Origin of the sequence: Bradyrhizobium sp. Rc3b, assembly GCF_900114915.1 — a bacterium.
Classification (GTDB): domain Bacteria; phylum Pseudomonadota; class Alphaproteobacteria; order Rhizobiales; family Xanthobacteraceae; genus Bradyrhizobium.
In genome coordinates this window covers 173,014-229,569 of the sequence record NZ_FOUS01000006.1, presented here as the reverse complement: position 1 = coordinate 229,569, position 56,556 = coordinate 173,014, and the positions used below count along the sequence as shown (strand labels likewise).

The 56,556-nt window shown below is 64.4% G+C and carries 52 protein-coding genes (1 of these 52 only partly in view); 26 read left to right on the top strand and 26 right to left on the bottom strand.

Features of this window, described 5'->3' with window-relative positions; genetic code table 11:
- Positions 1–1,174: 1,174 nt before the first annotated feature.
- From BM190_RS16050 to BM190_RS40435, 11 genes are all read right to left on the bottom strand, one after another.
- Positions 1,175–1,825, bottom strand: a complete 651-nt coding sequence (locus tag BM190_RS16050) for a hypothetical protein (RefSeq protein ID WP_092256450.1) — start codon at positions 1,823–1,825, stop codon at positions 1,175–1,177.
- A 47-nt stretch (positions 1,826–1,872) separates the two neighbouring features.
- Positions 1,873–2,070, bottom strand: coding sequence for a hypothetical protein (locus BM190_RS16045; RefSeq protein ID WP_018315845.1), 198 nt, complete (start codon positions 2,068–2,070; stop codon positions 1,873–1,875).
- Positions 2,071–2,659: 589 nt separating this feature from the next.
- A complete protein-coding gene (locus BM190_RS16040) occupies positions 2,660–3,433 on the bottom strand; it encodes a fumarylacetoacetate hydrolase family protein (protein ID WP_177237102.1) in 774 nt (257 codons plus the stop codon).
- A gap of 11 nt (positions 3,434–3,444) precedes the next feature.
- Positions 3,445–4,464 carry a 2-dehydropantoate 2-reductase gene (locus BM190_RS16035; RefSeq protein WP_092256444.1) on the bottom strand — a complete coding sequence of 340 codons (1,020 nt, stop codon included), beginning with the start codon at positions 4,462–4,464 and terminating at the stop codon, positions 3,445–3,447.
- Positions 4,465–4,562: 98 nt separating this feature from the next.
- The gene (locus BM190_RS16030; RefSeq protein WP_018315849.1) at positions 4,563–4,991 is read right to left on the bottom strand and encodes a CBS domain-containing protein; all 429 of its coding nucleotides are present in this window, start codon (positions 4,989–4,991) and stop codon (positions 4,563–4,565) included.
- 177 nt (positions 4,992–5,168) lie between these two features.
- A complete protein-coding gene (gene oxlT / locus BM190_RS16025; RefSeq protein ID WP_092256441.1) occupies positions 5,169–6,503 on the bottom strand; it encodes an oxalate/formate MFS antiporter in 1,335 nt (444 codons plus the stop codon).
- Between the two features lie 260 nt (positions 6,504–6,763).
- Positions 6,764–8,053 (bottom strand): oxalate/formate MFS antiporter, encoded by a 1,290-nt coding sequence (oxlT, locus tag BM190_RS16020; protein WP_026201561.1) that lies wholly within the window; start codon positions 8,051–8,053, stop codon positions 6,764–6,766.
- Positions 8,054–8,458: 405 nt separating this feature from the next.
- Positions 8,459–9,958 carry a tripartite tricarboxylate transporter permease gene (locus BM190_RS16015; protein ID WP_028143032.1) on the bottom strand — a complete coding sequence of 500 codons (1,500 nt, stop codon included), beginning with the start codon at positions 9,956–9,958 and terminating at the stop codon, positions 8,459–8,461.
- Between the two features lie 42 nt (positions 9,959–10,000).
- On the bottom strand, positions 10,001–10,498 hold the full coding sequence (locus tag BM190_RS16010; RefSeq protein WP_092256893.1) for a tripartite tricarboxylate transporter TctB family protein: 498 nt from the start codon (positions 10,496–10,498) through the stop codon (positions 10,001–10,003).
- A gap of 84 nt (positions 10,499–10,582) precedes the next feature.
- Positions 10,583–11,587, bottom strand: coding sequence for a Bug family tripartite tricarboxylate transporter substrate binding protein (locus BM190_RS16005; RefSeq protein ID WP_018315854.1), 1,005 nt, complete (start codon positions 11,585–11,587; stop codon positions 10,583–10,585).
- A 456-nt stretch (positions 11,588–12,043) separates the two neighbouring features.
- Positions 12,044–12,181: a hypothetical protein gene (locus BM190_RS40435; RefSeq protein ID WP_018315855.1), complete on the bottom strand. Its 138-nt coding sequence runs from the start codon at positions 12,179–12,181 to the stop codon at positions 12,044–12,046.
- A gap of 398 nt (positions 12,182–12,579) precedes the next feature.
- On the opposite strand from BM190_RS40435, the gene BM190_RS15995 reads away from it, so the two are divergent.
- Positions 12,580–13,911: an Hsp70 family protein gene (locus tag BM190_RS15995; RefSeq protein ID WP_092256435.1), complete on the top strand. Its 1,332-nt coding sequence runs from the start codon at positions 12,580–12,582 to the stop codon at positions 13,909–13,911.
- A 230-nt stretch (positions 13,912–14,141) separates the two neighbouring features.
- On the opposite strand, the gene BM190_RS15990 is transcribed toward BM190_RS15995, so the two are convergent.
- The 6 genes from BM190_RS15990 to BM190_RS15965 all read right to left on the bottom strand — a co-directional run bounded on the left by BM190_RS15990 (position 14,142) and on the right by BM190_RS15965 (position 19,868).
- A complete protein-coding gene (locus tag BM190_RS15990) occupies positions 14,142–14,585 on the bottom strand; it encodes an SRPBCC family protein (protein ID WP_092256432.1) in 444 nt (147 codons plus the stop codon).
- Between the two features lie 131 nt (positions 14,586–14,716).
- Positions 14,717–15,406 (bottom strand): hypothetical protein, encoded by a 690-nt coding sequence (locus tag BM190_RS15985; RefSeq protein ID WP_092256429.1) that lies wholly within the window; start codon positions 15,404–15,406, stop codon positions 14,717–14,719.
- A gap of 144 nt (positions 15,407–15,550) precedes the next feature.
- Positions 15,551–15,748: a hypothetical protein gene (locus tag BM190_RS15980; protein WP_018315862.1), complete on the bottom strand. Its 198-nt coding sequence runs from the start codon at positions 15,746–15,748 to the stop codon at positions 15,551–15,553.
- A gap of 281 nt (positions 15,749–16,029) precedes the next feature.
- On the bottom strand, positions 16,030–17,307 hold the full coding sequence (gene frc, locus BM190_RS15975) for a formyl-CoA transferase (protein WP_018315863.1): 1,278 nt from the start codon (positions 17,305–17,307) through the stop codon (positions 16,030–16,032).
- Positions 17,308–17,372: 65 nt separating this feature from the next.
- Positions 17,373–19,106, bottom strand: coding sequence for an oxalyl-CoA decarboxylase (oxc, locus tag BM190_RS15970; protein ID WP_092256426.1), 1,734 nt, complete (start codon positions 19,104–19,106; stop codon positions 17,373–17,375).
- 66 nt (positions 19,107–19,172) lie between these two features.
- Positions 19,173–19,868, bottom strand: coding sequence for a GntR family transcriptional regulator (locus BM190_RS15965; protein ID WP_161966556.1), 696 nt, complete (start codon positions 19,866–19,868; stop codon positions 19,173–19,175).
- A gap of 351 nt (positions 19,869–20,219) precedes the next feature.
- On the opposite strand from BM190_RS15965, the gene BM190_RS15960 reads away from it, so the two are divergent.
- From BM190_RS15960 to BM190_RS15915, 10 genes are all read left to right on the top strand, one after another.
- Positions 20,220–22,349 (top strand): acetate--CoA ligase family protein, encoded by a 2,130-nt coding sequence (locus BM190_RS15960; protein WP_092256423.1) that lies wholly within the window; start codon positions 20,220–20,222, stop codon positions 22,347–22,349.
- Positions 22,350–22,549: 200 nt separating this feature from the next.
- Positions 22,550–23,392, top strand: coding sequence for an IclR family transcriptional regulator (locus BM190_RS15955; protein WP_177237117.1), 843 nt, complete (start codon positions 22,550–22,552; stop codon positions 23,390–23,392).
- A 106-nt stretch (positions 23,393–23,498) separates the two neighbouring features.
- Positions 23,499–24,467 carry a Bug family tripartite tricarboxylate transporter substrate binding protein gene (locus BM190_RS15950; RefSeq protein WP_092256416.1) on the top strand — a complete coding sequence of 323 codons (969 nt, stop codon included), beginning with the start codon at positions 23,499–23,501 and terminating at the stop codon, positions 24,465–24,467.
- Entirely contained in the window at positions 24,464–24,949 is a 486-nt protein-coding gene (locus BM190_RS15945; protein WP_018315869.1) for a tripartite tricarboxylate transporter TctB family protein, read from the top strand. Before BM190_RS15950 ends, BM190_RS15945 begins: the two co-directional genes overlap by 4 nt.
- Positions 24,949–26,448, top strand: a complete 1,500-nt coding sequence (locus tag BM190_RS15940) for a tripartite tricarboxylate transporter permease (RefSeq protein ID WP_092256412.1) — start codon at positions 24,949–24,951, stop codon at positions 26,446–26,448. The genes BM190_RS15945 and BM190_RS15940 overlap by 1 nt, the downstream gene beginning before the upstream one ends.
- Positions 26,449–26,567: 119 nt before the next feature.
- On the top strand, positions 26,568–28,370 hold the full coding sequence (locus tag BM190_RS15935; protein WP_092256403.1) for an adenine deaminase: 1,803 nt from the start codon (positions 26,568–26,570) through the stop codon (positions 28,368–28,370).
- Between the two features lie 153 nt (positions 28,371–28,523).
- Positions 28,524–30,314 carry a glyoxylate carboligase gene (gene gcl / locus BM190_RS15930; protein WP_092256400.1) on the top strand — a complete coding sequence of 597 codons (1,791 nt, stop codon included), beginning with the start codon at positions 28,524–28,526 and terminating at the stop codon, positions 30,312–30,314.
- A 14-nt stretch (positions 30,315–30,328) separates the two neighbouring features.
- Positions 30,329–31,114: a hydroxypyruvate isomerase gene (gene hyi, locus BM190_RS15925; RefSeq protein ID WP_092256397.1), complete on the top strand. Its 786-nt coding sequence runs from the start codon at positions 30,329–30,331 to the stop codon at positions 31,112–31,114.
- A gap of 211 nt (positions 31,115–31,325) precedes the next feature.
- Positions 31,326–32,213, top strand: coding sequence for a 2-hydroxy-3-oxopropionate reductase (locus BM190_RS15920; RefSeq protein ID WP_092256392.1), 888 nt, complete (start codon positions 31,326–31,328; stop codon positions 32,211–32,213).
- A gap of 113 nt (positions 32,214–32,326) precedes the next feature.
- On the top strand, positions 32,327–32,710 hold the full coding sequence (locus tag BM190_RS15915; protein ID WP_018315876.1) for a DUF1236 domain-containing protein: 384 nt from the start codon (positions 32,327–32,329) through the stop codon (positions 32,708–32,710).
- Positions 32,711–32,755: 45 nt separating this feature from the next.
- Here BM190_RS15915 and BM190_RS15910 read toward each other — a convergent pair whose 3' ends face one another.
- The 3 genes from BM190_RS15910 to BM190_RS15900 form a co-directional block, all read right to left on the bottom strand.
- Entirely contained in the window at positions 32,756–33,133 is a 378-nt protein-coding gene (locus BM190_RS15910) for a VanZ family protein (RefSeq protein ID WP_092256390.1), read from the bottom strand.
- Positions 33,134–33,210: 77 nt separating this feature from the next.
- Positions 33,211–33,807, bottom strand: a complete 597-nt coding sequence (locus BM190_RS15905) for a thiamine pyrophosphate-dependent enzyme (protein WP_177237101.1) — start codon at positions 33,805–33,807, stop codon at positions 33,211–33,213.
- A gap of 8 nt (positions 33,808–33,815) precedes the next feature.
- Positions 33,816–34,373 (bottom strand): thiamine pyrophosphate-binding protein, encoded by a 558-nt coding sequence (locus tag BM190_RS15900; protein WP_018315879.1) that lies wholly within the window; start codon positions 34,371–34,373, stop codon positions 33,816–33,818.
- Positions 34,374–34,626: 253 nt separating this feature from the next.
- Here BM190_RS15900 and BM190_RS15895 point away from each other — a divergent pair, with 253 nt between their 5' ends.
- From BM190_RS15895 to BM190_RS15885, 3 genes are all read left to right on the top strand, one after another.
- Positions 34,627–35,676 carry a hydroxyacid dehydrogenase gene (locus tag BM190_RS15895; protein ID WP_092256383.1) on the top strand — a complete coding sequence of 350 codons (1,050 nt, stop codon included), beginning with the start codon at positions 34,627–34,629 and terminating at the stop codon, positions 35,674–35,676.
- Between the two features lie 114 nt (positions 35,677–35,790).
- Positions 35,791–36,240: a flagellar basal body rod protein FlgC gene (locus BM190_RS15890; RefSeq protein WP_092256379.1), complete on the top strand. Its 450-nt coding sequence runs from the start codon at positions 35,791–35,793 to the stop codon at positions 36,238–36,240.
- A 121-nt stretch (positions 36,241–36,361) separates the two neighbouring features.
- Positions 36,362–36,574, top strand: coding sequence for a hypothetical protein (locus BM190_RS15885; protein ID WP_092256375.1), 213 nt, complete (start codon positions 36,362–36,364; stop codon positions 36,572–36,574).
- Between the two features lie 3 nt (positions 36,575–36,577).
- Here the strand turns inward: BM190_RS15885 and BM190_RS15880 are convergent, their stop codons facing one another.
- The 3 genes from BM190_RS15880 to BM190_RS15870 form a co-directional block, all read right to left on the bottom strand.
- Complete coding sequence (locus tag BM190_RS15880) at positions 36,578–37,153, bottom strand: GNAT family N-acetyltransferase (protein WP_177237100.1); 576 nt, start codon at positions 37,151–37,153, stop codon at positions 36,578–36,580.
- 6 nt (positions 37,154–37,159) lie between these two features.
- Positions 37,160–39,514 (bottom strand): Orn/Lys/Arg family decarboxylase, encoded by a 2,355-nt coding sequence (locus tag BM190_RS15875; protein ID WP_092256364.1) that lies wholly within the window; start codon positions 39,512–39,514, stop codon positions 37,160–37,162.
- Positions 39,515–39,594: 80 nt separating this feature from the next.
- Complete coding sequence (locus tag BM190_RS15870; protein ID WP_026201569.1) at positions 39,595–40,074, bottom strand: Lrp/AsnC family transcriptional regulator; 480 nt, start codon at positions 40,072–40,074, stop codon at positions 39,595–39,597.
- A 145-nt stretch (positions 40,075–40,219) separates the two neighbouring features.
- Between BM190_RS15870 and ald the strand changes: the two genes are divergently transcribed.
- Positions 40,220–41,335: an alanine dehydrogenase gene (gene ald / locus BM190_RS15865; RefSeq protein ID WP_092256358.1), complete on the top strand. Its 1,116-nt coding sequence runs from the start codon at positions 40,220–40,222 to the stop codon at positions 41,333–41,335.
- A 75-nt stretch (positions 41,336–41,410) separates the two neighbouring features.
- On the opposite strand, the gene BM190_RS15860 is transcribed toward ald, so the two are convergent.
- The 3 genes from BM190_RS15860 to BM190_RS15850 are packed head-to-tail and all read right to left on the bottom strand — an operon-like array spanning position 41,411 to position 45,455.
- The gene (locus BM190_RS15860; RefSeq protein WP_092256355.1) at positions 41,411–43,321 is read right to left on the bottom strand and encodes a flavin-containing monooxygenase; all 1,911 of its coding nucleotides are present in this window, start codon (positions 43,319–43,321) and stop codon (positions 41,411–41,413) included.
- Complete coding sequence (locus BM190_RS15855) at positions 43,318–43,965, bottom strand: TetR/AcrR family transcriptional regulator (protein WP_092256352.1); 648 nt, start codon at positions 43,963–43,965, stop codon at positions 43,318–43,320. The genes BM190_RS15860 and BM190_RS15855 overlap by 4 nt, the downstream gene beginning before the upstream one ends.
- Positions 43,962–45,455, bottom strand: a complete 1,494-nt coding sequence (locus tag BM190_RS15850; RefSeq protein ID WP_092256889.1) for an AMP-binding protein — start codon at positions 45,453–45,455, stop codon at positions 43,962–43,964. The genes BM190_RS15855 and BM190_RS15850 overlap by 4 nt, the downstream gene beginning before the upstream one ends.
- A gap of 172 nt (positions 45,456–45,627) precedes the next feature.
- Between BM190_RS15850 and BM190_RS15845 the strand changes: the two genes are divergently transcribed.
- The 11 genes from BM190_RS15845 to BM190_RS15795 all read left to right on the top strand — a co-directional run.
- Positions 45,628–46,887: an ABC transporter substrate-binding protein gene (locus tag BM190_RS15845; protein WP_092256350.1), complete on the top strand. Its 1,260-nt coding sequence runs from the start codon at positions 45,628–45,630 to the stop codon at positions 46,885–46,887.
- Positions 46,888–46,976: 89 nt separating this feature from the next.
- Complete coding sequence (locus BM190_RS15840) at positions 46,977–47,879, top strand: branched-chain amino acid ABC transporter permease (RefSeq protein ID WP_092256348.1); 903 nt, start codon at positions 46,977–46,979, stop codon at positions 47,877–47,879.
- Positions 47,876–48,895 carry a branched-chain amino acid ABC transporter permease gene (locus BM190_RS15835; protein WP_092256346.1) on the top strand — a complete coding sequence of 340 codons (1,020 nt, stop codon included), beginning with the start codon at positions 47,876–47,878 and terminating at the stop codon, positions 48,893–48,895. Before BM190_RS15840 ends, BM190_RS15835 begins: the two co-directional genes overlap by 4 nt.
- A 2-nt stretch (positions 48,896–48,897) precedes the next feature.
- The gene (locus BM190_RS15830) at positions 48,898–49,653 is read left to right on the top strand and encodes an ABC transporter ATP-binding protein (RefSeq protein WP_092256344.1); all 756 of its coding nucleotides are present in this window, start codon (positions 48,898–48,900) and stop codon (positions 49,651–49,653) included.
- On the top strand, positions 49,650–50,363 hold the full coding sequence (locus tag BM190_RS15825; protein WP_092256341.1) for an ABC transporter ATP-binding protein: 714 nt from the start codon (positions 49,650–49,652) through the stop codon (positions 50,361–50,363). The genes BM190_RS15830 and BM190_RS15825 overlap by 4 nt, the downstream gene beginning before the upstream one ends.
- A gap of 165 nt (positions 50,364–50,528) precedes the next feature.
- Entirely contained in the window at positions 50,529–50,747 is a 219-nt protein-coding gene (locus BM190_RS15820; protein ID WP_018315898.1) for a hypothetical protein, read from the top strand.
- Positions 50,748–50,858: 111 nt separating this feature from the next.
- Complete coding sequence (locus tag BM190_RS15815) at positions 50,859–51,917, top strand: YeiH family protein (RefSeq protein ID WP_092256338.1); 1,059 nt, start codon at positions 50,859–50,861, stop codon at positions 51,915–51,917.
- A 95-nt stretch (positions 51,918–52,012) separates the two neighbouring features.
- Positions 52,013–53,185, top strand: a complete 1,173-nt coding sequence (locus tag BM190_RS15810; protein WP_092256333.1) for a fumarylacetoacetate hydrolase family protein — start codon at positions 52,013–52,015, stop codon at positions 53,183–53,185.
- Between the two features lie 379 nt (positions 53,186–53,564).
- Complete coding sequence (gene ytfQ / locus BM190_RS15805; RefSeq protein WP_092256328.1) at positions 53,565–54,530, top strand: galactofuranose ABC transporter, galactofuranose-binding protein YtfQ; 966 nt, start codon at positions 53,565–53,567, stop codon at positions 54,528–54,530.
- Positions 54,531–54,645: 115 nt separating this feature from the next.
- Positions 54,646–56,190: a sugar ABC transporter ATP-binding protein gene (locus tag BM190_RS15800; RefSeq protein WP_092256325.1), complete on the top strand. Its 1,545-nt coding sequence runs from the start codon at positions 54,646–54,648 to the stop codon at positions 56,188–56,190.
- Positions 56,187–56,556 carry the 5' end (the start) of an ABC transporter permease gene (locus BM190_RS15795; protein ID WP_092256322.1) on the top strand. The gene runs 623 nt beyond the window's last position, so the window shows 370 of its 993 coding nt (coding positions 1–370); its start codon is at positions 56,187–56,189; its stop codon lies beyond the right edge, outside the window. Before BM190_RS15800 ends, BM190_RS15795 begins: the two co-directional genes overlap by 4 nt.

Sequence of the window (56,556 nt, the reverse complement as noted above, 5' to 3'; positions counted from 1 at the left end):
TTGTTCCGTCATCCCCGCGCAACCGCGAAGCGGTTGTCGCTGGAGGTGCGAGCTGCACGGTGCGAAGCAAGGTGCAGCAAGCCTCGAAGGATGAACGGCCACGCTGCGAAAGCCGGGCTGTCGCCCTTCGAGGCTTGCTCGGTGGCGCGATGCGCCCCTGAGCGCGCACCTCAGGGACGATCATAGATTTGGACCCGCGGCAATAAGCAGTTTGTGCTCGTCGCAGACACACCTTCGCGCTCTCGCGGCATCTGCGCCCGAGCTTTGCTTCGTCGCGTTGCCCTCATGAAAGACAAGGGCGCAGGGAAGGCCGGGCGCCGGCTGGCACCCGTAAGTCCGTGCGCGAAAAAGATGCACACGGGGTGGACCACAGGTGAGCCGAACGCCCGGCCTTCCCTGCGCGATGGTTTACGGCGTACTTCGTGCTCTCCCCGGGGAGCGATGCACTATTGCCCCCGTCGCCTTGCGGATGATTGATGCGCGCACCGGTTGGCCGCCACATCACCGCAGGACTTGACGCACAGACCCCGGGCGTCAGGACCACACGACTTGACCGTCCGCGCACGTCTTCGCATGTCGCTTCGAGTGCTGGCGCGTGCTCACGCCCGAAGCCATGCGAAGACGCTGTCGGCGCCGGGTCGTATGCGCGAAGCGCTTTGCTCACGGTTTCCCGCCCTGCAATGCTGCTCGCGCCCGACGCCGTCGCGTCCATCGCACCCCGGCCCGCGGTTCGTGACGATCGCGATCCGCCCCTTGTCTCGGGCCAGGGTGGCTTGTGTGTACGACAAATCCGAATTTCGGTAAAGTGGAATATTTTGGCGGGCGGGGATTGACAAGCACAGTGGAGAAATTGGCGGGTGTTTTGCCCGACGGGCGAGGGCGCTCCGAACGTGTCGGAGCGCTATGCGCACCGCTGCGTCAACCACCGTCATTGCGAGCGCAGCGACTTGTCCGCCGAAGCCTTTGGCGAAGGCGGAAGCAATCCAGAATCCCTCCGCGGAAACACTCTGGATTGCTTCGCAAGGGCTTGCCTCGCAATGACGCCGGAGGTGACGGCGGCGGGTTCGTAGCCCGGATGGAGCGTAGCGCAATCCGGGGCCTGTGCGACGAGCGAAGGCGGTCCCGGATTTCGCTTTCGCTCCATCCGGGCTACGAGGCCGCCGCTACAGGGCAGCTACTCCGCCGACAGCCGCACCATCTGGCGGCCGCCGTTCATGTCCTTGAGGCTGTTGACGAAGTTTTCCGGGCGCTGCCAGCGATACGGGACCTTCAGGCCCATGAACTCGGCGATGTCGCCGATGAAGCCGGTGCAGTTGGTGGTCTCGGCGTTCCAGACCGGCGAGCTCGCCTGCAGTTTCTTGATGTAGGCGAACACGCGCTTGGCGTCGGCCTCGTTCAGATAGACGCGGTAGCTCGCGGTCAGATATTCCGGATCGAGATCGCCGTAGCTCGCACCGGTCTCCGACGGCACGAAGGTGATGTGGCCGAGCACGTAAGCCAGCGTGTCGCCGGCGGGCGTGAGGCCTGCGACCTCGACCGCCTTCTCGCTGGTCTTGCCGTACCAGACGAAGGCATGGCCCCAGCTCGCGGCCGTGCGGGCGCGGAAGTCGACGTAATAGGGACCCTTCTCCACACGCGCGACGGAGCGCCGCGCCGCTTGCGGCTGAGGCCGCGATGTGGAGTCGGTCGTGGCAAGCGCGTTGGCGTCAGCAACGCGCTTGTTCGCTTCGTGGGCCGAGGCCGAGGGCGTCGTACACGCGATCATGGCCGCGAGGGCGAACCCCGCAAGGATGCAGGGTCCCGATCGATCAGGTTTGTTCGTCACGCTGTGCCCCTCGACTGTCGGCCGCTTACGCTAGTCTTGCTTGCGTTTCAGTAACGCGCAGCGACCGGGCCGGGCGCCTTGCCGATCGGGGCCTTTCCAACCGGGCTCTTGCCAATCGGCATCTTGCCGATCGGCGCCTGCTCGGCCGGATAGACCGGCACGGGCTGGCGGCGCGGCAGATCCGCAGCGTTCGCAGCCGTCACCAGAGCAAGCGTGGCACCCAGAGCAATTACAATCTTCTTCACAGCGATACCCCTAGAAGGTTTGGTCCAAACACGGCAGTGCCGTGCCCCCCAGACACGCCTCACAGAAGGGCGGCGGAATGCGACGACAGTGCGGCACCCCCGCGACATGTTGGCGGCATATCTCTGACGCGCGCAGATGTGATGTGTCTGGATGTTTCGGAGTGCGGACCGCGGTGCCGTAGCCCGGAAGAGCGTAGCGATATCCGGGGTGCTTTGCGGGTCGTCCGTCCCGGATGTCGCTTGGCTCATCCGGACTGCGGCGCCGTGCGCGCTATCATTTCCCGAGGAAGTTCGAGCGCATCTTGTCGGCGAACCAGACCGCGAAGATCGCACCGAACGCGAGAGCAAAGTACAGAGCTGTCCACAAAAGTGCATTACCTGCATTCGTCATGGCATCCTCCCTGGCGTCAGAAATTGACTGCCGGGAAGGATAAGGCGGCCGTGCTGGCGCGATTTGCGCCGGATCAATTTTGCCGCGCTGCAGCGAGAATAAGTGAGTAGCCCGCACGAGCGTAGCGCATGCGGGACCAAGCGAAGAGCCGTCCCGGATGTCGCTGCGCTCATCCGGACTACGGGACGGTGTTCGCGGCTACAGCCGAAACTCGTTGGTGAGCTCGCCGATGCCGTCGATCGCGACGGTGACGGTGTTGACCGGCTCCTTCATCACGCCGACGCCGACCGAGGTGCCGACGGCGATGAGGTCGCCGGGGAGCAGGGTCATGTCGTGGGAGATCTTGCTGACCAGCTGCTGCGCCGAGAAGATCATGTCGGAGATCGGGTAGTTCTGCCGCTCCGCGCCGTTGAGGATGGTGCGGACGGTCAGCTTGGCCGGATCGAGGCCGGTTGCGATGACGGGACCGAACGGGCCGTAATCGTCGATGCCCTTGGCGCGGGCCCATTGCGGGAAGGTAGGGTCGCTGGTCAGGATGTCGTTGGCGGTGATGTCGTTGACGCAGGTGTAACCGAAGATGAAGCTGTTGGCTTCGCTGGGGGAGACACGCGCGCAGGTCTTGCCGATGACGATGCCGAGCTCGCCTTCATAGGTGGTCTTGCCGTCGTAATAGGAGGGACGGCGGATCACGGCGCCCGGCGTCGTGATGGTGGTGGTGGCCTTGAGCAGATAAAGCGGCTCCGGCGGTTCGGGCTGGTTCAGCTTGGCGGCGAGCGCGTGGAAATTATTCCAGAGCGCGACGATCTTGCTGGGCGCGCAAGGCGCCAGCAGCTCGACCTCCGACAGCGCCAGGATCTTGCCGGTCGCGGTGTTGCGGCCGAACATCTCGCCCTCGTGCACGCTGATGCCCGATGACGTCAGCGTGCCGAAACCGGTCGCGCCATTATTCCGGAAGCGCAGCCACTGCTTCATCTCGCCCGCCATCACGCCACCGCCAGTGCGCGGGGATCTGACGGCGTCGAAACGCCGTCATAGAGCCCGGCGATGCGGGCGCGCTGGGTCACCATCGCCAGCACCGAATCGAGCGCGGGCGTCGCGATGCCGGTGAGGCGGCCCATCTCCTGCACCACGGTGACGAGCGGGTCGATCTCCATCGGGCGGCCGCGCTCGAGATCCTGGAGCATCGAGGTCTTGTGCGCGCCGACCTTGCGGGCGCCCTCGATGCGGCGCTCGACGTCGACGCGGAACTTGACACCGAAGGTCTCGGCGATCGCTTGTGTCTCCACCATGATCGCGCGCGACAGCGCTCGGGTAGACGGATCGGTGCAGATCACGTCGAGCGTTGCATGGGTCAACGCGCTGATCGGGTTGAAGCAGACATTGCCCCACAGCTTGAGCCAGATCTCGTCGCGGATGCGGTCGAGCACCGGCGCCTTCAGCCCGGCCGCGACGAACAGATCCGCGAGGCGCTGCACGTCGCTGGTGATCTCGCCGGAGGGCTCGCCGAGCGGGAAGTTGTTGCCGTAGACGTGGCGGATCACGCCGGGCGCCTCGATCTCGGTGGCGGGATAGACGATGCAGCCGATGGCGCGCTCGGCGCCGATTTCGCGCCACTGCCGCCCGCCGGGGTCGATGCTCTCCAGCGTCGAATTCTCGTATTGGCCGCCGTGCTTGTAGAAGTACCAATAGGGGATGCCGTTGACGGCGGTGACGATGCGGGTGTGCGGCCCGAGCAGCGGCTGCATCTTCTCGATCACGCCGGTGATGGAATGGGCCTTCAGCGTGATGATGATGTAGTCCTGCGCGCCGAGCTCGGCGGGATCGTCGGTGCAGCGCGGATGCACGGTGTGCTTCTCCTCGCCCGCGAGCAGCGTCAGGCCGCGCTCGCGCATTGCGGCAAGGTGCGCGCCGCGCGCGATGAGGCTGACATCGGCGCCTGCGCGCGCAAGCTGAACCCCGAGATATCCGCCGATTGCGCCGGCGCCGTAGATGCAGATCTTCATGAAATCCTCGCGGGAGACCGGAATTTTGGGACGAAAGATCCGGTCCGGCTCGAACGCGTCCGAGCCGGCCGGTAGTCACAGGGGAAGAGTGCGTCGCTTCAGGCTGCCGCTTGCGGCTTGCCGTTGATGGCCTCGTCCATGGCAGCTGCGATGTCGCGCATGCTGATGACGGAGACGAGGCTGTAATCGTCGATGACAGGCAAATGGCGGATGTGATGCCGGTTCATCAGATGCCGGACCTGCTCGATCGTATCGCTGGAGCTGCAGGACACCAGCTGCTGCACCGAGACGAGCTGCGAGACCTTGACGTTGACGGCGTTCGCGCCGTGCTCGGCGACGGCGCGCACCACGTCGCGCTCGGTGAACATGCCGACGGCGGTATTACCCTCGGAGCGGACCACGTCCTTGACCACGAGAGCGCTGATGTTGTTGGCGCGCATCAGCTTGGCGGCGATACCTACCGTTTCGTTCATTCGCACCGTGACAACGCGCGGCGTCTTCTTGCGCAGAATGTCTCCGACCAGCATTGCAACCTCCCTGGGTGAATGTTGCGAGAAGTGTGGTATACATAATGCCAATCGTCAAGCGCTGGTTTGGGCGATCCGAAAAATCTTGCGACAGTAATACTGACGTTTGCCGTGCGCGAAAAAGAAAAGGGGCGCATCGCTGCGCCCCTTGGTCGATCCCTGCAATGTAAGTGGCGGCTACGCCGTCTCGGTCTTTGCAGTGGTCTTGGCGCTGCCGGTTGCGATGTTCGCGCTCTCGACTTCCTTGCCGAGGATGAAGGAGCGGCGCATCGGCTTGATCACGAACAGCGCCGTCAGCGCCGCCGTCGCGTTCAAGGCGACGGCGACCACGAACACGGCCTTCCAGCCGTAGGTCGCCGAGATCACGCTGGCGAGCGGGACGAGCAGGGAGGCGGTGCCCTTCGCGGTGTAGAGCATGCCGTTGTTGGTGGTCGCGAATTTCGAGCCGAAGGTGTCGCCGCAGGTCGCGGGGAACAGCGAGTAGATCTCGCCGAACACGCCGAAATACACCGCGGTCGCGAGCACGAACACGACCGGGACATGGCCGTAAGCCGACAGCGTCAGCAGCATCAGCGCCGCGGTGCCGAAGGCGATGAACATGGTGTGCTCGCGGCCGATCGTGTCGGAGACCCAGCCGAAGAAGGGGCGTCCGAAGCCGTCGAGGATGCGGTCGAGCGAGATCGCGAAGGTCAGTGCCGCCATCTGGAAGCCGGCCAGCGTGACCGGGGTGTCGGCGATCTTGAAGTCGTGCGCGATCGGGCCGATCTGCGCCGCTGTCATCAGGCCGCCGGATGCGACCATGACGAAGACGAGATACATCACCCAGAAAATAGGGCTGCGCAGCACCTGCGGCGGGGTGAAGTCGATCTTGGTCTGCGGCAGGTTGAGCTGCTTCTTCTTCGGCGGGATCGAGAGCCGCGGCGGCTGGATGAAGAAGGCGAGCACGAACACGATCACGCCCTGGCCGATGCCGAAGGTGAAGAAGGCGTGCTGATAGCCGCTCGATGCGATCATGGTTGCGATCGGCACGATGGTGAGCGCGGCGCCGGCGCCGAAGCCGGCCGCGGTCGCGCCGGCGGCAAGGCCCCGGCGGTCGGGAAACCATTTCAGCGCGTTGCCGACGCAGGTGCCGTACACCGCGCCCGCGCCCATGCCGCCGATGATCGCGGCCGCGTAGAGCAAAGTGAGACTGTCGGCATAGGAGTTGAGAATCCAGGACAGCGCGATCATCACGCCGCCGAACATGACGACGATGCGCGGGCCGTATTTGTCGACGAACCAGGCTTCGATCGGCACCAGCCAGGTCTCGGTGACGACGAAGACGGTGAAGGCGAGCTGGATCGCGGCGCGTCCCCAGTGGTGGGCCGCATCGATCGGATCGACGAACAGCGTCCAGCCATATTGCAAATTGGCGATCATCGCCATGCAGACGATGCCCATGACGAGCTGGAGCCAACGGAAACCGGTGCGAAGAGGCGCGGCCGTGACGGCGCCGTCCGTGCTGGAAATCATCAAGAAACCTCCCAACGCGCCTGATTGATCGCGACTTTGGATGGCAAGATGACCCAGTGTCGCAAATGTTGTGGCTTATCGTCGCAAGCGCGGCACGGAGCTTGGTATACCATATTCCAGAATGCAAGCCCTAACTGCGGCGGATTGTCACAAATCTGCGGTTCCATTGGAGGGGAACGGCGCTGCAAGACGTCGCCAAAACGAAAACGCCCGGCCGTGAGGCCGGGCGTCTGCTTGATGAAGAGCTGTGATGGAGCGTGTCAGATGGTCGATTTGGCCACCACGACCTTGCGCCAGGGCTTGAGCACCGCGATCGCCAGCAGCGAAGCCAGGATGTTGGCACCGGCCGCGATGATGAACACGCTGTCCCACGTGCCCGACGACTGCTGCATGTAGTTGCCGATCGGGACCAGCAGCGCGGCGGTGCCCTTCGCGGTGTAGAGCAGGCCGGCATTGGTGGTCGCGAACTTGGCGCCGAACGTGTCGGTGCAGGTCGAGGGGAACAGCGAGTAGATCTCACCCCAGGCGAAGAACACGAAGCCCGAGAGCAGCACGAACCAGATCGGATCGTGGCCCCAGAGGTAGAGCATCCAGATGCCGAAACCTTCCATGCCGAAGGCGATGAACATCGTGTTCTCGCGGCCGATCATGTCGGAGATCCAGCCGAAGAACGGACGCGTCAGGCCGTTGAGCACGCGGTCGATGGTGGCCGCGAACGTCACTGCCGTCATCGTCACCGCCATCAGCGTGACCGGCACGTTGTCGACCTTCCAGTCGGCCGCGATGGGCTTCAGGTTGGCCGTCACCATCAAGCCGCCGGCGCCGACGATCACGAACATGAAGTACATCAGCCAGAAGATCGGCTGACGCAGCACCTCGGTCGGCTGGTAGTTGCGCCGGGTCTGCAGCAGGTTGGCATTGGCCACCACGGTCGGCACCTGGCCTGCTTTCGGCGCGAGCAGGAAGAAGGCGAGGATGCAGATGATGATGCCCTGTCCGAGGCCGAAATAGAGGAAGGTGGTCTGGAATCCACTGTCCTTGATCATGGCCTGGATCGGCGCGACGGTGAGCGCGGAGCCCGCACCGAAGCCCGCGGCGGTGATACCCGCGGCAAGACCGCGCTTGTCCGGAAACCACTTCAGCGCGTTGCCGACGCAGGTGCCGTAGACGCCGCCGGCGCCGATGCCGGCGATGATCATGCCGAGATAGTAGCCGTTGAGCGAGGTGGCCTGGGCGTTGATCGCCCAGCCGATGGCGCAGAGCACGCCGCCAACCAGCACGACGATGCGCGGACCGTATTTGTCGACGAACCATCCTTCGACCGGGACCAGCCAGGTCTCAAACAGGACGAAGAGTGTAAAGGCCCATTGGATCGACGCGCGATCCCAGCCGAACTTCTTCTGGATGTCAGGGACGAAGAACGTCCAGCCGTACTGATAATTGGCGATCATCACCATCGCGGCGACGCCAACTGCCAACTGCGTCCAGCGATAGGCGTCGCTGACGCGCGCGACGCTTGGGGCCGCTGTTGACTGCACCATGTCTGTCATAAAAAACCCTCCCGAAGGCGCCGATCATTTTTATGCGTGCGCTGGCCGCATCCTGGTATTCATTATGCCAAGATTCAAGCGAAGGACTGGAGGGTGCGGCGAAATATCGCGGCTTTATCACATGCGCCATGGCCGGGCGATTGTAAAGCCCAATTCGCTTTCGGCCTGCGATCAACGCATTGATTTCGTGAGAAGTCTTCCCCGTTGCGGCGAAGCCGCAAGCAGCTGGTGGGAACCTACGCATCCACAATTTTCAGCTTCTGGGTCGGTCGAGCGCGCGGCCCCCTCGCACATCGGTGCGCGGCTATGCCGTGACTGCTGCGTCGTGGAATTCTGTATTCCAGAAGTTCGGCCGCATGGCCGGGTTCAACGGCGGCCGCCGACGCGATTGCGCCGGCGCGCGCCTCACGCCATCGACATGCGGAGCCGGCTGTAGCCTTCCTGGATCGCGGACCAGAACAGGGCGACCAGACCGAGCGCCATGATGGTGCTGACGAGGCCGTTGGAGAAGAACACCCCGAGCGAGCCCTGCGATCCCAGCAGCGATTGGCGGAAGGCTTCCTCCGCCTTGTCGCCGAGCACGATGGCGAGCACGAGAGGTGCGAGCGGGTAGTTGCATTTCTTCAGGAGATAGCCGAGCACGCCGAACACCAGCATCAGCATCACGTCGAAGGTGCTGTTGTGCACCGAATAGGCGCCGATCGCGCACAGCACCAGGATCAGCGGGGCGATGATGCCGAACGGCACGCGCAGGATCGCGGCGAAGAGCGGCACGCAGGTGAGCACGACGATGAGGCCGGCGAGATTGCCGAGATACATCGAGGCGATCAGGCCCCAGACGAATTCCTTCTGCTCGACGAACAGCATCGGGCCCGGCTGCAGGCCCCAGATCAGGAGGCCGCCGAGCAGCACGGCAGCCGTCGGCGAGCCGGGCACGCCGAGCGACAGCATCGGCAGCAGCGCCGAGGTGCCCGCCGCATGCGCGGCCGTCTCCGGCGCGATCACGCCTTCGATCTCGCCCTTGCCGAAATTGTTGCCGCGCCGCGCCAGGCGCTTGGCGATGCCGTAGCTCATGAAGGAGGCCGGCGTCGCTCCGGCGGGCGTGACGCCCATCCAGCAGCCGATCAGGCAGGAGCGCAGCGAAGTCATCCAGTAGGTGGGCAGCTCGCGCCAGGTCTGAAGCACGACGCGAAGGTTGATGCTGGCATTGCCGCCGCGGAAGGCGAGCCCTTCCTCCATGGTCAGCAGAATCTCGCCGATCCCGAACAGGCCGATCACGGCGATCAGGAAGTCGAAACCGTTGAGCAGCTCGGTGACGCCGAAGGTGAGCCGCAATTGCCCGGTGATCGAATCGAGGCCGACCGCCGCGAGCGCGAAGCCCATCATCATCGCCGCGATGGTCTTGAAAGGCGGCTCCTTGCTGAGGCCGACGAAGCTGCAGAAGGCGAGGAAGTACACCGCGAACTTCTCCGCCGGACCAAATCGCAGCGCAAAGCCCGCGACCAGCGGCGCGACCAGCGTGATCATGATGACGGCAAACAGCGCGCCGACGAAGGAGGAGGTGAAGGCGGCGGTCAGGGCTTCGCCGGGCTTGCCCTGCTGCGCCATCGGATAGCCGTCGAAGGTGGTCGCCACCGACCATGGCTCGCCGGGGATGTTGAACAGGATCGAGGTGATGGCGCCGCCGAACAAGGCGCCCCAGTAGATGCATGACAGCATGATGATCGCCGATGTCGGCGGCATGCTGAAGGTCAGGGGAAGCAGGATCGCCACGCCGTTGGCGCCCCCGAGCCCCGGCAGCACGCCGATGATGACCCCGAGCGTGATGCCGATGATCATCAGCATGATGTTATAGGGCTGCAGGGCGACCGCGAAGCCGTGAAATAGATTGGCCAACTCTTCCATATCGATACGTCCTGCAGCAGCAATTGAATGAATGCGTGGCCCTTACAGACCGAGCCATTCCTCGAACGGCCCCTTGGGAAGCGGGACCAGGAACCAGCGCTCGAAAACGAGATAGGTCACCACCGGCATGCCGACCGCCACCGCGATGACCGTCAGCCAGCGATAGCCGCCGAGCCAGCGCATGAACCAGGCGATGAAGACCATCGAGGCGATGTAGAGGCCGATGAACGGCATCGAACCGACATAGATCGCGGTGGGTACGACGACGCTCATGACCTGGCGAAGCTGTCCCCATTCCGCGAACAGGCGGCCGTCGTCGTCGCGTCGCGCGTGCCACAGGTTGATGGCGCTGGCGCCGACGATTGCGGCGCCGACATAGAAGGGGAAGAACCCGGCTCGCGGACCCTCCGCGCCCCAGTTGATGCCGGCCTTCAGGCTGCCGAAGATCACGACGAGACCAAAGGCGCCGATCAACAGCGCCATGCCGATTTCCATCGTCTTGTGTGCCGGGCCAGATTCGGATCCGGATCGTTCAGTCATGAGACCTCCGCGCAGAAATGCAGTCGTCGCATTCGCCGACGGCCTGAGGACGACAGCATCCTCGGCCGTCATCGATGCCGTGGCTCAATTCGATGCGAGGAAACCGGCTTCCTTCATCAAGCCCTCGTGCCGCTTCTCCTCCGCCTCGACCCACTTGGCGTAGTCGGCCCCGGTCAGGAAGGTCGTGTTGAAGGCGCCGCTCTTCATGAAATCCTGCCATTCCGGCGTGGCGCGAACCTTCTTGAACAGCTCGACGTAATACTCGACCTGATCCTTGGTGGCCTTGGGCGACATGAAGATGCCGCGCAGCATGAGATATTCCATCGCGAGGCCCTGCGACTTGCAGGTCGGAATATCCTTCCAGGCCTTGCCCTCGGCGATCGGCTCGTCATAGGCCATCGGCTGGGCGTCGAAGACGCAGAGCGGACGGAGCTTGCCGCCGCGCCATTGCGCGACCGCCTCGATCGGATTGTTGACGGTGGAATCGACGTGATTGCCGACGAGCTGAACCGCGACCTCGCCGCCGCCCTTGTAGGGGATGTAGGTGAACTTCGCGTCGATTGCCTTCTCGATGCCGACCGTAATGATCTGGTCTTCCTGCTTCGAGCCGGTGCCGCCCATCTTGAACGAGCCGCTTGGTGCCTTCTTCGCGGCGTCGACATAATCCTTGACGCTGGTGTACGGCTTTTCGGCATTCACCCAGAGCACGAATTCATCCAGCGCCAGCATCGCGACCGGAGTCAAATCCTTCCAGTTGAACGGAATCCCCGTCGCCAGCGGCGTCGTGAACAAGTTCGAGAGCGTGATGATGATCTTGTGCGGATTGCCCGACGACGTCTTCACGTCGAGAAAGCCTTCGCCGCCTGCACCGCCGGCCTTGTTGATGACGACCAGCGGCTGCTTCATGAGATTATGCTTGGTGACGATGCCCTGGATGGTTCGTGCCATCTGATCGGCGCCGCCACCGGTGCCCGCGGGCACGATGAACTCGACCGGACGAACCGGCTCCCAGGCCGCAAAACTTGCGGTGCTGCCTGCGCACGACATCGCCATTGCCGCCAAAGCGACATTCAGAACGAATGACTTCATCTCGTTTCACTCCCTGTCGAAACGCGGCCGTTCTTTGCCGGCTCGCGTCAGCCCATCCGGATTCACACGCTTGGGGTCACCTTTGCGGTCGATCTCCCATTGCAGCCTCACCAACCAGAAGTTTATGAGCGGGGACACGGCGCGACATCCGCTCCTTTGGGCTAAGGCTCCGCCATGATTGGCAAACGTGCCATGTCCTTGGCCGTTCCTGTCCCGCGCTCTGCATCCCCATTTAGCACCTTGGTCGTGCAATCGTTTTTGGTTGTCGAATGGTATGCGAGATACCAGCTGGCTCACAATTGGACAGCTGGCCAGATCGGCGGACCAATCGTCGCAGTTGTGTTCGCGGGCGAAGCGGGACCAAAAGAAAATGGCCCCGACGAGGGGGCCATTATCAAACGTAGCGCCTGCGATTGCCGGCCGCGCGCCGTTTCGGCTGCGCGAGAAAGGCCTTTCTTACAGGCCGAAACGCGGCAGGTCGCCGTTGTGGTTCGAGATCGCGGCGCTCGCCATCAGGAAACGATCGACCGCAGCCATAAAGCGGCTGAACAGCGAGGAGGAGGGGGCGAAAGCGACGGAAGCGGTCTTGGACATTGGAATTCCCTTTCTTGAGACGATCGATCTTGGCGTCTCGTCTGGGGATGAAACTATGTATACCAGATGCCACTGTCTACGCGTTTGTTTGCATAGCAGCATACAAAGTCCCGCATTGCAGCATAATGCCGGGTTAATCCGGCCGGTTCGGGCTTAAAAGGCCCACCAAAAGAGGCTTTTCCGTCTTAGACGCCATCTTCGGACGCCGAAAGCATATCGATCAGAGGCAAATTCATACGATTGATGCGGAAAACGGTGCCCTCCGGCGCGAACCTGACGCGAGCCTCAATGGCCGAGGGCTTTGCAGGGCAAGGGCTTTCTTGGCAGGGCAAGGCTTGGCAGGGCAGGTCAAAGTCGCTAGTGGTCTGCCCCCTTCCAATCATCTGTCAGAGTGGTTCATGTCGAGCGCCTCGCCCGCCGTCTCGATCGGCATCGATTTTGGGACCAGCAATACGGTCGTCGCCCTTGCCGCGGACGACCGCCGGGTCGAGGCCATCCGCTTCGACCACGGCGGACAGCGCCATAGCGTCTATGTATCGGCTTTGTGCTTCTGGGAGGACCGGCCGGGCGCCGGTGCCCAGGCCGAAGGCGGCCCCTGGGCGATCGAGCAATTCCTCGAAGGACGCCACGTCTACCGCTTCCTGCAATCGTTCAAGACGTTTGCGGCGAGCAGCAGCTTCAACACCACGCAAGTGTTCCGGCAGCGATTCAAGTTCGAGGATATTCTGGCGGCGTTCCTGCGGACGCTGGCGCGCCATGGCGGCGACAGGTTCGGCTTCGAGACCTCGACCATCACGGTCGGCCGCCCGGTGCGCTTCGCCGGCGGCAATCCCGATGAAGAGCTGGCGATGCAGCGCTACCGCGCCGCGTTCGAGCGCCTGGGCGCCGGCCACGCGCGCTACGTCTACGAGCCCGTCGGCGCCGCGTTCTCCTTTGCCCGAAGGCTGGAGCGCGATGCCACCGTGCTGGTGGCGGATTTTGGCGGCGGCACCAGCGATTTCTCCGTGATGCGCTTCTCGCGCGCGGGCGGCAGCCTTCGCGCCGAGCCACTCGGCCACGCCGGCATCGGCATTGCCGGCGACACGTTCGACTACCGGATCGTCGACCACGTCGTCTCGCCGCGGCTCGGCAAGGGCTCCAGCTTCCGCTCGTTCGACAAGGTGCTGCCGATCCCCAGCGGCCATTACACCAACCTCGCGCGCTGGCATCAACTTGCGATGATGAAGAGCAACGGCGATCTGCGCGAGCTCAGGGAGCTTGCGCGCACCGCGCTGAAGCCGAAGCTGCTCGAGGATTTCATCACCATCGTCGATCTCGACCTCGGCTTTTCGCTGTACCGTGCAGTGTCAAATGCCAAGGTCGCGCTGTCGGCCCAGGACGAGGTGGATTTCCGCTTCAGGGGCGGCGGCGTCGACATCGGCGCGGCCATCACGCGGAAGAATTTCGAATCGTGGATCGCCGACGACATCGCCCGGCTCGGGGCCACCGTCGACAAGGTGCTGGCCGAAGCCGGCATCACCGCGCACGAGATCGAGAAGGTGTTCTTGACCGGCGGCACGTCCTTCGTACCGGCGGTGCGAAAACTGTTCGCCGAGCGGTTCGGCAACGAACGGCTGATGTCGGGCGACCAGTTCGAGTCGATCGCCTATGGGCTCGCCTTGATCGGGCACAGCCCCAACCCGGACCGCTGGACTGCCGGCGGCGGGCTCGAGGCGAAGGCGGGGGCTTAACGATTCTCCGTCATTGCGAGCGCAGCAAAGCAATCCAGAATCCCTCCGCGGAAACACTCTGGATTGCTTCGCTACGCTCGCAATGACGGCGTGGGTAGAACGGCGCATCGGCTCGACCAGTGCCGTAGGGTGGGCAAAGCGAAGCGTGCCCACGCGTCTGTCGCCGTATCGGAAGATCGTGGGCACGGCGCAGTTACGCCTTTGCCCACCCTACGACGTCAAGGCCGTCGCTACTGATTGATCTCGGGCTCGACCAGCTTCGCCAGATTGCGCAGGGATTCCTGCCAGCCGAGATAGCAGGCCTCCGGCGGGATCACGTCGGGGATGCCGGCCTGCGTGATGTCGATCTCGGTGCCAACCGAGACCTTCTTCAGGATCACGGTGACCTGAATTTCGCCGGGCAGGTTGGGATCGTCGAACCTGTCAGTGTAGCGAAGGCGTTCGCCGGGCACGAGCTCGACATATTCGCCGCCGAACGAATGGCTGTTGCCCGTCGTGAAATTCCGGAACGACATCTTGAACGTGCCGCCGACCTTGGGCTCGAAATGATGCACGGTGCAGGTGAAGCCGTTCGGCGGCAGCCATTTCGCCATCGCATCGGCCTCCAGGAAAGCGCGATAGACTTTTTGCGGGCTGGTGGCGAGAACGCGATGCAGGCGGATCGTGTTGGGCATGGTTGTTATCCTCAGTGATTGATGGGCCCGAGATTGGCGTCTATGGCCCATTCATGTCACGAGGACGACCGGGAAGGCGCCGATCCGACATGGCATCTCTTTTTTTGTCGGCGGTCCTTCTGGCCGGGTTGCTAGGTCGCTGCGACATCCTGTGGCGTCATCGTGAATGCCAGCCTGTAGCGGCCGATCGTCGCATTGTTCTGTGCGCCGAGATCGCCAAGCGATCCTGGCGAAAGCGGGCTGGCGATCACAGCCTCAACCACATCGGCATCGTAGCCTGAGAGCAGCACGATCCAGTCGGCAGCGCCGTCCTTGCCGCGGATCTGTTGTTCAGTCGTGGGCGCGCTCGTGCGAGGCGTGTCGGTGAAGAGGAGGTGGGCGCCTGTCAGCCCCGGCTGCAGCGCCAATGCGCTGAGCGTTTCCGAGAGGCGCGTCTGCAATTGCGCATCTTGTCCGGCTTCCGGCGACAGCCTGATGGTGGCAAGCGAGGTCGCCACACCTCCGCCAAAGCTCGCGACGATCCGGCACTGGCTGCGGACCATGCCGAGATGATGCGGCATCATCCTGGTCGACCACGGCGTTGGCGCGTTGAGCCGGTCGAGATATCCCTTCGACGTGAGGACCTCGTATTGTTCGAGCTCGTAGAGCACGAAGAAACCTTCGGCGTCTGTCGTGCTGGTCCATCGCGACCCGCGCCGGAAGCCGGGAATGCTCATCCGCTCCTGGAAGTGTTCATGCGAATGCCAGTCGCCGAACTCGGTGCGCTGCTCGGGGCGAACGCTCCACCACATCGCGACGGCGGCCTTGCCCAGTAGTGACATGGTGACCTCCCATCCTGAGCAGCAAGATCAGCCCGAATGTCTACGCCGCGTCAACGGAAGCCACAATTCCGCAGCCGTTCCTCGTTCAACTCCTAAGTGTTTCGCCAGAGGAGGCTTCGCGTAGTCGCCTCAAACCTACGCTTCCTATTCGGGCAAGCCTTTTTCGAGCAGCTCTTTCGACTTTGCCTCGCGGGCCAATCGCTCTGCTTTGAGCCGCTCGCGGTTCTCGTTGAGGGAGTGCTGGTGCTTCGCATAGTCAGTCATGGGCTTCTGCGTCTTGACAGGCTTGAACGCCTTGTTGGCTTCACGCCTGGCCCGATCAGAGGATTGATCTCTCAACATTTCGACCTCACTTCGATCAATGGGCGTGGCCCGCGAGCGCCGAACGCGACGCCACCCGCTTGCGAGCGGATTAGTCACCCTCTGAACGGGAGGGTGGACAATCCTTCAGTGCTGGGCGGTTTGGCGCGAGGTTTGGTCACTCGCCGTGGAGGCGGCACGTTCGCACTTCTGAGAGCATGCCGGTCGAAGGAGTAACGGCCGGCGTGTGGTTCAGTTCCTTCGGTCCGAAACAAAAAGGCCGCCGAAACCGGCGGCCTTTCGTCGTTCACTGATAGGTCCGCTTACTCCGCGGCCTGCTTCTGCGGCGGGTCGAGCGCGCCGGACTTGTGGATGTCGGCGACCTGGTGGTCGCTGAAGCCGAGCACGGAGCGCAGGATCTCGTCGGTGTGCTCGCCGAGCAGCGGGGAGCGCTCGACGTCGCTCGGGCTATCCGACAGCTTGATCGGGTTGCCGACCGAAATGTACTTGCCGCGGGTGGGGTGGTCGACTTCGACCAAGGTACCGGTGGCGCGCAGCGACTGGTCCTCGATGATCTCCTTCATCGACAGGATCGGGCCGCAGGGGATGTCGTCCTTGTTGAGGATTTCCATCGCCTCGAACTTGGTCTTGGTCATCGTCCACTGCTCGATGCGCGCAAAAATCTCGTTGAGGCGCGACAGCCGGGCCGGCGGCTTGGCGTAGTCGGGATGGGTCTTCCAGCCGGGTTCGCCGATCACGTCGCAGATCTTCTCCCAGACCGGCGCCTGGGTGATGAAATAGAGGTAGGCGTTGGGATCGGTCTCCCAGCCTTTGCACTTGACGATGCGGCCGGGCTGGCCGCCGCCGGAATCATTGCCGGCGCGCGGCACGGCGTCGCCGAACGGAATGCCTTCGCCGTACTGGCTGTATTCCTTCAGCGGGCCATGGGCGAGGCGCTGCTGGTCGCGCAGCTTGACGCGGGCGAGGTTGAGCACGCCGTCCTGCATCGCAGCCGTAACCTTCTGGCCCTTGCCGGTGACGGTGCGCTGGTAGAGCGCGGTGACGATGCCGAGCGCGAGGTGGAGGCCGGTGCCGCTGTCGCCGATCTGCGCGCCGGTGACGAGCGGAAGACCGTCGCGGAAGCCGGTGGTGGAAGCGGCGCCGCCGGTGCACTGCGCGACGTTCTCATAGACCTTGCAGTCTTCGTACGGTCCGGGGCCGAAGCCCTTGATCGAGGCGACGATCATCTTCGGGTTGATGGCCTGGATCTTCTCCCAGGGGAAGCCCATGCGGTCGAGCACGCCGGGGCCGAAGTTTTCCACCAGCACGTCGCACTTCTTGATCAGCTCGGTGAGGACTTCCTTGCCCTTGGGGTTCTTGGTGTCGAGCGTGATCGAGCGCTTGTTGTGGTTGAGCATGGTGAAATACAGGCTGTCCACGTTCGGGATGTCCTGCAGCTGGCCGCGGGTGATGTCACCCACGCCCGGACGTTCCACCTTGATCACGTCGGCACCGAACCAGGCGAGCAGCTGCGTGCAGGTCGGTCCTGATTGAACGTGGGTGAAGTCGAGAATGCGAACGCCCGTAAGCGCTTTGGTCATCGTGTTGCTCCGTACTCTGTGTCTGCCCCCGCCAACCGCAGGGAATTAAGGGTTGAGGGGTGGACTTACTTCTTCTTCTGCAGAACGCTCTGCGGATTGAGGTTGCCGATGCGGCCGCTCTCCGAGCCCGCGGCCGGATCGATCACCGCGTTGATGAGCGTCGGCTTGCCGGACTTCATGGCTTCGTTGACGGCTCGCTTGAGCTCGTCCGGCGAGGTGGCATTCACGCCGACGCCGCCGAAGGCTTCCATCATCTTGTCGTAGCGCGCGCCCTTGACGAATACCGTCGTTGCCGGATCGGCGTTGGCGCCGTTGACGTCGGTGCCGCGATAGATGCCGTCGTTGTTGAAGATCACGACGCAGATCGGAAGGTTGTAGCGGCAGATGGTCTCGACCTCCATGCCGGAGAAGCCGAAGGCCGAGTCGCCTTCCACTGCGAGCACGGGGTGGCCGGTCTCGAGCGCGGCGGCAATCGCCTGGCCCATGCCGATGCCCATCACGCCCCAGGTGCCGACGTCGAGACGCTTGCGCGGGCGGTACATGTCGATGACGCCGCGGGCGAGATCGAGCGTGTTGGCGCCTTCGTTGACGAGGATCGCCTCGGGGTACTCCTTGATGACGTTCTTCAGCACGCCGAGCGCGCCGTGATAGTCCATCGGCGATTTGTTGTTCATGAGCTTCGGCGCCATCTTGGCGACGTTCTCTTCGCGCTTGGACGAGATCGCCTTGGTCCATTCGGCGGGCGGGGCGGTCCAGCCCGTACCCATCGCCTGATTGAAGGCAGAGACGACCGAGCCGATGTCGCCGACGACGGGCGCGACGATTTCGACGTTGGAGTCCATCTCGCGCGGCTCGATATCGACCTGGATGAACTTCTTGGGCGCTTCGCCCCAGTTCTTGCCCTTGCCGTGCGAGAGCAGCCAGTTCAGCCGCGCGCCGATCAGCAGCACGACATCGGACTCTTTCAGCACCGTCGAGCGGGCAGCGCCTGCGCATTGCGGATGGGTGTCGGAGAGGAGGCCCTTGGCCATGCTCATCGGCAGGAAGGGCACGCCGCTCTTCTCGACGAAGGTCTTGATCTCCTCGTCGGCCTGCGCGTAGGCCGCGCCCTTGCCGAGGATGATGAGCGGACGCTTGGCGCTCTTGAGCACGTCGAGCGCACGCTTGACCGAAGCGGGCGAGGGGATCTGCGCGGGCGCAGCATCAATCACCTTGACCAGCGACTTCCGTCCGGCATCGGCGTTCATCACCTGGCCGAACAGCTTGGCCGGCAGGTCGAGATAGACGCCGCCCGGACGGCCCGAGACAGCAGCGCGGATGGCGCGGGCCAGGCCGATGCCGATGTCCTGTGCGTGCAGCACGCGATAGGCCGCCTTGCACAGCGGCTTCGCAATCGCGAGCTGGTCCATCTCTTCGTAGTCGCCCTGCTGCAGGTCGACGATCTCGCGCTCGGACGAGCCCGAGATCAGGATCATCGGATAGCAGTTGGTGGTGGCGTGGGCGAGCGCGGTGAGACCATTGAGGAAGCCGGGCGCGGAGACGGTGAGGCAGATGCCGGGCTTCTTGGTGAGGTAGCCGGCGATGCCCGCCGCATAACCGGCATTCTGCTCGTGGCGGAACGAGATCATGCGAATGCCCTCGGCCTGCGCCATGCGGCCCAAATCCGTGATCGGGATGCCCGGCACATTATAGATGGTGGTGATGCCGTTCAGCTTGAGCGCGTCGATGACGAGATGAAAGCCATCCGTCAGCTCCTGCTCGGTGCCCGGTGCCTCGGACTTGGTCGCGGTATTCAGCATGGGCCTTGTCTCCCTGGTCTCAGATAGTGGGGCGAATTGTTCGCCCTTCTGGTGAACGTTGCTTGGTTAAGTAAACAGTTCCTGGCCGTGCGCTTCGACGTAAGCGGCAAGGCCGAGAGTGTGGTCGCGGGCGCGCTTCTCGGCGAGCTCGGTGTCGCGCGCCTCCAGTGCTTCGATCATGCCGAGATGCTCGGGCAGCGAGGTCGCGGTGCGGTCCTTGCGTCCGATGGTCAGCTGGCGATAGCCGCGCACGTGCAGCAGCAGGTCGTTGGTGAGATCGACCAGCACCGGCGATTCCGACAGCGAGATCAGCGCCTGGTGGAAGGCGATATTGGCGCGCGAATATTCCTCGACGTGATCCTCGGGCAGGCGGTCCTTGCCGAAGTCCTTGAAGTAGTCGCGCAGCGCCGTGATGTCCTTCTTGCGCGCAGTGGTGGTGATGAGGCGCGCGGCCATGCTCTCCAGCGCCGCCCAGGCGCGGATCATGTCGACGATCTCGCTCTTGGTCCTGCGCACCACCATGATGCCGCGGCGCGGCACCGTCTTCACGAAGCCGTCCTGCTCGAGCATCGCGATCGCTTCGCGGATCGGGGTGCGGCTGACACCCAGACGTTCGGACAGCGCGCGCTCGTCGAGCATCACCGGCTCGGGCGTCGAATAGATGTCCATCCTGAGGATGGCTTCCTTCAAGGCGTCATACGCCTTGTTCTTGAAGCTGCTCTCCGGGGCAATACGAACGATTGCGATATCTGCCTCGGCCATGTTCGGCAACGCCTTGGTTGGTTTCCGCAGTGACACGACGAATCTCCTCCAGTGGGAGTCGTCTTTTACAGGATTATTAACGGGAAAGTTTTTGGCATACCACATGCCAGAATGTCAAGCTGGCTATTTTTTGCGGCGTTCCAAGCAATGCTGCAGCTTGACAAGTTGGCTTCTGGCATACCAAATGCCATCGCCAGCCATTTTTGATCCACGGCGGCGGAGTAGTCTGGCGCTTATGCCGCTCCGTTCCGCGGAATGGAACAGAGCGCGGCGAATGGCAAGCATCACGGGCAGCCGCAAAACCACGCGCGCGCTTTGAAAAGAACGAACTGAGGTCAAGGGAGAAGCCACATGTCCAATTCCAAAGAAGCCGTCCGCAAGGTGCTTGACCAGGTCAAGGCGGACAACCGCACCAGCCTGACGGCCCCGGAAGGCAAGCTGGTCTCCGACGCCTATGGCATTCCGGTGCCGAAGGAGGGCGTGGCGAAGTCGGCGGGCGAGGCCGGCAAGATGGCCTCGTCGATGGGCTTCCCGGTCGTGATGAAGATCGTCTCGCCGGACATTCTCCACAAGACCGAAGCCGGCGGCGTCATCGTCGGCCTCAAGACCGCCGAAGATGCCGAGAAGGCCTATGAGACCATTCTCGGCAACGCCAGGAAGTACAAGGCCGATGCCAAGATCGACGGCGTCCAGGTGCAGCAGATGCTGGCTGGCGGCACCGAGGTCATCGTCGGCTCGATCACCGACGGCTCGTTCGGCAAGCTCGTCGCCTTCGGCCTCGGTGGCGTGCTGGTCGAGGTGCTCAAGGACATCACCTTCCGCCTCGCGCCCGCGACCAAGGAAGACGCGCTCTCGATGCTCGACGGCATCCAGGCGCACGAGATCCTGAAGGGCGTGCGCGGCGGCGAGCCGGTGAACCGCAACGCCCTCGCCGATGTCATCGTCAAGGTCTCGCAGCTCGTCACCGATTTCCCTGAGATCGTCGAGCTCGACCTCAATCCTGTGTTCGCGACGGCGAAGGGCGCGACCGCCGCCGACGTGCGCATCGTCGTCGACTTCGCCTATGTGCCGAAGCCGAAGCCGCGCCCGACCGAAGAGATTGTCGCGGCGATGAGCCGCATCATGCAGCCGAAGGCGGTCGCCGTGGTCGGCGCCTCCGCCGAGGACGGCAAGATCGGCAATTCCGTGATGAAGAACCTCATCAACGGCGGCTACAAGGGCGACATCTACCCGATCCACCCCAAGGCCGCCGAGATCCTCGGCTACAAGGCCTATAAGAGCGTCAAGGACGTGCCTGGCGTGATCGACACGGCGGTGTTCGCGATCCCCGCGAAGTTCGTCGCGGCGGCGCTCACCGAATGCGGCGAGAAGAAAATCCCGGGCGCGGTGCTGATTCCGTCGGGCTTTGCGGAGGCCGGTGCGCCCGAGCTGCAGGCCGAGATCGTCGAGGTCGGCAAGAAGTACGACATCCGCCTGATGGGGCCGAACATCTACGGCTTCTACTATACGCCCGCTAATCTCTGCGCGACCTTCTGCACGGCTTACGACGTCAAGGGCCACGCGGCGCTGTCGTCGCAGTCGGGCGGCATCGGCATGGCCATCATCGGCTTCTCGCGCTCGGCCAAGATGGGCGTCTCGGCCATCGTCGGCCTCGGCAACAAGTCCGATATCGACGAGGACGATCTGCTCGCCTTCTTCGAGCAGGATCCGAACACCAATTTGATCGCGCAGCACTGCGAAGACCTCAAGGACGGTCGCGCGTTCGCGGAAGCCGCCAAGCGCGTCTCCAAGAAGAAGCCGGTCGTCGTGCTCAAGGCCGGCCGCACCTCGGCCGGCGCCAAGGCGGCCTCGTCGCACACCGGCGCGCTCGCCGGTAACGACAAGATCTACGAGGACGTCCTGGCGCAGTCCGGCGTGATCCGGGCCCGCAGCTTGCGGCAATTGCTCGAATTCGCCCGCGGCGTGCCGGTGCTGCCCACGCCGAAGGGCGAGAACGTGCTGATCATCACCGGTGCGGGCGGCTCCGGTGTGCTGCTGTCGGACTCCTGCGTCGACAACGGCCTGTCGCTGATGTCGATGCCGGCGGATCTGGATGCGGCCTTCCGCAAGTTCATCCCGCCGTTCGGGGCTGCCGGAAATCCTGTGGATATCACCGGCGGCGAGCCTCCGATCACCTACGTCAACACGGTGAAGCTCGGCCTCTCCGATGAGCGCATCCATTCGCTGATCCTCGGCTACTGGCACACCATCGTCACGCCGCCGATGGTGTTCGCCCGCAACATGGTCGAGGTGAAGAAGGAGATGGAGGCGAAAGGCTTCGTGAAGCCGATCGTCGCCTCGCTCGCCGGCGACGTCGAGGTCGAGGAAGCCGCCGAATATCTCTACCAGAACGGCATTCCGGCCTACGCCTACTCGACCGAGCTGCCGGTCGAGGTCCTCGGCGCCAAGTACAAATGGGCGCGGGGGGCAGGGCTGCTCTGAGACGTTGATGTTCGCCTCTCCCCGCACGCGCGGAGAGGCCGGAATTTGCGCAGCAAATTCCGGGTGAGGGGGACTCTCCGCGAGTCTGACTGCTGCCGTCCTTGCGGAGGCTCCCCCTCACCCTGACCCTCTCAGAGCGAGCGGAGCTCGTCTCGGCCCCGCAAGCGGGGAGAGGGGAAGAAGAACGAATGCAGGTCGCGATGAGCAAGAACGTGATCCGGCGCAAATCGCTCGAGCCTCGATCGGCATCGGAGGCCGATAACGACACGCGCGACGGCGGCGTGCAGTCCGTCGATCGCGCGCTGTCGATCCTGGAAACGCTGGCCGAGGACGACGAAGGCTATCGCCTCAGCGATCTGGCGGTGCGCACCGGCCTGTCGGCTTCCACGGTGCACCGCCTGCTGGCGACGCTGGAAAGCCGCCGCTTCGTGCAGTTCGACCGCGCCGAATCCAAATGGCACGTCGGCTCGCGCGCCTTCACGGTCGGCGCGAGCTTCGCGCGGCGGCGTAATTTCTCCACGCAGGCGATTCCTTACTTGCGCAAGCTGCGTGATCTCACCCGCGAGACCGCCAATCTCGCCGTGGTCGACGATGAGTTCATCATCGTGCTGACCCGCATGGAGAGCCGCGAGATCATGCGCTCGCTGACCCAGGTCGGCGGCCGCGTTCCCATGGTGACGTCGGGCGTCGGCAAGGCCGTGCTCGCAACCTATTCCGATGAGGACGTCGGCGCCGTCATCCGCCATCACGGCATGCCCCGGCTGACCGAGAAATCGATCGTGCGGCCGAGCGACCTGTTCAAGGAGCTCGAAAAAATCCGCAAGCAAGGTTTTGCGCTCGACGATGAAGAGGCCTGCATGGGGCTGCGCTGTATTGCCGCAGTGGTCTACAACGACTGCGCCGAGCCGCTCGCGGCGATTTCCGTCTCAGGCATGACCAGCCGCCTGACCGACGACAGGCTGCCGGAGATTGGCCAAATCGTGCGCGAGGTCGCCGGCGAGCTGACGGTCGCGCTCGGCGGGGTGATGCCGATACCGCGCTAATTGGGGAACCCGGGCACTGTCGCTGGACAGCATCGGCCGTTTTGGCTGATATGCGACCAAACGACACAATGCGGCAAACGTCCGCATGAGCCTGGAGAGCGTCCTTATGTTCCAATTTTCCGCGCGCCTTGCCGGCGCAGCCGTCGCGCTGACCCTTGCGGCAGCGACGCCGTCCCTTGCCCAGCAGCTCGAGCTCAAGCTGATGGCGCCGGCGGCCCCGGGCGGCGGCTGGGACCAGACCGCGCGCTCCATGCAGCAGGCGCTGGTGGCCGCGGGCGTCGCGCGCAGCGTGCAGGTCACCAACGTTCCCGGCGCCGGCGGCAGCGTTGGCATCGCCCAGTTCGTCAATGGCGCCAAGGGCGACGGCAACCAGCTGATGGTCAACGGCTTCGTCATGGTGGGCGCGCTCGCCATGAACAAGTCGCCGGTGACGCTCGAGCAGGTGACGCCGATCGCGCGCCTCACCGAGGAAATCCAGGTAATCGTGGTTCCCGCGAATTCGCCGATCAAGACCGCGCAGGATCTGGCCGCCGCGGTGAAGGCCGATATTGCCAAGGTGACTTTCGCCGGGGGCTCGGCCGGCGGCGTGGACCACGTGATGGCGGCGTTGTTCGCCGGCGCGGTCGGTGCCGACGCCAAGAAGATCAACTACATCCCGTTCTCCGGCGGCGGCGAGTCGCTGGCTGCGATCCTCGGCGGCAAGGTCACCGCGGGCATTTCGGGCCTCAGCGAATATGAAGGGCAGATCAAGTCCGGCAAGCTGCGCGCGATCGGCGTGACCTCGGAGAAGCGCATCTCCGGCAGCGACATCCCGACCTTCAAGGAACAGGGCATCGACCTCGTGATCGCCAACTGGCGTTCGGTGGTGGCGCCTCCCGGCATCACGCCGGAGCAGCGCAAGACCTTGAGCGATGCGGTCGAGAAGATGGTGAAGTCGGACGCCTGGAAGGAAATCCTCAAGCAGAAGGGCTGGGAAGACGCCTATCTCGGCGGTGACGCCTTCGCCGACTTCCTGAAGAAGGAAACCGTGCGCGTCACCGACGTGCTGAAATCGGTCGGCCTGGTCAAGTCATGACCTCGGGCGATCCGGCCCAGCCGCCGCGGCGCGTCGATCGCGCCGGCATCGTCATCGCTGCACTGCTCGCAGGTCTCGCTGCGTTGCTGGTCTTCGACGCCCGCGGCCTGTCATCCACCGCGATGTACGGCATGGGGCCCGAGGCGATGCCGGTCGTAGTCGCCAGCGGCCTCGCGCTGCTCGCGATCGGCAATTTCATCGACGCGCTGCGCGGCAATTTGCCGGCGCGCGAGAGCGCCGATCCGGTGCCCGTGGTTCTGATCCTCATCGGCCTTGCGCTGCTGATCGCCATCATCGGCTTTGGCGGCGGCTTCATCCTGGCAACGTCGGCGCTGTTCGTGACGACGTCGGCCGCCTTCGGCCGCCGCGCCATCCTGGTAGATTCCATCATCGCCCTCGTGATGTCGACCCTGATCTATCTCGCGTTCGACCGGCTGCTCACGCTCAGCCTTCCGACCGGCCCGCTGGAGCGACTGCTGTGATGGACACTTTTGCCGCGCTGGCCCACGGCATGGCGGTCGCCGTTCAGCCGATGAACCTGCTTTACGCGCTGATCGGTGTGTTCCTCGGCACTGCCGTGGGCGTGCTGCCCGGCATCGGCCCCGCGCTGACGGTCGCGCTGTTGCTGCCCGTCACCTATAAGCTCGACCCCGGCGGTTCGCTGATCATGTTCGCCGGCATCTATTATGGTGGCATGTATGGCGGCTCGACCACCGCGATCCTGATCAACACGCCCGGCGAGAGCGCCTCGATGGCGACTGCGCTCGAAGGCAACAAGATGGCCAAGGCCGGCCGCGGCGGGCCGGCGCTTGCGACATCCGCGATCGGCTCCTTTGTCGCCGGAACCATCGCCACCATCGGTCTGGCCTTCCTCGCGCCGTGGCTGGTCGATTTCGCCGTGCGTTTTGGCCCCGAGGATTACTTCGCGCTGATGTGCGTCGCCTTCGTCACGGTGTCCGCGACCTTCGGCGATTCCCCGATCCGCGGCCTGACCAGCCTGTTCATCGGCCTGACGCTGGGCCTCGTCGGCATCGACAAGCTGACCGGACAGGCGCGGCTTGCGTTCGGCGTTCCTGAATTACTCGACGGCGTCGAGGTGACGACGCTGGCGGTTGGCCTGTTCGCGGTCGGCGAGGCGCTCTACGTCGCGTCGCGCCGCCACCACACCGAGGAAAAGCTCGAGCCGGTGCGCGGCTCGCTGTGGATGACCAGGGAGGACTGGAAGCGGTCGTGGAAGCCGTGGCTGCGCGGCACGATGTTCGGCTTTCCGATCGGCGCGCTGCCGGCGGGCGGGGCGGAGATCCCGACCTTCCTGTCCTATTCGACCGAGAAGCGGCTGACGAAACACCCCGAAGAGTTCGGCAAGGGCGCGATCGAAGGCGTCGCGGGGCCGGAAGCCGCCAACAACGCCTCCGCCGCCGGCACGCTGGTGCCGCTGCTGACGCTCGGGCTGCCGACCTCGGCGACGGCAGCGATGATGCTGGCGGGCTTCCAGCAATACGGCCTCAACCCGGGACCGCTGCTGTTCGCCGAGCGGCCTGACCTGGTGTGGGGCCTGATCGCCAGTCTGTTCATTGCTAATTGCATGCTGCTGGTGCTGAACCTGCCGCTGGTCGGCCTCTGGGTGCGGCTGCTCGCGATCCCGCAGCCGTGGCTCTATGCCGGCATCCTCGTGTTCGCGACCATGGGCACGATCGCGGCAAAGCCGTCGGTGGTCGAATTGTCGATGCTGGCCGGCTTCGGCGTGCTCGGCTTCCTGATGCGCCGGTTCGATTTTCCAATCGCGCCCGTCGTGGTCGGCCTGATCCTAGGCCCGATCGCCGAGAGCCAGTTGCGCAGGGCGCTCGCGATCAGCCTCGGCGATCCCATGGCGCTGGTGCAGAGCCCGATCTCGGCGACGCTGCTGGCGCTGGCCCTGATCGCGCTGCTGGCGCCGTTTGTGCTGAAGGGGCTGGGCCGGTTCAAAGCGACCGAAGATTAGCGGAACTCGCCACGCGGCACGTTTGCCCAGTGCGTAAGCAAAGGTGCCGCTTTATTTGAATTGCCCCCGTCGGCCTGCGGGGGCGATCATCGTTGGACTGTCCAATCGCGAGAGTCCCCATGACCAAGCTGACCCGTTTCACCGTCGCGCCGCTGCACAGCATGACCCGGCGCCTGGCCGACGTCGCTTCCGCTCGCCTCGCGCCAGATTTGGTCATCACCGGCGCGCGGGTGCTCTCGACCTATTCGGAACGCATTCATCCCGGTCGGGAGGTCTGGATCACCGGCGGGCGCATCGCGGCGGTGAAGCCATCAGGTGCGGCGAAGAAAGTCTGGCCCAGCGTGCCGCTCTACGATGCCGCTGGCGGCATCGTCGCGCCGGGCCTGGTCGATCCGCACATCCACATCGAATCCTCGATGGTGACGGCCTGCGCCTATGCCGAGGCCGCGCTGCTCAACGGCACCACCACGATCTTCTGCGACAGCCACGAGATCGGCAATGTCATGGACGTCGCCGGCGTCGAGGCGATGCTGGAGGACGCGCGCGAGGCGCCGCTCTCGATCTTTTTGACGGTGCCGAGCACGGTGCCGGCAACGTCGGCCGAATTGGAAACGGCCGGCGGTGATCTCACGCCGGACAAGATCGCCGGCCTGTTCGACCGCTGGCCCGAAGCCGTGGGGCTCGGCGAGAAGATGGATTTTGTCCCGGTCACGATGGGCGACGAGCGCAGCCACGCCATCCTCGCGGCCGCCTTGAAGCGGGGACGTCCGGTATCCGGCCACGTCTACGGCCGCGAATTCGTCTCGGCCTATGCGGCGAGCGGTGTCAGCGACACCCATGAGGCGATCGAGCGCGACATCGCCGACGATCTGCTCGATGCCGGTGTTTGGGTATTCCTGCGCGGCGGACCGCCGACGACGCCATGGCATTCGCTGCCGCAGGCGATCCGCACCATCACCGAGCTCGGTGCGTCGCACAAGCGCACGGCCGTGTGCACCGACGACCGCGACGCCGACGATTTGCTCATGTTCGGCCTCGACTGGGTGGTGCGCGAAGCCGTGAAGGCCGGGATGTCACCGGAGCAGGCCTGGTCGATGGGCTCGCTGCATGGCGCTACGCGCTTCGGCATGGATGGCGACATCGGTGGCCTCGGTGGCGGCCGCCGCGCCGACCTCGTGCTGATGGACGACCAGCTCAAGCCACAATGCACCTGGTATGGCGGCGAGCTCGTGGTCGAGAACCGCAAGATCACCGGGCTGCTCGATCAGGCGCTGTCGCACCGCTATCAATATCCAAAGGCGGCTTACGCGACGGTGAAGCTGCCGAAGAAGGTCAAGCTAACGCCGGATCTGCCCTCGAAGGCCTGCACCGTCAATGCGATCAAGACGGCGCTGCCGGGCATCACGCTGATCCATGACAAAGTCGCGATCGAACCCGCCAAAGACTGGCCGTCTTTGTTCGCGCGCTACGGCCTCTGCTTCGTCACGGTCATCGAGCGCCACGGCAAGTCGTCCGGCAACGTCGCTTATGGACTGCTGAAGGACTTTGGCCTCAAGCGCGGCGCGGTCGCCTCCAGCGTGGGGCACGACAGCCACAACATCATTGTCGCCGGCACCAACGAGCCCGATATGCAAGTCGCGATCGCGGCCATCAAGGACCTGCAGGGCGGCGTCTGCGTCGTCGCCGACGGCAAGGTAAGGGCGCTGGTCCCGCTGCCGATCGCGGGGCTTCTCTCGGACAAGCGCGTCACGGAGGTGGCCGAAGAGGTCAAGGCGCTGAAGAAGGAATGGGCCGAGGCCGGCTGCACCATCCCCTACATGGGCTTCAATTTGATTCCGCTATCGGTCATTCCGGAAATTCGCATCACCGACAAGGGCCTCGTGCTGGTGCCGCAGATGGAGCTGGCGCCGCTGTTCGAGTGATCCGCGTTTCACGCGACTCTCGATCTAACCGCTTGAGACGCCCAAGATTTTTCCGCGGCTGCCACATCGTGGAAAATAAAATCGATCTCGTTGAGATCGCATCACGCGCACCCGATGATCTCGCTCGCTGACTTGAACCGAGCGAGGTCCGATATGGCGAAGATGCGAGCTATCGATGCTGCCGTGCGAATTCTGGAAAAGGAAGGCATCTCCACCGCTTTCGGAGTTCCCGGGGCCGCGATCAATCCGCTTTACTCGGCGCTGAAGAAGCGCGGCTCGATCCACCACATTCTGGCGCGGCATGTCGAGGGTGCCTCGCACATGGCAGAGGGCTATACGCGCGCCAAGGCCGGCAATATCGGCGTCTGCATCGGAACCTCGGGGCCGGCTGGCACCGACATGATCACCGGGCTCTATTCGGCGATCGCCGATTCCATTCCGATCCTCTGCATCACCGGGCAGGCGCCGCGGGCGCGGCTCTACAAGGAGGATTTTCAGGCCGTCGACATCGAGTCGATCGCAAAGCCCGTGACGAAATGGGCCGTTACCGTGCGCGAGCCGGCGCTGGTGCCACGCGTCTTCAGCCAGGCGTTTCATGTCATGCGCTCGGGCCGGCCCGGGCCGGTGCTGATCGACATGCCGCTCGACGTGCAGCTGGCCGAGATCGAGTTCGACGATGAGACCTATGAGCCGCTGCCGGTCTACAAGCCCGCTGCCACGCGAAAACAGGTCGAGAAGGCGCTGGAGATGCTCAACGCCGCCGAGCGTCCGCTGATCGTCGCGGGCGGCGGCATCATCAACGCCGATGCGTCCGACCTCCTGGTCGAATTCGCCGAGATCGCCAACGTTCCTGTGGTGCCGACGCTGATGGGATGGGGCGCGATCCCCGACGATCACGTGCTGATGGCGGGCATGGTCGGCCTTCAGACCAGCCACCGCTACGGCAACGCCACCATGCTTGAATCCGACTTCGTGCTCGGCATCGGCAACCGCTGGGCCAACCGCCACACCGGCTCGGTCGAGACCTACACCAAGGGCCGCGCCTTCGTGCATGTCGACATCGAGCCGACCCAGATCGGGCGCGTGTTCAATCCGGATCTCGGCATCGTCTCGGACGCCAAGGCCGCGCTTGAGCTGTTCGTCAGCGTCGCCAGGGAGTGGCGCCGGTCAGGCAGGCTGCGCGAGCGCCAGGCGTGGCCCGCGGCCTGCCGCGATCGCAAGAAGACGATGCTGCGCAAGAGCCACTTCGACAACGTCCCGATCAAGCCGCAGCGCGTCTATGAGGAGATGACCAAGGCCTTTGGTCGCGACACCTGCTACGTGACCGTGATCGGCCTGTCGCAGATCGCCGGCGCCCAGTTCCTCGGCGTCTACAAGCCGCGCAACTGGATCAATGCCGGGCAGGCGGGGCCGCTCGGCTGGACACTGCCCGCCGCGCTCGGCGTGCGTGCGGCGTGCCCGGATCGCGACATCGTCGCGCTCTCCGGCGATTACGACTTCCAGTTCCTGATCGAGGAGCTCGCGGTCGGGGCGCAGTTCAATCTGCCCTACATCCACGTCGTCGTGAACAATTCTTATCTCGGCTTGATCCGCCAGGCCCAGCGCGGCTTCGAGATGGACTATCACGTCCAGCTCTCCTTCGAGAACATCAACGCGCCCGAGATCGGCGTCTACGGCGTCGACCACGTCGCGGTCGCCGAAGGCCTCGGCTGCAAGGCGATCCGCGTCACCGATCCGAAGGACGCGCAGGCCGCGTTCGCGACCGCGCGCGAATTGATGGCCAAGCACCGCGTGCCCGTGGTGGTCGAGTTCATCCTCGAACGCGTCACCAACATCGCGATGGGCACGGAGATCGACAACATCGTCGAGTTCGAGGAGGTGCTGGACCTGCCGCTCGACGAGGTGGAGCGGGCGCGCCCAGGCGTGCTGCAGCCGGCGGAATAGGGAAGGACCTCATCATGCCGAAATTCGCCGCCAACCTCACCATGCTCTTCAACGAGATGCCGTTCCTCGACCGCTTCGCAGCGGCGAAGGCGGCGGGCTTTTCCGGGGTCGAGTATCTCTTCCCCTATGATTTCGACAAGGCGCAGCTGCGCGAGCAGCTGGAAGCCCACGGCCTGACTCAGGTGTTGCACAATCTGCCGGCCGGAAATTGGGCAGGGGGCGAGCGCGGCATTGCGATCCTGCCCGATCGCACCGCTGAATTCCGCGACGGCGTGTTTCGCGCCATCGACTATGCCAAGGCGCTCGATTGCGAGCAGCTCAATTGCCTCGTGGGTATTGCACCTGTGAATGCCGATCCGCGCGAACTGAACGAGACGCTGGTGGGAAATTTGCGCTTTGCGGCCTCGACGCTGGCGCGCGAGAACATCAAGCTGCTGGTCGAGCCGATCAACACGCTCGACATTCCCGGCTTCTTCCTCAACGGCACCGAGCAGGCGATGCAGCTGATCTCCGAGGTGCGGTCGAACAATTTGTTCGTCCAGTACGACATCTATCACATGCAGATCATGGAGGGCGATCTCGCCCGCACCATGCAGGAATATCTGCCTGAGATCGCGCACATCCAGCTCGCCGACAATCCGGGCCGCCACGAGCCCGGCACCGGCGAGATCAACTATCCCTTCCTGTTCCGCCATCTCGACGCGATCGGCTATCGCGGCTGGATCGGCTGCGAATACAAGCCGCGCACCACGACGCTGGAAGGGCTGTCCTGGCACGCCGCGCAGACCTTTGAGACCTGAGAACGCACCCACAGCGACGGTGCGCTCCCTCTCTCGCTTGCGGGGGAGGGCTGGGGTGGGGGTATCTCCGCGAAAAGATTCGATCGAGATGCGCTGAAAGACCCCAAGCGGATAGAGCCCCCACCCGGCGCTACGCGCCGACCTCCCCCGCAAGCGGGAGAGGTGCACCGAGCTTGTGGATCGACTTGGCCTAAATCTGGAGGAATGAGACATGACCAACATCGGCTTCATCGGACTTGGCACCATGGGACGGCCGATGGCCGGCCATCTCCTTAGCGCTGGCCATCGTGTTCTCCTGCACGATGTTGCGCCGGTTGCGGCTGAGCTGATTTCCGCGGGCGGCATCGCCTGCAAGTCGGCCAAGGAAGTCGCGGAGGGCGCGGATGCCGTCATCATCATGGTGCCGGATACGCCGCATGTCGAAGCGGTGCTGTTCGGCAAGGATGGTGTTGCGAGCGGTATCTCGAAAGGCAAGATCGTCGTCGACATGAGCTCGATCTCGCCGCTGGCGACGAAGGAGTTCGCCAAGAACATCGAGGCGCTCGGGGCGGATTATCTCGACGCGCCGGTGTCGGGCGGGGAGGTCGGCGCCAAGGCGGCGAGTCTCACCATCATGGTTGGCGGGCCGGAGCGGGCCTTTGGCACCATGAAGCCGGTGTTCGACAAGATGGGCAAGAACGTCACTCACGTCGGCGCCAATGGCGACGGGCAGACGACGAAGGTTGCCAACCAGATCATCGTCGCGCTGACGATCGAGGCGGTGAGCGAGGCGCTGTTATTTGCATCCAAAGCCGGGGCCGATCCGGCGCTGGTGCGCAAGGCGCTGATGGGCGGCTTTGCCTCCTCGCGCATCCTCGAAGTGCACGGCGAGCGCATGGTGAAGCGCAATTTCGATCCTGGTTTCCGCATCGAGCTGCACCAGAAGGATCTCAATCTCGCGCTCGAGGGCGCGCGCACGCTCGGCCTGTCGCTGCCGAGCACGGCGGTGGCGCAGCAATTGTTCTCGGCCTGCACCGCGCATGGCGGCAAGGGCTGGGATCATTCCGCGATGGTGCGGGCATTGGAACTGATGGCAGGCCACGAGATCGCGGCGGCCTGAACTGTTACGCGGTAACACTCTCCAGTTTTGAAGCCTCTTCGCCACGGGGGAACCGGAACAATGCTCCGGCCCCGCGGTTGAAGGCGCAGGACAATCACTGGAGACAAAACAACATGAAAACCCGTCTTGCGATTACGTTGGCTGCAGCGTCGCTGCTGGCGTCGAGCGCAGCCTTTGCTCAGTCGACGACCGAACAAGGCGCCAGGGACGGCGCGCGTGCTGGTGGCGACATCGGCGGACCGATCGGCGCGATGGTTGGCGGCACCGTTGGTGCGGCCGTCGGAGCCGGCCTCGAGATTCCGAATGCGGTGCTGGGCGGAATCCCGCGGAGTGACTCCGTCGTGGTCGAGGAGCGCGTCGTGGTGGGCGAGCCGTTGCCGCCGACCGTGGTGCTCCGCCCCGTGCCGAACTACACCGAGTATCGCTATGCGGTCGTGAACGATCGCCGCGTGATCGTCGAACCGCGCACGCGTCGCGTCGTCAAGATCATCGACTGATCCAGGCCGACCACAGGCGTGGAGAGAAAAGGGCCCTGGGGAGTTCTACTCCGCGGGGCCTTCGCTTGCTGCAGAGGGGCTTGCGAGAAAGCGTGTCACAACCCAATCGGTGATCGCCGCGAGCGCAAAGCCAAGGCAGGCCGTCAGCGCGTCGACCAGAAAGTCCTCCAGCCGGGCGTGGCGTCCGGGTGCCCAAAATTGCATCAGTTCGAGCACGCCAATCAGGACGACTGCGGCCCCCGCGCCCAACAGGCGCCGCCGCGGATAGGCAAGGCCGAAGGCCAGCCCCACCAGGATGAATGCGAGAGCGTGTTCGCCGTCCTGGCCGAGGTCGGAATGGGGCCGCAGGCCAGGGGGACCGAGGGTGGCGAAAGTAACGGCGGCCGCGAGCAGCCAGGCAAAGGAACGGATCAAAATGGACATCCGGTTCGCTTAGCACAGATTGGCAGCGGGCCGGTACAGTCCCTCCATCAGATCGCTGTGTGGTTAATGACAAAAATTTAAAGCGGCTCGCGCACGCCGAGCCCGTGCATGAAGCGCTCCCGGATTTGTACGGGATCGCGCCTTGTGGTGCCGACGCCCGGCTTGTCGTCGATGCGGACCGCGATCAGGCTCGGCTCGGCGGCGGACATCGCCGCATCGACCAGGCGCTCGAAATCCTCCTCGTCCGCAGCCCAGGCGCTATTCGCAAGGCCGGAGCCTGCTGCGATGGCAACGATATCCGCGACGCTGGCCGCGGGTGTCGGCTGTGCGCCGGTAATCTGATAGATGCCGTTGTCCATCACGATCATGATGAGGTTCTTCGGCTTCAACGTCGCGATCGTCGAGAGCGCGCCGAGCTGCATCAACAGCGAACCATCGCCTTCGAGCGCGAAGACGCGGCGGTCGGGCTGCGCCAGCGCCACGCCGAGCGCGATCGGGAAGGCGAGTCCCATGCTGCCCAGCATGTAGAAATTCTGCGGGCGATGCCCGGCGGCCCAGAGGTCGAAATTGGTGTTGCCGATGCCGCCGATCACGGCTTCCTCGTGCTTGAGCTTTGCGATCAGGCGCGAGGTCACATCGAACCGGTTCATCACCTTGGTATTGCCAGTGTTCATGGTGGCGCTCACTTGTCGAAAACCTTGCCGCCGGTGAGCAGCGGGTTGAGGATCAGGGCCACCGGCGCCTGTGTCGTGACGGCCTGCTTGATCGAACGGTCGGCGATGAATTCGAGCTCGTCGAGCCGGGTGATGGTGTGGTGCTCCAGCGCCAGCGAATCCAGCACCGGACGCATGGTGCGGCAGACCAGCGACTGGCCGTAGTTGAACTCGCCGAGCGTGCCGCGCTCGGACACGAACATGATCAGCGGGATCTGGTAGGGCACCGCGAGCGAGGCGAGCACATTGGCGAGGGTGGCGAAGCCGGAGGTCTGCATCAGCACCGCGCCGCGCCGCCCACCCATCCAGGCGCCCGAGACGATGCCGACGGCTTCCTCCTCGCGGGCAGTGGCGAAGGTGGTGAAGAAAGGATCGGCGTGCAGGTTCTTGATCAGGGGCGTCAGCACCCGGTCGGGCACGTAAGGAATGAGGCTGATCTCGTTGCGCTTCAGGGTTTGCAGGACGATGCCGTGCCAGCTCTGGTCACCGGACGCCTGTCCCTGCGTCTGCTGTTCCGCAATCGCCATTGCGTTCTCCCTTGGCGTATTTTCTTGGGCCGCGCATGCTTCTTGGTTCTGGCCGTCGCGGCGATCGGTCGAACTTGACGGAGCAGGCGGGATTGTCAACATGTCCGGGCCGCACCGTGATCTGCGCTGGACGGCCTGCCGCGGTCGGCGCCGCCATGTCATAAGCGGCGACAACGAGAAAACGGGAGGGGGCACGGACGGGCGCGCATCGCGCTGACCTTGCGGATCTCCCTGGAGAGCCGGAAGGGTCCTGATGTCCGTCAACAGCAAGCGCGTCTTCTACTCCAATTATTTGGCCAATCCGATCTATGTCGACATCCTGAAGGCGCGGCCCGACGTCCGGCTCGACCGCATCGAGAACGGGAGTCCCGAAGATGTCTACGCACCGATCCTGAATGCGGCGCACGTTTACCAGATCGGAGCCGCCCGGGACGAGCTCGCCCCGCATTTCCATGTCGATGCCACCTTCCTGAGGCGGACGCCGAACCTGCTGCTGGTCTCCAGCAATGGCGCGGGCTTCGACCCTGTCGACGTCGAGGCCTGCACGGATGCGGGCGTGCTGGTCGTCAACCAGTCCGGCGGCAATGCCCATTCGGTTGCCGAGCACGCGCTGGCGATGATGCTGACCTTGTCCAAGCGCATCATCCAGTCCGACCGCCGTCTGCGCCGCGAGCGCGACGTCAACCGCAACGATCTGGTCGGCAACGAGGTCGAGCACAAGACCGTCGGGATCATCGGCCTCGGCAATGTCGGCCGCCGCATCGCCGCGCTGTGCAAGGGCCTGCTCGGCATGAAGGTGCTGGCCTACGACCCATATTTGTCGGCCGAGGTGATGGCCGAGCGAGGCGGAGAGAAGGTCGAGCTGGACGAGCTGTTGCGCCGCGCCGATTTCGTTTCGATCTCCTGTCCGCTCGACAAGGGCAGCCGCAACATGATCAGCACGCGCGAGTTCGGGCTGATGCAGCCGCATGCGTATTTCATCACCACGGCGCGCGGCTTCATCCATGACGAGGATGCGCTGCTCCAGGCCCTGCGCGACAAGCGCATCGCCGGTGCCGGCCTCGACGTCTGGTCCAAGGAGCCGCCACCGCCGGAGCATCCGCTGCTCCAGTTCGACAACGTGCTGGCGAGCCCGCACACCGCGGGAGTGACCATCGAAGCGCGGCAGAACATGGGGCGGATCGCGGCCGAGCAGGTGCTGGACACGCTCGACGGCAAGCGCCCGCCGCGCATCATCAATCCCGAGGTCTGGCCGCGTTATGCGGAGCGCTTCAAGCAGGCTTTTGGCGTGACGCCGGCGTAGGGCGCGAAGGCTCAGCGCGCTCCGATCATTGGTTACCACGACGGAAAGGCAAAGCGCCGCATCTTATCGAGCGGGTAAGTGAACGCGTATCACTTGTCCTGTAGTTGAAAGTCCATGAGCATATTTTCGATTGCGACATCCGGACTTTCGGCGGCGAGTTTGCGCGTGAACGTGGCCGCGAGCAACATCGCGAATGTTCAAACGACCGGCCCGCTGCCGGGGTCGGGCGGGTCGAGCCCGTCGGCCGTTACAGGCAGTCCGGGCATTGCTCCGACGTTTCCTGCGGCTTACGTGCCATTGCGCGTCGATCAGGTCGACCAATCGAGCCGCTCGACGCCGGGCGGCACGATCGCGAAGGTGTCGACGGTATCGCCGAGCTATACCGCGCAATCCGACCCAAGCGCTCCCTTCGCAAACCAGGATGGGCTGGTCGCAGCGCCGAATGTCGATATCGCCAGCGAATTCGTTCAACTGGCGGCCGCCAAGTACAGCTTCATTGCCAATGCGAAAGTCATTCAGGCTTACGCGGAAACGACAGAGTCGCTTCTCGACATCACCACATGAGGGCGGACTGCCGCCCGGATGGGCGGCGGGAACCTTGCCGGTCCTTGATCCGCGTCAAAATCTCCTTCCCCGGTCCGGCTTAAATGGGATTAGAGTGCGGCCGGGGCAGCAGGGAGGTCCCATGTCAACCTATGTCGTCAAGTTCATGAAAGATGTGCTCGGCGAGTACGGCCGGCAGAGCGAGATTTGCCAGGGTACGCTGGAAATCGACGCCTCCGACGAGAACGAGGCCAGGGAGCGGGCGAAGGCCAGGTTCTGCAAGGACCAGGCCCTGCATCACTGGTCGCTGCATGCCGACCGCATCCATGTGAGAGCGGCCGACTTTCCGTCCTGAGGTCTACCGGCCCGGCGCCACGAGGGGTGGGGGCGCCGTGGTCCCCGCGCCGAGCGATCGCTGCACCATGACGGTGTCGGACCAGCGGCCGTGGCGATAGGCCACACCGCAAAGCAGGCCGGCGCGCGCGAAGCCGAACTTCTCGTGCAGCGCCAGCGAGGGCGCGTTGTCGGCGTCGATATAGCCGATCATCTGGCGGAAGCCGGCCGCCGCACAAGCATCGATCAACTCGTGCAGCAGCAGCCGTCCGACCCCGCGGCCGAGCTGCTCGTGGTGGACGTAGATCGAATGCTTGGCCGTGTAGCGATAGGCCGGGCGCTTGCGGAACAACACTGCGTAGGCATAGCCGACCACCTCGCCGCGAAACGTCGCGACCAGATGCGGCAGGCGGGTCTGCTTGAGGTTCTTGCGCCGGTCGCGCAGATCATCCGGCTCGGGCGCACCGGTTCCTTCGATGTCGCGCGCCACGCCGTTGCGGACGTGATGGCGGTAGATCGCCAGCATCGCCTCGACATCGCTGTCGCGTGACGGTCTGACCAGGACGGGTTCGTCACTCGCGCGCGCAGCTGTTTCGTTCATTCGCACCTACTCGGCAACGACGTAAGTATAGAGCCCGATGCGCCCCTGGGCATCGATCTCCTTGTAGACGCCCTGGATCTCGACGTCGAAGCCCGGAAACGTGTTGAAACAGGTTTCGAACATCTTGAGATAATCGACCATGGGCTTGGCCCGTTCCGTCAGCCGCTCGCCGGGCACGATGGTGGCGATGCCCGGCGGATAGACCACGAAGGGCGTGGTCGCGATGCGGCCCGCGATGGCCTCGATCGGCAAATAGTCGACATCGTTCTTGAACAGATAGCGCGCGGCATCGCGGGGCGACATCGCGATCTCAGGCATGTGCTCGGGCATGAACTGCCGGGCCTGAAGCGCGCTGACGTCGGCGGCGCGGAAGAAACGGTGCATCTCGCCGCAGAGATCGCGTAAGCGCACGCCGGCATAGCGCGCCTGCCGACGCTGATAGAACTCCGGAATGACGTCGGCCAGCAGTGCATTGTCATCGTGGAGCTTCTTGAAGGCGACAAGGCCGGAGATCAGCGTGCCGGCCTTGCTCGCCTCGACGCCTGGGGTCAGCAGGAAGAGCAGGGAGTTGAGGTCGTTCTTCTCGGGGACGATGCGGTTCTCGCGCAAATATTGCGCCACGACGGGGGCGGGGATGCCGTGCTCGGCATAGGCGCCTGAGCGGTCGAAGCCGGGGGTGAGCAGCGTCAGCTTGTTCGGATCTGTCATGGCAAACCCCTCGGCCATGCCGGGGAAGCCGTGCCAGTTGGTATCGGGCGAGAGCTGCCACAGCGCGGCGTTGGTGGCGAGCTCATCGGTGGAGAGGGTTTCCCAGGCGACGTTGTGGACGGCGCCCGGGCGGCCGACATCGGGAATCGCGACGCGGTCGGGAACGAAGGGCTCGAAGAACCAGCGCCGATCGGCGTTCTGCTCCTTCTCTTCGAACTCCCTGCGCATCGCGCGGATCTTCTTGCGCAGCTCGATGCCGAGGCGAATCGTGTCGTCCCACAGCACTTCGCCCGAGCGGCCCTTCATCATCTGCGCACCGACGTCGAGCGAGGCGAACAGCGGGTAGAACGGCGAGGTCGAGGCGTGCTGCATGAAGCTTTCGTTGAAGCGGCGATGCTCGACGCGGCGCTTCTGGCCGCGGATGTGGCGGTCCTTGATGTGGATCTGGGAGGCCTGCGAGAAGCTGGCCAGCTGCTTGTGGGTCGATTGCGTCGCGATGATGCCCGGTGCTTCCGGCGGAAGGTTCGCCAGCCCCATGGCGAAACGGCCGGCATAGAGCGGGTGGAATTTCATGAAGCCGGCCCAGGCTTCGTCGAACAGGATGTACTCGCACAGATGGCCGATGCGCTTCAGGATCATCTCGGCGCTGTGGATCGTCCCATCATAGGTGCACTGTTCGACGACGGCGACGCGGAACGGCCGCTCCTTGCGCCAGGCCTCCTTGTCCGTGACCAGCGGGTGATTGCGGATCGCCTCGCGCAAGGTCTTCTCGTCCAGCACGTCCCAGCGCATTGGGCCGATCAGGCCCCAGGCGTTGCGGATGGTCGGCACGTAAACCGGGACGCCGCCGTTGATCATCAGGGCGCCGTGATGGGCGGCCTTGTGGTTGTTGCGGTCGAACAGCACGAGGTCGCCGTCGGTGACGAGGGCGCCGAGCGCGACTTTGTTCGAGGTCGAGGTGCCGTTGAGCACGAAATAGGTCTTCTCCGCGCCAAAAATCTGGGCGGCTTCCTTTTGCGCCTTCAGCGCCGGCCCCTCATGGGTGAGGAGGTCGCCGAGATCGAGCACGGAATTGTCGAGGTCGTCGCGGAACACGGATTCGCCGAGATGCTCGACGAAGACCCGGCCGATCGGGCTGCGGTTGTAGAACACGCCGCCATTGTGCCCCGGGCAGGTCCAGAGCTGGTTGCCTTCCTCGGCATAGTCGACCAGGGCGCCAAAGAACGGCGTCTTCAGGGTCTCGGCATATTGCTTGAGCCGGCTGATCAGATTCTTGGCGATGAAGGTCGGCGTCTCCTCGGACAGGAAGACATAGCCGTCGATGAAATCGAGCACCTCGACCGGCAGGTCCTCGAAGCGCTTGCGCCGGATCAGGAGGATGATCGGGAAATCGAGGCCGCGGCGGCGCATCAAATTGATCAGCGCCGAGGTCTTGCCCTCCAGGCCCTTCTTGCCCCAGTCCACCACCATGCAGCCGATCGCGGCGTCGGTCTGCACCGCCATCTCGGCATCCTCGAGCTTGCGCGCCCGGACCACCTCGAAGCCGGAGCGCTGGATCTCCTCGATGATCTGGTTGAAGCGGACGCCTTCGAGATCGTCGGCGTCGAACATTGGTGCGGCGAACAGGAAGTTGAAGCGCTTGAAATAATCCATGGTCTGTCCCGAATGTGCAGGAGATACAGCTCTCTGCACATTCGATGACAGTTGGATGACAAGAGGCGGGATGGCCCCGGCTAGCGCTTCACTTCGCCGAATACCACCGTCGGCACCGCGCGGTTGACGATTTCGCGCAGGGCAAAGCTCGATTGCACGCGCGCGACGCGCGGCAGGCGGGACAGCTCGGTGCGGTGGATGCGCTCGAAATCCTGGATGTCGCGGGCAAGCACGATCAGGATGTAGTCGTCGGTTCCCGACATCAGGAAGCAGCGCACGACGGAAGGGCATTTCACCACCTCCGCCTCGAACGCCTTCAACGCGTCGTCGCTCTGGCTTTCCAGCGCGATGCGGACCAACACGGTGATGGTGAGGCCGAACTGGGCGAGATCGAGTGCGGCCTGGTAGGCCTGGATGTAGCCCTCGTCCTCCAGAGCCTTCTGCCGCCGGGCCAGCGCCGTGCTGGAGAGCCCGACCTTGTTGGCAAGCTCGGTGTGGCTGGCACGCGCATTGGTCGTGAGTTCCGCGAGGATCGCGAGGTCTTTCCGGTCGAGGGCCAATGTTTCGTTTCCAGCGTGAAAGGGCAGCTTGGCGCCGGAAACCGGCGCGGGCCTGCCGAAACTAGCGGATATTTGCACGAAACCAAACCGGCCCCGTCGCTACGATGAGGAACAGAATCAAGGCGTCGGCAAAGGAGCCCGGAAGATGCGCGTCGGTGTGCCCAAGGAGATCAAGGTGCAGGAATATCGCGTCGGGCTCACCCCGGGCGCGGTCCGTGAATATGTCGCGGCCGGGCACCAGGTCACGGTCGAGACCGGCGCCGGCGGCGGCATCGGCGCATCCGACGAGGTGTATCGGCGGGCAGGGGCCACCATTGCCGAGAGCGCCCGCGACATCTTTGCCAAGTCCGACATGATCGTGAAGGTAAAGGAGCCGCAGAAGAGCGAATGGGCCCAGCTCCGGGACGGCCAGATCCTGTTCACTTATCTTCATCTTGCGCCGGATCCGGAGCAGGCCAAGGGCCTGCTTGCCTCCGGCTGCACCGCGATCGCCTATGAAACCGTCACGGACGCGAACGGTCACCTCCCGCTGCTCGCCCCGATGAGCGAAGTCGCCGGCCGACTCGCCATCGAGGCCGCCGGCGCCGCGCTCAAGCGCTCGGCCGGCGGCCGCGGCCTGTTGCTGGGCGGCGTGCCCGGCGTGCAGCCGGCGCGTGTCGTCGTGCTCGGCGGCGGCGTGGTCGGAACGCAGGCGGCGCGCATGGCCGCAGGCCTCGGTGCCGAAGTCACCGTGATCGACCGCTCGATCCCGCGCTTGCGCCAACTGGACGATCTTTTTGCCGGACGCGTGCGTACCCGCTTCTCGACCATCGAATCGGTCGAGGACGAGGTCTTCACCGCCGATGTCGTGATCGGTGCGGTGCTGGTGCCGGGCGCCAGCGCCCCCAAGCTGGTCACGCGCGCGATGCTGAAGTCGATGCGGCCGGGCGCCGTGCTGGTCGATGTTGCGATCGACCAGGGCGGCTGCTTCGAGACTTCGCACGCGACCACGCATACCGACCCGACCTATGAGGTGGACGGCGTCGTGCACTATTGCGTTGCCAATATGCCGGGCGCGGTGCCGGTGACGTCGAGCCAGGCGCTGAACAATGCGACACTGCCGTTCGGCCTGATGCTCGCGAACAAGGGCTTTGCCGCGGTGCTGGAAAACCCGCATTTGCGAAATGGGCTGAACGTCCATCGCGGGCGCATCACCAACAGGGCGGTGGCGGAGAGCCTCGGGCTGGAGTTTGCTCCGGTGGAGAGTGGGCTGGCGGCTTAGCGGCGCGGCGTACGCGGATGTCTCACCCTTTCCCACAAGGGAGAGGGTGCACCGGTTCTGCCGAGCGGTCAACGTTCACGCCTTCGTCAGCCTGTACTGCCGCAGATCGGGATCATGGGTCATGCGCCAATAGTCCACGAACCGCCACGGCATCGCCGAAAACACCCGACCACTCGAATTGCGATAGTAGGTGCTCATGCCCGGGTGCGTCCAGATCATCGCTTCGTGCTCGACATCGACCTTACGGACGTAGTCGTCGAGCACGTCCTGGCGGACGTCGATGGCAGCGACGTCGTGCTCGATCATTTCGGCGAGGCAGGCGGCGATGTAGCGGCTCTGGCATTCCGACTGGAAGATGACGCTGCCGCCATGCGCCGGGCCGGAGTTGGGGCCGAGCATGCAGAAGAAGTTGGGGAAATCGGGCACGGTGAGGCCGAGGAACGCGGTCGGATTGTCGTTGCTCCAGGCCTCGCGCAAATCCTTGCCTTTGCGGCCGCTGATGTTGAGGCGCGCCGCCATTTCCGTCACCTTGAAGCCGGTTGCGACCACGATGACGTCGGCAGGGCGGTGATTGCCATCGGCGGTTACGATGCCGCGCTGGTCGAAATGGTCGATTGCGTCGGTGACGAGCTCCACGTTCGGCCGCGTCAACGTCTTGAACCAGTTGTTGTCGAGCAGGATGCGCTTGCCATAGGGCGGATAGGTCGGCACGCATTTCTCGATCAGGTCCGGCCGGCCCTGTAATTCCGACAGGATGAAGTCGGTCAGCTCCTGGCGGTGCCGGTCGTTGCCCTTGTTGACGGCACGCTCGGGATGCGGCCAGGCCGGGTCCTTGCGCAGGAAAGGCAAGAGGCCGTCGCCATAGCGCCAGAACATGTTGAAGCGGTACCATTGCACGTAGAAAGGCAGATGCGCCAACAGCCAGCGCGCACCCTCGCTGATCGGATCGGCATAGCCCTTCACCGGCCGCGCCCATTGCGCGCTGCGCTGATAGACGGTGACCGAGGCGACGCGGCCGGCGATCGACGGCACCAGCTGCATCGACGTCGCGCCGGTGCCGATCACGGCGACATGCTTGCCGTCGATGTTGATGTCATCGGACCACAGCGCCGAATGCAGGATCGTTCCCGTGAACTTGTCCTCGCCCTCGAAGTGTGCGCGGGAGGGATCGTTGAGCTGGCCGATGGCCGAGACCATCGCGGTGGATTCGAAGGTCTCTTCGCCGCTCTCGGTCTTGAGCGTCGAGATCCAGCGCCTTTTGCCTTCGTCCCAGCGCGACGAGGTCAGCTCGGTTTTGATGCGCAGGTGCTCGCGGATGCCGTATTCTTCGGCGACCTTCTGAAGATAGCCGAGCAGTTCCTCGCGCTGGCAGAAGTAGCGGGTCCATGCATTCCCGGAGCCGAAGGAATAAGAATAGGAATGGTTCGGCGTATCGACGCCGCAGCCGGGATAGCGGTTGATCCACCAGGTGCCGCCAAGCTCGGCGTTCTTCTCGACGATAGTGTAGGGAATGCCGAGATGACCGAGCGCCACGCCGAGCGCAATGGCGCAGACGCCGGCACCGACGATCAGCACGTGCTGCTCCGCGAGCTTGTCGCTCGATGGCTGCTTGGTCCAACGCGCCTCGCGCGCAACAAACCCCATCTCCTCGCGCATCAGCGGGGCGTATTCCGGCGCGACATTCTCGCCGAGGCAGCCGCGCATCATCTTCAGCAGCAGCTCGTCGCCGGGGTCGGTGATGACGGGCTTCGGCGTGCCGTTGGCGAAGAGCTTCACCACCGCGGCGCGGATCTCGTCCTGGATTTCCTTGGGCACGCCGGCCTCGGGATCGGGAATGAGGCGGATGTCGCGCTTGGGCAAGTACGGCGCCGCGAGCCATTTCTCGTCGCCGGTCATATGCACCAGCACCATCAGGAGGCAGCGGATGTCGCCTTCTGCGATGGTCGAGGCAAGGTCGAGCGGCCTGTGCGGAGATTCGATGTTCATGGCGTGTCCTGGTCTTCGGAGCCGGTGAAGAGGCCGCGCGTCATCAGTTTGCGATAGGCGGAGATGACGTGCTCAGGCACGGCGGTAACGCCGCCGGCCGAGTAGGAGTAGCGGCGGCTGAGATAGCCGCGCGCACCCATCAGCATGTGGACGATCGCCTCGAACTCCTCGTCGCTGAAATCCGCGATGGCGCCGGCAAGGCGCGCACGGCGGAGGATGCGGACATAGGCGACCGAGATGTTGTCGAGATGTTTCTGGTAACCGATGGGTGCGAAGAATTCGGCCTCGTTGAGGATGCGCAAAAATTCCGGCACCTCGCGGATGAAGTCGAAGAAGGCGGCGAAGCGCTCGATCTCCTGCCGCGCCGCATCCGCCGTGCCGGTGCGTACGCGGATGAACTCGACCATGTCGAGGCCGATCTTGGGCAGCAGCTGGTCGAGCAGCTCCTGGCGGTTCTCGAAATGATTGTAGAAGGTGCCCTGCGCGACGCCGGCCTGTTCGGTGATGCGGGCGACGGAGGCTTCGGCATAGCCATGCTTGCCGACGACCTTGGTGGCGGCCTCGAAGATCTTCTGCTTGGTCCAGGCGTTGCGCTCGACGCGGTTGAGCTTTGTGATCTTTGCGGTGGCGGGGCCTTGCGTCATGCCACGGTCTCCAGTTCGGCGCGCAGCACGCGCTTGAGAATTTTTCCAGATGGATTGCGCGGGAGGCTGTCGCGGATGATCAGCTGTTTCGGCACCTTGAAGCTCGCGAGCCGCGCGCGGCAGTGCTCGGTGAGAGCAGGGAGCTCGAGCCTGGCGCCCTCGGTCAGCACGACGATCGCGACCGGCCGTTCACCCCAGCGTGCGTCACGCAGGCCGATCACCGCGACCTCGCGCACCCCAGGCAATTCATAGATGACGCGCTCGACCTCGGAGGAGGCGATGTTCTCGCCGCCGGAGATGATCATGTCCTTCTTGCGGTCGGTCAGATACAGGAAGCCATCCTCATCGAGATAACCGACGTCGCCGCTGCGGAACCAGTCGCCGAAGAAGGCGGACGCCGTCTTGTCCGGATCCTTCCAGTAGCCGCGCGTGATCTTCGGTCCGCGCAGGCAGATCTCGCCGTTAACGTTCGCCGGCACGGCCTTGCCGTCCTCGTCGCGGATCTCGATCTCGACATGGGCAATCGCACGCCCGGTCGAGCCGATCTTCTCGATCTCGCGGCCCGCTTCCATGAAGGTGTCGCCGCCGACGGTCTCGGTGAGGCCATAGGCATCGATGTAGCGTGCGTTGCGGAAATATTCGGCGAAGGCGCGGATGCGCAGCTCCGGCGTTTTCTCGCCGCCGCCGATGGCCCATTGCAGGCTGGAGACGTCGTAGCGCTCGCGCGTCGGGCAGGTGAGCATCGCGCTGGTCATCACAGGTGCGAACCAGGCGGCGTTGAGCTTGTCCTCGGCGATCGCTGCAAGCGCGGTCTCCGGCTCGAAATTGCGTTCGATGCGAATGAAACCGCCATGCCAGAGCACGGCGAGGCCGGGCAGGTCGAGCGCGCCGACGTGATAGAGCGGGCCGACGACGAGCAGCCGCGTCTCGGCGCTGAGCCCGAGCGCGATCGTCTGGTCGGCCGACTTCCAGTAGAAATTATCGTAAGACAGCATCACGCCCTTGGGGCGGTCGGTCGTGCCCGAGGTATACATCAGCCGCATCAGGTCCGATGGTGCGCGGACATGCATGGGCGCGGGCGGCGCATCGCCAGCAAGACGCGTAAGGCTCTGCTGCGCGGCCTCGTCGAGCACGACAACCTCTGTGCCCGCGGCATTCGCAGCCAATTCCTCGTCGACGATCAGAAGCCGCGCGCCGGCATTGCCGGTGATGTAGCCGACCTCGTCGCGGGAGAGGCGGAAGTTGATCGGCACGAACACCGCGCCGAGATGGCTGGCGGCGAAGACGAGCTCCAGGAAAGCCGCACTGTTCTTCATCAGCACGGCCACGACATCGCCGGCGCCGATGCCCCGCGCAGCGAGCCAGCCTGCCACCGTCCGGACACGCGCGTCGAACGCCGCGTAGGAAATCTCCTCGCCGCGATATTTCAGCGCGGGCCGGTCCGGCGTGCGCCGGGCATGAAAGGCGATGAAGCTCGAAAGATTGATCATTTTGCGGATCTTGGGCCTGTTACCGGCCTCGCTTCCTCCCTGGATGAATTCTGACTCGTAATTCATCTTTGGCTTGACGTCACCCCCCGCCCTCTGAAATCCTCCGGAATACGGAGACGAGACGATCTCCGACAGGGATCAGGACACGCCGACCCGACAGAGGGAGGGAAAAATGACGAGGACCCGCACACCGGGCATCAGCCGCCGTTCAACACTGGCGCTGATGGGCGCCGGTGCGATGACATTTGCCGCGCCCTGGGTGGCGCGCGCTCAGGCCAAGACTATCAAGATCGGGATGCCGACGATTTTGTCGGGACGCGTCGCGCAACTCGGCACGTCCTCGCGCAATGCGGTGATGCTCGAGGTCGAGAAGGTCAACGTCGCCGGCGGCCTGGCCGGCCGGCAGATCGAGATGGTGATCCGCGATTCCAAGGGCCAGCCGCAGGAAGCCGCCCGCGTCGCGCGCGAGCTCGTGAATACCGATGGCTGTGAACTGCTGATCGACGCCGAAGCCTCGTCTGGCGCCTTCGCGGTGCATGAGGTTGCACGCGATCTCGGCGTGTTCTGCATCCACACCAATTCGGAAACTTCGTCGCTGACTGCGGACCCGAAGCAGCACATTCCCAATGCCTTCCGCACTGCGCGACAGGGCGTGCACGATTCCATCATCGGCGGCAGCTATGCCGCGGCGATCGCCAAGACCAAGGGTCTGAAGAAATGGGCGACCTGCTCGCCCGATTATGCCTATGGCCGCGACACAACGGCGGAGTTCACGCTGTACCTGAAGCGCTTCGCGCCCGAGGTCGAGATCATCAGCGAGTCCTGGCCCAAGCTGTTCCAGCCCGACTACACCGAGGTGGTGACGAAGATCCTTCAGGCCAAACCCCAGGCGCTTTATTCCTGCCTGTGGGGCGGCGATCTCACCTCCTATATCGATCAGGCCAACATCTACGCGATGTTCGGCCAGATGGAGGTGTTCGCGGTCAACATGGCCGACTACACCGCGCTCACTGTCGTGAAGAACCTGCCCAAGGGCATCCACTCCGGCAACCGTTACATCAAGACGTTCCCGACCACGCCGGAAAACGCCGCCTGGGGCGACGCCTACAAGGCGAAGTACAATGAATATCCGACCAACTGGTCGTGGGAGAACGCCACCGCCATCATGTTGATGGCCGAAGCTTCGAAGAAGGCGAACTCGGCCGACGGCAAGAAGATCGCGGAGGCGCTGAAGGGCCTCACCATCAAGTGCCCGTTCGGCGCCGACGGCACCGTGACGATGCGCGGCGACGATCACACGCTGGTCGGCTACGCCATCGGCTGGGGCACCACGATCCCGCAGGAGCCGTATGTGCCGGAGGTCAAGGCCGGCGACTGGAAGACGATCTTCGAGCTGGAGGCCGAGTGGAAGAAGAGCAAGGGCTACACCTGATCTGATGCGCGGCGGAGGCGGGCGACCGTCTTCGCCGTTTCGTTTGATTTTTCGCGCCGTGTCAGGCGCCCGATAATGAAAGTGCTCTCGTGGATCTCGACGCGCTTGCCGGCTGCCTCTCCAGTTCCGCCTGCCTGGTGACGCAAACCACCAGCGGCCTCATCATCGGCATGCTGCTGTTCCTGGTCGCGGTTGGGCTGACGCTGATCTTCGGCGTGCTCAAGGTGGTCAATTTCAGCCACGGCGCCTTCTACATGTTTGGCGCCTATTTCGCGATGACCGCCTATCAGCTCACGGGGAGCTTCGCGCTGGCGATGCTGGCGGGCGCGGCCGGCACGGCCATTCTCGGCCTGATCTTCGAGCGGGTCTTCATGAGCCGCGTCTATGGCGCGGACGTCTTGATGCAGCTCCTCGTCTGCTACGCCTTCGTGCTGATTTTCGACGATGTCGTGCGCCTGATCTGGGGGCCCGAATTCAAGGCGATGGGCATGCCCTCCGCCTTCCAGGTGATGCCGCTGTTCATCGCCGGGGGCGTGGTGCCGCCTTATTATCTGCTGCTGATCGGCGTCGCGCTGGTCGCGGCCATTGTGCTGGGCATCGGGCTGTCGCGCAGCCGGATCGGCAAGGTGATCCGCGCCGCCGCGCAGAATCCCGGCATGGTGTCCGCGCTCGGCATCAACACCGGCCTGATCTATGGCGGCGTGTTCGCGCTCGGCGGCATGCTGGCGGGGCTCGCGGGTGCGCTCGCCGCACCGGTGCGCTCGCTGACGCCCGGCATGGGATTTTCGGTGCTGATCGAATCCTTCATCGTCACCGTGATCGGCGGCATGGGCTCGATCCTGGGCGCCCTGATCGGCGCGCTGCTGCTCGGCCTGATCCGCTCGTTCGGCTCGCTCGGCTTTCCCCTGTTCACCGAAGGCCTGATGTATCTGTTCATGGTGATCGTGCTGGTCTCGAAACCCACCGGCCTGTTCGGCAAGGAGGCGGCATGACCGAGCTGGAGGCCGGACGTGCGCAAGGGCTGGCACCCGTGCGCGGTGGCTCGGTGCTGCAACGTTATCGCGACGTCCTGATCGCGCTGGTCGCCTTTGCCGTGCTGGCGAGCGTGCCGCTGTTGACGGGCAGCAAGGCGCTGCTTGATTTCGTCATCCGCTGCTCGGCTTACGGCCTATTCGCGACCTCGCTCAACCTCCTGGTCGGCTACACCGGCCTGACCTCATTCGGCCATGGCATGTTCTTCGGCCTTGGCGCCTACAGTTTCGGCCTGATCATGCAGAAGCTCGGCGTGCCCATTCCGGTCGCCTTCGTGGCGACGCTGGCGATCACGGCGCTCGTCGCGGCCGCTATCGGCGCGATCTGCGTGCGGCTGAAGGAGATCTATTTCGCCTTCGTCACGCTCGCCTTCCAGATGCTGATCCACTCGACCATCCTGTCCTGGGCTTCCTTCACCGGCGGCGACCAAGGCCTGCGCGGCGGCATTCCGCGACCGGTCTTTCTCGGCATTGATCTCGCCAACCACGTCCATCTCTACATCGCCAGTTGCGCGCTGTTGATCCTCGGACTGCTCGGGATGCGCCAGATCGCGCAATCGCCGTTCGGCTACACGTTGCGGATGATCCGCGACAATGCCGCGCGCGCGAGCTTTCTCGGTATCGACGTCTGGCGCGCCAAGCTCACCGTGTTCGTGCTGGCAGCGCTGTTCGCGGCAATGGGCGGCATGGTGATGGCGCTGTTCGTTTCCGGCGCCTATCCGGAATTCGCCTATTGGACCATCTCGGGTGAAGGCATCTTCATCAACATGCTCGGCGGTGTCTCAACCTTCCTCGGGCCGATGGTCGGCACCGTGCTCTTGCTGCTGCTCAACGACACCGTGACGCGGTTCACCGAGTATCATGGCATCGTGCTCGGCGTTGTCATCCTGTTCTTCGCGCTGGGCCTGCGCAAAGGCTTGCTGGATTTCGTCGCGGAATGGTTTTCGCAGCGGCGCGACGCAGGCGAGGGCCGCTAACGATGCTGGAGATCCGCAACCTCGCAAAGTCCTTTGGCGGCGTGAAGGCAACCAACGACGTCTCGCTCGATTTCCCCGACGGTTCGCTTACCGCGGTGATCGGTCCGAACGGCGCCGGCAAGAGCACGTTCTTCAATTTGATCACCGGCGCGTTGAAGCCTGACACCGGCCAGGTGCTGCTCGACGGCGTCGATCTCGCCGGCTGCTCGCCGCCGGAGATCGTCCGGCACGGCATCGGCCGCGCATTCCAGGTTGCGAGCATCTTCAAATCGCTGACGGTGCAGGAGACCATGCTGGCTGCGGTCAGCGCCGACCAGCGTTCGTCCGCGGTGCTGCACAAGCGCTTTCCGTTGCCGGAGACACGCGACCGCGCCGGGCACGTGATGGAGCTGCTCGGCCTTGCGGGCAAACGCCATCGCACGGCCGCGACACTGTCGCACGGCGATCAGAAGCTGCTCGATATTGCCCTTGCGCTGGTGCTCGAACCAAAAGTGCTGCTGTTGGACGAGCCCACCGCCGGGATGGGGCCGGAAGAGCGCTGGCGCATGATCGACAAGGTGCGCGAGCTCTGGGAGACCCAGAAGATCACCGTCGTCTTCATCGAGCACGACATGGACATCGTGTTCAAGATCGCGCCCAAAATCGTCGTGCTCTGCTATGGCCGCATTCTTGCGACCGGCACGCCCGACGAGATCCGCAACAACAGCGCCGTGATCGAGGCCTATCTTGGCACCGAGCATGCGGGAGCGACCGCATGAGCGCCCCCGTCATCGAAGTCGCCGATCTCGACGTCTATTACGGCACCAGCCAGATCCTGTTCGGCGTCGGCCTCTCGGTGCGGCAGGGCGAGACCATGGCGCTGCTGGGCCGCAACGGCGCCGGCAAGTCCACGACCATGAAAGCGATCATGGGGCTGTCGCCGCCGCGGCGCGGCAGGGTGAGCCTGCGTGGCACGGTGATCTCCGGCTGGAAGCCTCACCATATCGCGAGTGCCGGTCTCGGCTTCGTGCCGGAGGATCGCCAGATCTTTCCGGAGCACACCGTCGAGGACAATCTCGTGATCGGAAAGAAGAGGGGGCCGGAGGGCCAGGACGAATGGCCGATCAAGCGCATCTATGAGGTCTTCCCGCTGCTGGAGCCGCTGCGCCATCGCATTGCCGGCCGTCTTTCGGGCGGCGAGCAGCAGATGCTGGCCATCGCGCGCACGCTGATGGGCAATCCGGCGCTGTTGCTGCTGGACGAGCCGAGCGAGGGGCTCGCGCCGATCATCGTGCAGCGGATCGGCGAGCTGTTGCGGCAGCTTCGAAGCATCGGATCGACCGTGCTGATCGCCGAGCAGAACATGCATTTCTGCCTGGGGCTCGCGAGCCACGCCACGATCATCGACAAGGGCCAGATCGTCTACGCCGCCGGAATCGACGAGCTGAAAGCCAATGAGGCGATCCGCCGGCGCTATCTGGCCCTTTGAGCCGGGCGGGCGGTGCCCGAATAGGCCCGAAGAAGAAAACGGTTGTCCGGGGTCATTCCGGCGGAAGGAGTTTCCCCGCGGGGGACCAAAAAAGCCAATCGCTTCCATTGCTGTTTGGGGTCGAAAAGACGACATTTCAGCCACGAATTGATGGATTGGCCTGCTATGGAACGCACTGGATTTGAGCCCTTCGGCGAGCAATTGGTGTCCGCAACGGATGCCCAGCCGAAGTCGCGCGCGTCAAAGCTCCTGTTGCGGGTCGGCACTGGCCTGTTCTGGTCGCTCGTGGCTGGAATCGTGCTCGCGCGTGCAGCGTTCTTCGAACCCGGCGTCTACGACGGGTTCAGCCGTGTGGCCTCGCTCGCCAAGAGCCTGATCTTCTGAGGCCGTTTATTCCGGGTTGAGGACAGAACTTCCCTTGGCCCTGATATGTCGAAAACTTATTCCCCATTGAGCTGGCGCTGCGTATAAATCTTTCTCCCCTGGGAGAGATTTGTGTCGCAGAATCAAGCATCCAGCCCGGTCGATGCCAAGCCGGCCACCGCCGCGAGCCGTATTTTCGCGCTGATTCCGGGCATCCTCCTCTGTATCGCCGTCGCCGGTGTCTCGGCCCTGCTCGAAAGGGCTGAGCTCGGGGTGTTCGAGCATCCCTATGTCGAGGCGCTGGTGATGGCGATCCTGCTCGGGATGGCCCTGCGCAGCTTCTGGAAACCCGCGCCGCGCTGGCAGGCCGGCATCGCCTTCAGCGCGAAACAGCTGCTCGAAGTCGCGGTCATGCTGCTGGGCGCCTCGATCAGCTTCGCCGCCATCGCGGCTTCCGGCGTCGCGCTGCTGGCGTCGATCGCAGCCGTCGTGGTGATTGCACTCTGCGTGTCCTTTGGCATCAGCCGGATGCTGGGCCTGTCGACGCGGCTGTCGATCCTGATCGCCTGCGGCAACTCGATCTGCGGCAATTCGGCGATCGCCGCCGTGGCGCCGATTATCGGCGCCAACAATGACGAGATCGCATCCTCGATCTCCTTCACCGCGATCCTTGGCGTGATGATGGTGCTCGGCCTGCCGCTGCTGATTCCGCTGTTGCAATTGTCTGCCACGCAATACGGCATCCTCGCCGGCCTCACGGTCTATGCGGTGCCGCAGGTGCTGGCCGCGACGGTCCCGGCCGGGCTCGTCTCAACGCAGATCGGCACGCTCGTGAAGCTGATGCGTGTGCTGATGCTCGGGCCGGTCGTCGTCGGCCTGTCGCTGGTTGCCTCGCGCTGGCAGAGCGATGCCAAGAAGACCAGCGTCGGCTTCTTCCGCCTCGTGCCCTGGTTCATCCTCGGCTTTCTGGCGCTGGCGACCTTGCGTTCCCTCGAGATCGTGCCGGGGACGGTGGTTGGGCCGGTGACAAAGGTCACGAGTTTTCTCACTGTGGTGTCGATGGCGGCCCTCGGACTCGGCGTCGACGTGCGCGTGCTCGCCAATGTCGGCGGGCGGGTGACGGCCGCGGTGACGCTGTCGCTGATGCTGCTGCTCGGCATCAGCATCGCACTGGTGCATTGGTTCAAGTGAGGGGCGCGCTCTCTGGACTTCCCCCGCCAGACGTTTATTGCTCTTCGCCAATATGATCGGCTGCGGCTGATCCGAGAAACAGTGAGGGCGCGGCCATGACGACATTGACGGTGAAAGACCTTCTCCCCGAGGACGGAACACGCGGCACACTCGCCGGCCGCGTCTGGCTGCCGCAGGCGAACGGTCCGGCCGTGGTCGCCGTCCGTGGCGATGGCGTGTTCGACGTCACCGCAAGATTTCCGACCATCAGCGCGCTCTGCGAAGAGGACAACCCAGCCAAGGCGCTGAGCCTGACCAAGGGCGAGCACATCGGCGATCTCGACGCCATCGTGGCCAACACGGCGCCGGACCAGCGCGATCGCCAAAAGCCGTGGCTGCTTGCGCCCGTGGACCTGCAGACGCTGAAGGCGGCCGGCGTGACTTTTGCCATCTCGATGTTGGAGCGCGTGATTGAGGAGCGGGCGAAGGGCAATCCGGCCTCGGCCGAAGCGATCCGCAAGGAAGTGACGCGGCTGATCGGCGACGATTTGTCAAAGCTCAAGCCGGGCTCCGACCAGGCGATGCATCTGAAGCAGGTGCTGATCGATCAGAACGCCTGGAGCCAATATCTCGAGGTTGGCATCGGTCCCGATGCCGAAGTCTTCACCAAGGCGCCGACCATGTCCTCGGTCGGCACCGGCATGGATGCCGGCCTGCATCCGAAATCGACCTGGAACAACCCGGAGCCGGAGCTCGTGCTGTTCGTGTCGAGCCGCGGCAAGATCGTCGGCGGCGCACTCGGCAACGACGTGAATCTGCGCGACTTCGAAGGACGCTCGGCGCTGCTGCTGTCGAAGGCCAAAGACAACAACGCCTCCTGCGCGATCGGACCGCTGCTGCGCCTGTTCGACGACAGCTTTACGCTCGACGATGCGCGCAAGCTCGACATCAGCCTGAACGTGAAGGGAGCGGACGGCTTCGTTCTCGACGGCCATTCCTCGATCAGCAAGATCAGCCGTGATCCGACCGACCTGGTCGAGCAGACCATCGGCAAGGTGCATCAATATCCTGATGGCTTCGTGCTGTTCCTCGGCACGATGTTCGCGCCGGTCAAGGATCGCGATGCGCCGGGGCAGGGGTTCACCCACAAGCGCGATGACATCGTCACGATCGCAGCGCCGCAACTCGGCAAGCTCGTCAACCGCATGCGCACCAGCGACGAGTGCGAGCCCTGGACCTTCGGCATCGGTGCGCTGATGAAGAACCTGGCGCAGCGGAAGCTGATTTAGCGCTTCACGTCTCGCAGCTGACCTCCCAAGCGAACGTCTATGGGGCCGTCATGCCCGGGCTTGTCCCGGGCATCGACGTTCTTCGTCATGCGAGATGAGGCGTCGATGGCCGGGACAAGCCCGGCCATGACGGTGTCCGCGGCTGGACCCAACCACAAACTTCCTTCATCCTCCCGTTGCGTCGGTGGAACAAAATCGCGCTTGGCGTGTCTTAAAGCCGCTTGCCGCTGCTCGGCGCAATTTCCTCCAAATAGTCAAATAATATGACTAGTCGGAACCCATCTTCCGTGAAATAGTCCCTCCCGCCGCCTCAAAGGCCGGCCTGCGGGTGCCATGCTACCAATCGGCGCCCCGGATAACATCTTGGGAGACTCGCCTGATGATCCTCAAAGCCCTCTTTGCGGCCAGCGCCACGGCCGCCTTGTTGCTCGCGCTGCCCGCGAATGCCGCCGAGCTCACCATCGGCTTCTCGCAGATCGGATCGGAGTCCGGCTGGCGCGCCGCCGAGACGTCGGTCTCCAAGCAGGAGGCTACCAAGCGCAAAGTCAATCTCAAGATCGCCGATGCGCAGCAGAAGCAGGAGAACCAGATCAAGGCGATCCGCTCCTTCATCGCGCAGAACGTCGATGCGATCTTTCTCGCGCCCGTGGTCTCGACCGGCTGGGACTCGGTGCTGAAGGAGGCCAAGGAAGCCAAGATCCCGGTCGTGCTGCTCGACCGCGACATCGATCCCTCCGGCAAGGAACTCTATCTCACCGCCGTAACCTCGGACAGCGTGCATGAGGGCGAGGTCGCCGGCGACTGGCTGGCCAAGACGGTCGGCGCCAAGGCCTGCAACATCGTCGAGCTGCAGGGCACGGTCGGCGCCAGCGTCGCCACCAACCGCAAGAAAGGCTTCGACACCGCCATCGCCAAGCACGCGAACCTGAAGGTGGTGCGCAGCCAGACCGGCGACTTCACCCGCGCCAAGGGCAAGGAGGTGATGGAAAGCTTCATCAAGGCCGAAGGCGGCGGCAAGAACATCTGCGCAGTCTACGCCCACAACGACGACATGATGGTGGGCGCGATTCAGGCGATGAAGGAAGCCGGCCTCAAGCCTGGCAAGGACATCCTCACCGTTTCGATCGACGCGGTCCCCGATATCTTCAAGGCGATGGTTGCCGGCGAAGCGAACGCCACGGTGGAGCTGACGCCGAACATGGCGGGCCCGGCACTGGATGCCGTCGCAGCCTTCAAGGGCAAGGGCACGGTTCCGCCGAAATGGATCCAGACCGAGTCCAAGCTCTATACCGCCGCCGACGATCCGCAGAAGATCTACGACAGCAAGAAGGGCCTCGGTTACTGAGGGGGCTCCGCGCCGGACCGCCTCCAGTGGTTCGGCGCCCCCTTCGAAACCGCTGCACGAACGGCTAGGCTGGGTGTCCGCTTCAATGGCGGGCACCCGTGGGAGTGAATTTGCCATGCAGAACAGCCCCGATCCTGCTCTGCCCCTTCTTGAGGTGCGCGGGATCAGCAAAAGCTTTGGCGCTGTGCGCGCGCTGCAGGAGGTCGACTTCACGCTGCGCGCCGGCGAGATCCATGCGCTGCTCGGCGAGAACGGCGCCGGCAAATCCACGCTGATCAAGGTCGTCACCGGCGTATTCCCGCGTGATGCCGGCATCGTCAGGATCGGCGGTGAAGAGGTCGCGCCGCGCTCGGCCAAGGCAGCGCTGGCAGCGGGCATTGCCACCGTCTACCAGGAAGTCAACCTGCTGCCGAACCTGTCGGTGGCGCAGAACCTGTTCCTCGATCGCCAGCCGATGCGCTTCGGCATCGTGCGCGAGGGCGAGATGCGCCGCCGCGCCAAGGCGCTGCTTGCGGAGTTTGGCCTCGACATCGACGTGGCCGCGCCGCTCAGCAGCTATTCGGTCGCTGTGCAGCACGTCACCGCGATCGCGCGCGCCGTCGATCTCTCCGCGCGCGTGCTGATCCTGGACGAGCCCACCGCGAGCCTCGACCGCCACGAGGTCGAGATCCTGTTCGGCATCATGCGGCAGCTCGCGAAGCGCGGTATCGGCATCGTCTTCGTCAGCCACTTCCTCGATCAGGTCTATGAGATCTCCGATCGCATCACGGTGCTGCGTAACGGCCGCCTCGTCGGGGAGCGCGAGACCGCCTCGCTGCCCCGGCTCGAGCTGATCCGGCTGATGCTCGGCCGCGAATTGGCCGAGACCACCAGCGCGCGCGCATCAGTGGGCGAGCACAAGGTGCGCGAAATCTGCGCGAGTTTCGAGAACTACGGCAAGGCCGGCTATGTCGCGCCGTTCAATCTCGAGCTGCGCCATGGCGAGGTCGTCGGTCTCGCCGGCCTGCTCGGCTCGGGCCGCACCGAGACGGCGCGGCTGGTATTCGGCGCCGAGCGCGCCGATGGCGGGAAGGCGAGGGTGGAGGGTGCGCCGGTGCGGCTGCAGTCGCCCCGCGACGGCGTCCGCCACGGCTTTGGCTATTGCCCGGAGGAGCGCAAGACCGACGGCATCGTCGCCGAGCTCACCGTGCGCGAGAACATCGTGCTCGCGCTCCAGGCCAAGCGCGGCCTGCATCGGCCGCTGTCGCGCCGCGAGCAGGACGAGCTCGCGCGCCGCTACGTCAAGATGCTCGACATCCGCCCGCCCGATCCGGAGCGCCCCGTGGGCCTGCTCTCCGGCGGCAACCAGCAAAAGGTGTTGCTGGCGCGTTGGCTCGCGACCTCGCCGCGGCTTCTCGTGCTGGACGAGCCGACCCGCGGCATCGATGTCGGCGCGCATGCCGAAATCATCCGCCTGATCCGCGAGCTCTGCGACGACGGGCTTTCGCTGCTCGTGATCTCCTCCGAGCTCGACGAGATCGTGACCTATTCGGATCGCGTCGTCGTGCTGCGCGACCGCGCCCATATCGAAGAGCTCGCGGGCGAGGCGATCGACGTCGGCAACATTCTCGCCGCCATTGCCGCCGATAGCGTCGCTGTTGCGCTTGAGGCCCACACATGACAGCGCTGCTGCCGCGCCGCGGCCTTGCCCAGATCCTGGCGCTGATCGTCATCCTCGCGGTCGATCGCGTGGTGTCGCCGCAATTCTTCGACCTGCGCCTGCAGGACGGCCGGCTGTTCGGCAGCCTGATCGACGTGCTCAACCGCGGCACGCCGGTGGCGCTGCTCTCGCTCGGCATGGTGCTGGTGATCGCGACGCGTGGCATCGATCTCTCGGTCGGCGCCGTCATGGCGATCTGCGGCGCGATCGCAGCGAGCCTCGCCGACACTCACAGTCTGGCCGTCGTGCTGGCGGCAGCACTCGGCGCGGGCTTGATTTGCGGCCTGTGGAACGGCTTCCTCGTCGCGGTGCTCGGCATGCAGCCGA

Bases quoted from the DNA above. Each gene is read 5' to 3' on its own strand.
- BM190_RS16040 (WP_177237102.1), bottom strand. From the start codon at position 3,433: ATGAAGCAGTGGCTGCGCTTCCGGAATAATGGCGCGACCGGTTTCGGC.
- BM190_RS16035 (WP_092256444.1), bottom strand. From the start codon at position 4,464: ATGAAGATCTGCATCTACGGCGCCGGCGCAATCGGCGGATATCTCGGG.
- BM190_RS16030 (WP_018315849.1), bottom strand. From the start codon at position 4,991: ATGCTGGTCGGAGACATTCTGCGCAAGAAGACGCCGCGCGTTGTCACG.
- oxlT (WP_092256441.1), bottom strand. From the start codon at position 6,503: ATGATTTCCAGCACGGACGGCGCCGTCACGGCCGCGCCTCTTCGCACC.
- oxlT (WP_026201561.1), bottom strand. From the start codon at position 8,053: ATGACAGACATGGTGCAGTCAACAGCGGCCCCAAGCGTCGCGCGCGTC.
- BM190_RS16015 (WP_028143032.1), bottom strand. From the start codon at position 9,958: ATGGAAGAGTTGGCCAATCTATTTCACGGCTTCGCGGTCGCCCTGCAG.
- BM190_RS16010 (WP_092256893.1), bottom strand. From the start codon at position 10,498: ATGACTGAACGATCCGGATCCGAATCTGGCCCGGCACACAAGACGATG.
- BM190_RS16005 (WP_018315854.1), bottom strand. From the start codon at position 11,587: ATGAAGTCATTCGTTCTGAATGTCGCTTTGGCGGCAATGGCGATGTCG.
- BM190_RS40435 (WP_018315855.1), bottom strand. From the start codon at position 12,181: ATGTCCAAGACCGCTTCCGTCGCTTTCGCCCCCTCCTCCTCGCTGTTC.
- BM190_RS15995 (WP_092256435.1), top strand. From the start codon at position 12,580: ATGTCGAGCGCCTCGCCCGCCGTCTCGATCGGCATCGATTTTGGGACC.
- BM190_RS15990 (WP_092256432.1), bottom strand. From the start codon at position 14,585: ATGCCCAACACGATCCGCCTGCATCGCGTTCTCGCCACCAGCCCGCAA.
- BM190_RS15985 (WP_092256429.1), bottom strand. From the start codon at position 15,406: ATGTCACTACTGGGCAAGGCCGCCGTCGCGATGTGGTGGAGCGTTCGC.
- BM190_RS15980 (WP_018315862.1), bottom strand. From the start codon at position 15,748: ATGTTGAGAGATCAATCCTCTGATCGGGCCAGGCGTGAAGCCAACAAG.
- frc (WP_018315863.1), bottom strand. From the start codon at position 17,307: ATGACCAAAGCGCTTACGGGCGTTCGCATTCTCGACTTCACCCACGTT.
- oxc (WP_092256426.1), bottom strand. From the start codon at position 19,106: ATGCTGAATACCGCGACCAAGTCCGAGGCACCGGGCACCGAGCAGGAG.
- BM190_RS15965 (WP_161966556.1), bottom strand. From the start codon at position 19,868: ATGGCCGAGGCAGATATCGCAATCGTTCGTATTGCCCCGGAGAGCAGC.
- BM190_RS15960 (WP_092256423.1), top strand. From the start codon at position 20,220: ATGTCCAATTCCAAAGAAGCCGTCCGCAAGGTGCTTGACCAGGTCAAG.
- BM190_RS15955 (WP_177237117.1), top strand. From the start codon at position 22,550: ATGAGCAAGAACGTGATCCGGCGCAAATCGCTCGAGCCTCGATCGGCA.
- BM190_RS15950 (WP_092256416.1), top strand. From the start codon at position 23,499: ATGTTCCAATTTTCCGCGCGCCTTGCCGGCGCAGCCGTCGCGCTGACC.
- BM190_RS15945 (WP_018315869.1), top strand. From the start codon at position 24,464: ATGACCTCGGGCGATCCGGCCCAGCCGCCGCGGCGCGTCGATCGCGCC.
- BM190_RS15940 (WP_092256412.1), top strand. From the start codon at position 24,949: ATGGACACTTTTGCCGCGCTGGCCCACGGCATGGCGGTCGCCGTTCAG.
- BM190_RS15935 (WP_092256403.1), top strand. From the start codon at position 26,568: ATGACCAAGCTGACCCGTTTCACCGTCGCGCCGCTGCACAGCATGACC.
- gcl (WP_092256400.1), top strand. From the start codon at position 28,524: ATGGCGAAGATGCGAGCTATCGATGCTGCCGTGCGAATTCTGGAAAAG.
- hyi (WP_092256397.1), top strand. From the start codon at position 30,329: ATGCCGAAATTCGCCGCCAACCTCACCATGCTCTTCAACGAGATGCCG.
- BM190_RS15920 (WP_092256392.1), top strand. From the start codon at position 31,326: ATGACCAACATCGGCTTCATCGGACTTGGCACCATGGGACGGCCGATG.
- BM190_RS15915 (WP_018315876.1), top strand. From the start codon at position 32,327: ATGAAAACCCGTCTTGCGATTACGTTGGCTGCAGCGTCGCTGCTGGCG.
- BM190_RS15910 (WP_092256390.1), bottom strand. From the start codon at position 33,133: ATGTCCATTTTGATCCGTTCCTTTGCCTGGCTGCTCGCGGCCGCCGTT.
- BM190_RS15905 (WP_177237101.1), bottom strand. From the start codon at position 33,807: ATGAACACTGGCAATACCAAGGTGATGAACCGGTTCGATGTGACCTCG.
- BM190_RS15900 (WP_018315879.1), bottom strand. From the start codon at position 34,373: ATGGCGATTGCGGAACAGCAGACGCAGGGACAGGCGTCCGGTGACCAG.
- BM190_RS15895 (WP_092256383.1), top strand. From the start codon at position 34,627: ATGTCCGTCAACAGCAAGCGCGTCTTCTACTCCAATTATTTGGCCAAT.
- BM190_RS15890 (WP_092256379.1), top strand. From the start codon at position 35,791: ATGAGCATATTTTCGATTGCGACATCCGGACTTTCGGCGGCGAGTTTG.
- BM190_RS15885 (WP_092256375.1), top strand. From the start codon at position 36,362: ATGTCAACCTATGTCGTCAAGTTCATGAAAGATGTGCTCGGCGAGTAC.
- BM190_RS15880 (WP_177237100.1), bottom strand. From the start codon at position 37,153: ATGAACGAAACAGCTGCGCGCGCGAGTGACGAACCCGTCCTGGTCAGA.
- BM190_RS15875 (WP_092256364.1), bottom strand. From the start codon at position 39,514: ATGGATTATTTCAAGCGCTTCAACTTCCTGTTCGCCGCACCAATGTTC.
- ald (WP_092256358.1), top strand. From the start codon at position 40,220: ATGCGCGTCGGTGTGCCCAAGGAGATCAAGGTGCAGGAATATCGCGTC.
- BM190_RS15860 (WP_092256355.1), bottom strand. From the start codon at position 43,321: ATGAACATCGAATCTCCGCACAGGCCGCTCGACCTTGCCTCGACCATC.
- BM190_RS15855 (WP_092256352.1), bottom strand. From the start codon at position 43,965: ATGACGCAAGGCCCCGCCACCGCAAAGATCACAAAGCTCAACCGCGTC.
- BM190_RS15850 (WP_092256889.1), bottom strand. From the start codon at position 45,455: ATGATCAATCTTTCGAGCTTCATCGCCTTTCATGCCCGGCGCACGCCG.
- BM190_RS15845 (WP_092256350.1), top strand. From the start codon at position 45,628: ATGACGAGGACCCGCACACCGGGCATCAGCCGCCGTTCAACACTGGCG.
- BM190_RS15835 (WP_092256346.1), top strand. From the start codon at position 47,876: ATGACCGAGCTGGAGGCCGGACGTGCGCAAGGGCTGGCACCCGTGCGC.
- BM190_RS15830 (WP_092256344.1), top strand. From the start codon at position 48,898: ATGCTGGAGATCCGCAACCTCGCAAAGTCCTTTGGCGGCGTGAAGGCA.
- BM190_RS15825 (WP_092256341.1), top strand. From the start codon at position 49,650: ATGAGCGCCCCCGTCATCGAAGTCGCCGATCTCGACGTCTATTACGGC.
- BM190_RS15820 (WP_018315898.1), top strand. From the start codon at position 50,529: ATGGAACGCACTGGATTTGAGCCCTTCGGCGAGCAATTGGTGTCCGCA.
- BM190_RS15810 (WP_092256333.1), top strand. From the start codon at position 52,013: ATGACGACATTGACGGTGAAAGACCTTCTCCCCGAGGACGGAACACGC.
- ytfQ (WP_092256328.1), top strand. From the start codon at position 53,565: ATGATCCTCAAAGCCCTCTTTGCGGCCAGCGCCACGGCCGCCTTGTTG.
- BM190_RS15800 (WP_092256325.1), top strand. From the start codon at position 54,646: ATGCAGAACAGCCCCGATCCTGCTCTGCCCCTTCTTGAGGTGCGCGGG.